This is a genomic window from Pseudomonas sp. GW456-L12, assembly GCF_059424045.1.
Map to the genome: position 1 here is coordinate 1 of NZ_JBWKZA010000008.1, position 56,493 is coordinate 56,493.

Consider the following 56,493-nt stretch of genomic DNA (forward strand, 5'->3'; position numbering starts at 1 on the left):
GGGCTGGGGCGGGTCACAGTGATCGCGGCGTGTGGATAACAAGCCGCGATCTTACCAGAGGCGAAGATTCAGCGGCCGGCCTGGAAGGCTTTCAGGCCTTTGCGGGCCTGGGCGCGCACGGCGTTTTTCAGCAGCGGGGTCCAGCCGAGGATCAGGCCCTTGGTCCCCAGGGCCTGGCGGGCCCAGCGCCACATATTGAAATGATCGTGGTGCTCGCAGATCTTGCCGTCACGAAACACAAAACGCGCCTGGATATCGTTGACCACGGTATTGCCAGTCTGGCTGAACAGGTAAGTCGCCACCCAGTGGGCTTCGCCGCTGCGCTGGTCAGCGCGGACCTTGTCGAAGACCAGGGAGAAATCCTTGGCCCGGGTGGTGAGCATGCGCCACATGTCAGCGGCATCGCGGCCGCGCAGTTCGCCGAACGCCGGATCACTGAACAGCACATCCTCGGTGTAGCAGGCGGCCATGGCCTCGGCATCCAGGCGCTGGAAGGCGCTATAGAACTCAGTGATCAAGGCGCGGTGGGCGTCACTCATGAAACAGGCTCCGACTCGGGGAAAGATGCCTGCACGATAGTCTGCAAACCCGGGAAACACTATCGGCATTCGCCGCGCAAATACCGACAGTGGGACGGATCAGATTTTTTCGCTTTCGACCTGCACATAGAGCGAGCGCCCGGCCCCCAGGCCGGCGACTATGGCCCCCAGGCCGATCACCGCGAAAATCCAGCCCAGGGCCGTCCAGCCACCGGTCCAGTCGTGCACCAGGCCGACCGCGAACGGCCCCATGGAGGCCAGGGTGTAGCCAAAGCCCTGGGCCATGCTCGACAGATTGGCGGCCACATGGGCGTCCTTCGAACGCAGGACGATCAGGGTCAGCGCCAGGCTGAAAGTACCGCCCTGCCCCACGCCCAGCAGGATCGCCCAGCCCCACAGGCCATCGAGCGGGGCATACAGGCAGCCGAACAGGCCGCCGAGGGTCAGCAGCATCACGACTACGATCGCCAGGCGCTGATCCTTGCCCCGCGTTGCCAGCCAGGGCGCGGCCAGCGAACTGGCGAGCTGGACGATCACCGAGCCGGACAGCACCAGCCCCGCCTGGGTCGGGCTCAGGCCGCGACCGATAAGGATCGACGGCAACCAGCCGAATACGATGTAGGCCAACGAGGATTGCAGGCCCATGTACAGCGTCACTTGCCAGGCCAGCGGGTCGCGCAGCAAACCGCGCACCCGATAGGCCACATGGTGCGCGCCCTGCCGCTTGCCGACCTGGGGCAGCCAGAACAGCGCCGCTACCAGCGCCGGCAGCACCCAGAAGCCGAGGCCCAGCGCCCAGCTGTTATCGAAGTGCTGGCTCAAGGGCACGGTCGCCCCCGCGGCCATCGCCGCGCCCAGGCACAGGGCCATGGTGTAGACGCCGGTCATGGTGCCCGCGTGTTTGGCGAAATCGCGCTTGACGATGCCCGGCAGCAACACCCCGATCACGCCGATGCTGGCACCACCGAGGATGCTGCCGGCGAACAGTCCGACGTCTCCCAGGGAACTGCGCAGGATGATCCCGCCCGCCAGCGTCAGCAGGATGCCAAGCACCACGCGCTCGGCGCCAAAGCGCCGCGCCAGCACCGGGGCCAGGGGGGCGAACAGGCCCAGGCACAGCACCGGCAAGGTGGTCAGCAGCCCGGCCTGGGCCGCCGACAGCCCGAGGCTGTGCGACACCTCGCTGAGCAGCGGTGCCATGCTCGACAGTGCCGGACGCAGGTTCAGCGCCACCAGGATCAGCCCCAGCAGCAACAGCCACGGGCGACTCGGCGCCGGGTGGCCCTGCTGGACCTCGGCATCGTCGGCTTCGGCGTCGATCAACAACTCTTCGAGCTCGGCCTCGCGTCGAGGGACAGCAATAGGTGGCGGGTTATTGGCCTGGTGGCTGGACATGGTGCTCTCGGTCTCAAGGTTCATTGATCAACTGCCGGGAAATGGCCTTGGCCCGCTCCGGGTCGCGCTGCTCGACGGCGTCCAGCAGGTCGATGTGCAGATCGAACACCGCCTGGCGCCGGGGATGGATGTTCAGGGTCTGGCGCAGTTGCGCGCCGACCACGCTGGAGAAATAGCGGTACAGCTCGCTGAGGGTGGGGTTATGCGCGGCGTCCACCAGGCGCCCGTGAAACACCAGGTCGCAGGCGATATAGCTCTCCAGATCGCCGTGATAGTGATCGCCACTGAGAGCCAGGGCTTCGCGCAACGCCAGCAGGTCCTGGTCGGTACGCCGCAGGGCCGCCAGGCCGATGGCCTCCGTCTCGATGATCTGCCGGGTTTCGCGCGCCTGCTCCAGGGAGCACTGGGACAAGGCCTTGAGGGTGTCCAGCGGATCGACCACCGCCCGCAGGTAACTACCGTCGCCCTGGCGAATCTCCACCAGGCCGGAAAACGCCAGGACCCGCATGGCCTCGCGCACGGTATTGCGGCTGATGCCCAGCTCCGCCGCCAGCTCCGGCTCGGTCGGCAGGCGCTGGCCGATGCCCCATACACCGTCATTGATGCGTTGGCGCAGCTGTTCCAGGGCCTGATCGACCAGGGAACGTTTAATCAAAGGAGAAGTGTCTGTCATATGCCGTCGCCTTTTCATCCAATCATCGGATGAATTTTTTTGGCATATTAGTCAGCTTCGCGTGGGTGAACAACAAAGCCGACATGTGCATGTAGCAAGCGGAAAGGAAATCCGATTGCCAAAAAAACCCTTTAAGGGTAATTTCATCTCGACTCCAGGTGTCTTATGGAAAAGCACACACCTCATTACGACCTGTCGGTGATCAAGGCGGATGTCGCCCGTCTGGGGGCAGCCGCCTTTACCCGAACCGCCCTGGTCAGCGGCCGGCACCTCGGCCTGACCTGCCGGGACATGCAGCAGGTGATTGCCGGGCTGCAGGGGAAAATGCTCTACAAGTCGATGACCAGCTATCTCGATCATCGAATCTGGCAGGACGTGTATTACACGCACATCGATTCCGTGGAGCTGTACATCAAAGTCACTTACCGCCCCGGCGGCGGTCCCCCAGTGATCTCCTTCAAGGAGAAACACCCATGAAACAAAGACAATGCGTCAGCTGCGGTGCCCCGGCCGGCATGCAGCCGTTCAACAATCGCAGCGAGCTGATCGATTACAAGCACCTGCTGCGGCAAATCGACGGCCTGGATGGCTGGGAGTGCCAGGCCTGTGGGGAAGTCGAATTCGACCCGGCCAGCGCCGAACGTTACGCCAGCGCCGGCGACCAATTGCTGGAAGATTGCCGGCAGTTCATGGCCAGCGAGATGAAACGCATCCGCCGCAAGCTGCACCTCTCGCAGAAGGATGCGGTAAAGCTGCTCTCCGGCGGCGGGCACAACGCCTTCTCCCGCTACGAACGCGGCGAGGTCGCCCCGCCCCAGCCGCTGTTCATGTTGATGCGCCTGCTCGATCGTCATCCGCAGCTGATGGCCGACGTGCAGGCACTCAGCGAACAACAAGCGCCCGCGGCCGACAACGATCCGCACCAGGCACGCGTCGCGACGTCGTGAAATCCCAGGCAAAAATAAACCCGGCGCCAGGCCGGGTTCATTTTCAAGACGGTACCTGGATCAGTGCAGGATCTGGCTCAGGAACAGCTTGGTCCGCTCGTTCTGCGGGTTGTCGAAGAAGTCGTTAGGCGCGGCCTGTTCGACGATTTCACCCTTGTCCATGAAGATCACCCGGTTGGCCACGGTGCGCGCAAAACCCATTTCGTGAGTCACGCAGAGCATGGTCATGCCGTCTTCGGCCAGGCCGATCATGGTGTCCAGAACCTCTTTCACCATTTCCGGGTCGAGGGCCGACGTCGGCTCGTCGAACAGCATGATCTTCGGCTTCATGCACAGCGCCCGGGCAATTGCCACGCGCTGCTGCTGACCGCCGGAGAGCTGGCCCGGGTACTTGTTCGCCTGCTCCGGAATGCGTACGCGCTCCAGGTAATGCATGGCGATTTCCTCGGCCTTGCGCTTGGGCATCTTACGTACCCACATCGGCGCCAGGGTGCAGTTCTGCAGGATGGTCAGGTGCGGGAACAGGTTGAAGTGCTGGAACACCATGCCGACTTCACGGCGGATCGCCTCGATCTGCTTGAGGTCGTTGGTCAGCTCCACACCATCGACCACAATGCGGCCCTGCTGGTGTTCTTCCAGGCGGTTCAGGCAGCGGATGGTGGTGGACTTGCCCGAGCCCGAAGGCCCGCACAGGACGATACGCTCGCCCTGCTTGACGTTGAGGTTGATGTCCTTGAGCACGTGGAACTGGCCGTACCACTTGTTCACGCCCTGCATCTGAATAATGCCTTCAGGGCTCACAGGCTTTTTGATCGCTTCACTCATGGAGATACTCCTAACGCTTGTGGCCTGTGTCCAACTTACGCTCCAGATGCATGGAGTAGCGGGACATACCAAAACAGAAAATCCAGAACACCAGGGCCGCGAAGACATAGCCTTCGGTGGCCATGCCCAGCCATTTCGGGTCGGCGGCGGCTTGTTTCACGCTGTTGAGCAGGTCGAACAGGCCGATGATGATCACCAGGCTAGTGTCCTTGAACAGGGCGATGAAGGTGTTGACGATGCCGGGGATCACCAGCTTCAGGGCTTGCGGCAGGATCACCAGGCCCATGCTGCGCCAGTAGCCCAGGCCCATGGCCGCGGCTGCTTCGTACTGCCCCTTGGGAATCGCCTGCAACCCGCCGCGCACCACTTCGGCGATGTAGGCCGACTGGAACAGGATCACCCCGATCAGCGCCCGCAGCAGCTTGTCGAAGTTCATGCCTTCGGGCAGGAACAGCGGCAGCATTACCGAGGACATGAACAGCACGGTGATCAACGGCACGCCACGCCAGAACTCGATGAAGGTCACGCAGACCACACGAATCGCCGGCATGTTCGAGCGTCGCCCCAAGGCCAGCACGATGCCCAGCGGCAAGGCGCCGGCGATGCCGACGGTGGCGATCACCAGGGTCAGCATCAGGCCGCCCCACTGGCTGGTGGCGACGTTGGCCATGCCAAACAGACCGCCATGCAGCAGGAAGTAGGCAATGATCGGGTACAGCACCAGGAAGCTCAGGCCATAAATGGCCTTGTGCGGAACCCGGGCGATGAACAAGGGCGCCACGCCAATCACCGCCAGCCACACCGTCAGGTCCACGCGCCAGCGCAGGTCCGCCGGGTAGTAGCCGTACATGAACTGGCCGAAGCGCTGCTGGATGAACACCCAGCAGGCGCCCTCCTTGGTGCAGTCGGCGCGGGTGGTGCCCACCCAGTTGGCGTCGAAAATCGCCCAGCTGAGGATCGGCGGCACCACCAGGTAGATCAGGTAGAAGGCAAACAGGGTCAGCAGGGTGTTGATCCAGCTGGAGAACATGTGTGCCCGCATCCACGCCACGATCCCGATGCTGCTGCTCGGCGGTGGCATGTCGGGTTTGAAAGTATGAGTGCTCATGCGCGTTTCCTCACCGCTCGATCAGCGCAATGCGCTTGTTGTACCAGTTCATCAGCAGGGAAATGCTGATGCTGATCGCCAGGTACACGCTCATGGTGATGGCAATGACTTCGATGGCCTGGCCGGTCTGGTTGAGCACGGTGCCGGCGAACAGCGAAACCATTTCCGGATAACCGATACCCGCCGCCAGGGACGAGTTCTTCGCCAGGTTCAGGTATTGGCTGGTCAGCGGCGGAATGATCACCCGCAGGGCTTGCGGGATGATCACCTTGCGCAGGGTCGGACCGTTGCGCAGGCCGAGGGAGCGGGCCGCCTCGGTCTGGCCGTGGCTCACCGACTTGATCCCCGAACGCACGATCTCGGCGATGAACGCCGCGGTGTAGACGGTCAGGGCCAGGGTCAGGGCCAGCAGTTCCGGGATCAGCACCCAGCCACCGACGAAGTTGAAGCCCTTGAGCTCGGGCATTTCCCAGTGCACCGGGGCGCCGAACACCAGCATGCACAGTGCCGGGATCACCAGGAACAGCGCCAGACCGGTCCAGAACTTGTGGAACGGCACGCCGGTGTCTTCGAAGCGCTTGTTGGCCCAGCGGCACATCAGCACGATGGCAACGATGGCTATCACCAGGCTGATCACGAACGGCCAGAAGCCGTCGGCCACCAGGGCCGCCGGCATGTTCAGGCCACGGCTGCTGACGAAGAAGGTGTCGCCGAAGTTGTGGCTGTTGCGCGGCCCCGGCATGGTCAGGAACACCGCGAAATACCAGAACAGGATTTGCAGCAGCGGCGGAATGTTGCGGAACACTTCCACATACACGGTCGCCAGTTTGCTGATGATCCAGTTCTGCGACAGGCGCGCCACACCGATGATGAAACCGAGGATGGTCGCCAGGATCACGCCGATGAACGTCACCAGCAGGGTGTTGAGCAGGCCGATCACGAACACCCGGGCATAGCTGTCCGCTTCGGTGTAGGAGATCAGGTGCTGAGCGATGCCGAAGCCGGCGCTGCGCTCGAGAAAGTCGAAGCCGGAGGTAATCCCCCGGTGCTGAAGGTTGGTTTGCGTGTTATCGAACAAGTACCAGCCAAGCGAGATCACGGCCACGACGGTGATGATCTGGAATAGCCACGCACGCACTCGTGGATCGCTGAGACTGAGCCTCTGCTTAGGTGCGCCGATTGAGTTTTGCATGAAGTGCCCCGGAAATAATGGAACAAGAACATCACCCGGCGGTTGGCCCGCCGGGCGATAGAACCATCAGCGCACTGGTGGTGCGTATTGAATGCCGCCGTTGTTCCATAGCGCGTTCAGGCCGCGATCGATCTCCAGCGGAGTGCTCTTGCCGAGGTTCTTCTCGAACACTTCGCCGTAGTTGCCGACTTGCTTGACGATCTGTACCACCCAGTCCTTGCGCAGCTTCAGGTCCTTGCCGTATTCGCCGTCGGCACCCAGCAGACGCGCAACGTCCGGGTTCTTGGTGGACTTGGCTTCGGCCTCGACGTTCTTCGACGTAATGCCGGCCTCTTCGGCGTTGAGCATGGCGTAGCCCGTCCAGCGGATGATGGCCAGCCACTCGTCGTCGCCGTTACGCACGACCGGGCCCAGCGGTTCCTTGGAAATGGTTTCCGGCAGAACCACATAGTCCTTCGGCGAAGCCAGCTTGCTGCGCTGGGCGAACAGCTGGGACTTGTCGGAGGTCAGCACGTCGCAACGCCCGGACTCCAGCGACTTGGCGCTTTCATCGGAGGTGTCGAAGGTGATCGGGGTGTATTTCAGGCCGTTGCCGCGGAAGTAGTCGGACACGTTCAGCTCGGTGGTGGTGCCGGCCTGGATGCAGATGGTCGCGCCGTCCAGTTCCTTGGCGCTCTTGACGCCCAGCTTGTTGTTCACCAGGAAACCGATGCCGTCGTAGTAGGTGATGAAGCCCGGGAATTTCAGGCCCATGCCCGCGTCGCGGGAACTGGTCATGGTGGTGTTGCGCGACAGGATGTCGATTTCGCCCGATTGCAGCGCGGTGAAACGCTCCTTGGCGTTCAACTGGCTGAATTTCACTTTGGTCGCGTCGCCGAATACCGCGGCGGCCACGGCGCGGCAGATGTCGGCGTCGATGCCGAGGATCTTGCCGGTGGCGTCCGGTACCGAGAAGCCCGGCAGACCGTCGCTCACACCGCACTGCACAAAGCCTTTCTTCTGCACCGCATCCAGGGTCGCACCCGCCTGCGCGAAGCCGCTCATACCCAGTACCGCGGCGGCCGTGACCACAGCCAGGGTGGATTTCAACATCTTCATTCAAACCTCCAGTTTTGCTCTTGTTGTGTCGGAGCTTGAGTCCTGCCGCACCCTTATGAGGCACTGCTGACCCGTGTTGGCTTTTTATAGGGTCAAGCGGCGTAGGACTTTAGCTATGAGTCTAGTAGGAGAAAATCCATTTAAGAGAAAACCCATACTCACCAAGCGACCGAACGGGCTGTAGCCCTTGCATGTTCGCGAAGCCCGTAGCGGCCACTGGCGAACGTCCATCATCGGATCTTTGCTATCCCACACCCGCCAGTAGCCTGATAGTGTTACCGGCAGGGTGAACGCAATCACTTCACGCAACGGCTATAGCAAAGCCCGTACCAGAGTGCTGGCTAAAGCGGTTCAGCCCGGGGTCAAGAGCAAAACTTGCAGCCTTGCGACATCTTCTTCACTGATCAACCGACCGCGCACCTCGATCACGCACCGCTTGGGCGCGTGCGCACATATTTGGAGCAACCATGACCGAGCCCTTGATTCTTCAGCCCAGCAAGCCCGTCGATGCCTGTGTGATCTGGCTCCATGGCCTGGGCGCCGACCGCTACGACTTCCTGCCGGTGGCCGAAGCGCTGCAGGAAAGCCTGTTGACCACCCGCTTCGTCCTGCCCCAGGCACCGACCCGCGCCGTGACCATCAATGGCGGTTATGCCATGCCCAGCTGGTACGACATTCTGGCCATGAGCCCGGCGCGCGCGATCAACCGCGAACAGCTGGACGAGTCGGCCAAACGCCTGAGCGACCTGATCGAAGAACAGCGCGCCAGCGGAATAGACCCTTCGCGGATTTTCCTCGCCGGCTTTTCTCAGGGTGGTGCGGTCGTCCTGCACACCGCCTTCCTTAAATGGCAGGGCCCGCTGGGTGGCGTGCTTGCCCTCTCCACCTATGCCCCGACTTTCAGCGATGAACTGGAACTGTCGGCCAGCCAGCAGCGGATTCCGACCCTGTGCCTGCACGGCCAGTACGACGAAGTGGTGCAGAACGCCATGGGCCGCACCGCCTACGAGTACCTGAAACACCATGGTGTCACCGTGACATGGCAGGAATACCCAATGGGCCACGAAGTGTTACCCGAAGAAATTCGCGATATCGGCGCCTGGCTCGGCGAGCGTTTGCGCTGAATCGATAAGTTAGGTAGCCCGTTGAGCAATCCACTACGCCGCGCCCGATTCTTGCATTACACTGCCCGGCGTACATTCCTTAACCAATTGATGAGATGACCGTGCTCAAAGCACTCAAGAAAATCTTCGGTAAAAGCGAGGCTGAGCAGCTCGCGCCAGGCTCCAGCCCCTCTTCCTCCAGCCCCAGCAGCCGTACCGACGGCCATCAGCCGGAACGGACCGCGCCCGCCTCCGTGGCCAGGCAAGAGCCGGTGGCCCCAGTGGCCCCAGTGGCCCAGACCGCGCCGCGCAGCGACAAGCCCAAGGCCGAGCAGCCGCGCCGCCCACGCGCGCCGAAACCACCGGTGAGCACCTGGGAACTGGAAGACTTCGTCGTCGAACCGCAGGAAGGCAAGACCCGCTTCCACGACTTCAAACTCGCGCCGGAACTGATGCACGCGATCCACGACCTGGGTTTCCCCTACTGCACGCCGATCCAGGCGCAGGTACTGGGGTTCACCCTGGCCGGCAAAGACGCCATCGGCCGCGCCCAGACCGGTACCGGCAAGACCGCCGCGTTCCTGATCTCGATCATCACCCAGCTGCTGCAGACCCCACCGCCGAAAGAGCGCTACATGGGCGAGCCGCGGGCGCTGATCATCGCGCCGACCCGCGAACTGGTGGTACAGATCGCCAAGGATGCGGCCAGCCTGACCAAATACACCGGTCTCAACGTGATGACCTTTGTTGGCGGCATGGACTTCGACAAACAGCTCAAGCACCTCGAAGCCCGGCATTGCGACATTCTGGTGGCCACCCCGGGCCGCCTGCTGGACTTCAACCAGCGCGGCGACGTGCACCTGGACATGGTCGAAGTGATGGTGCTGGACGAAGCCGACCGCATGCTCGACATGGGCTTCATCCCCCAGGTACGCCAGATCATTCGCCAGACCCCGCCGAAAAGCGAACGCCAGACCCTGCTGTTCTCCGCCACCTTCACCGACGACGTGATGAACCTGGCCAAGCAGTGGACCACCGACCCGGCCATCGTCGAAATCGAGGCCGAGAACGTGGCCAACGCCAACGTCGAACAGCACATCTACGCGGTGGCCGGCGCCGACAAGTACAAGCTGCTGTACAACCTGGTCAACGACAATGGCTGGGAACGGGTCATGGTCTTCGCCAACCGCAAGGATGAAGTGCGGCGCATCGAGGAACGCCTGGTACGCGACGGCGTGAACGCCGCCCAGCTGTCCGGCGACGTGCCGCAGCACAAGCGCATCAAGACCCTGGAAGGCTTCCGCGAAGGCAAGATCCGCGTACTGGTGGCCACCGATGTCGCCGGTCGTGGCATCCACATCGACGGCATCAGCCACGTGATCAACTTCACCCTGCCGGAAGTGCCGGACGACTACGTGCACCGTATCGGCCGCACTGGCCGGGCGGGCGCCGACGGCGTGTCCATCAGCTTCGCCGGCGAGGACGACTCCTATCAGTTGCCGTCGATCGAAGCGCTGCTGGGGCGCAAGATCAGTTGCGAAATGCCGCCGACCGAGCTGCTGCGCCCCGTGGAGCGCAAACGCCCGAAAGCCTGAGCAGCATCGTTGTAGGAGCGAAGCTTGCTCGCGATGAACGATAACGCGCGGTGTCAGCAATGACGCCTCGCGGGCAAGCCTCGCTCCTACAGATACAAGCCTGCCCGCAAAAAAACGCAGCCCGACCATAGGCTGCGTTTTTTTTCGCCTGGATATTGCCCGACAAAACTAAAAGTCCATAATAGACAAATTAGTTTATTTCTTGGGAGCACCCGCATGTCCAGCACGCCGTCCGTGATGACCCAGCCTCAGGCCCGCCAGTTGCTGGCGCAGGTCGACGTGCCGCAGGTTTTGCGCAAGCTGTTCCACGACCTGGCCGCCGGACTTGCCGTGCAGCCGGCGCAACAGCTGGTGGAGTTTCCCCAGGGCGCCGGGGACTTTATCAACTACCTGGGCGTGCTGGCCGAAGAGCGGGTCTACGGGGTCAAGACCTCGCCCTATATCGTCCGCGCCGAAGGTCCGCTGGTCACCGCCTGGACCCTGCTGATGTCCATGGACAGCGGCCAGCCGCTGCTGCTCTGTGACGCTGGCGAACTGACCACCGCGCGCACTGCGGCCACCACCGCCGTGGCCGTCGACGCCCTGGCGCCGGCCGACACCAGACACCTGGCGATCATTGGCAGCGGCCCGGTGGCCCAGGCCCACCTGCATTACGTGCAAGCCCTGCGCGAGTGGCAATCCATCCGCCTGTACTCCCCTGGCCTGGCCGGCAAATCCGCCGAGAACATCGCGCACCTGAAGGCCCTCGACCCGCGCCTGCAGGTCGCCAGCCAGCTCGATGATGCCCTGCAGGACGCCGACGTCATCATGCTCTGCACCTCCTCCGCCGGCCCGGTGATCGACCCGCGCACCTTGCGCAAGCCGGCGCTGATCACCTCCATCAGCACCAACGCGCCACGGGCCCACGAAGTGCCGCCCGCCGCACTGAAGGACATGCAGGTGTATTGCGACTATCGTCAGACCACCCCCGGCTCGGCCGGCGAGATGCTGATCGCCGGCGAACAGCATGGCTGGGACAAGGCGGCGATTCTCGGCGACCTGCCCGAACTGCTCAGCGACCTGGCGCAACGACCGGAGCCGGGGCGCCACGTGTTCTTCCGCTCCATCGGCCTGGGCCTGGAAGACATCGCCCTGGCCAATGCGCTCTATCACCTGCAACGCAACGCATGAACGAACCTGTAGGAGCGAGCTTGCTCGCGATAAAAAACTGAACACTACGCGGTGTCGTTGGCGACCTCATCGCGAGCAAGCTCGCTCCTACAGGGATTTGCATTGACTCTTTTTCCGGAGGCTCGAATGACCCAGGCAGACTTCATCATCATCGGCGGCGGCATTGCCGGTGCCTCCACCGGCTACTGGCTGTCGCGCCATGGCCGGGTGCTGGTGCTGGAACGCGAATCGCATCCGGCCTATCACTCCACCGGGCGCTCCGCGGCGCTCTATACCGCCGCCTATGGCACGCCCCAGGTACGCGCCCTGACCCTGGCCAGCCGGGACTTTTTCGATGCCCCGCCGCAAGGGTTCTGCGAGCACCCGCTGCTGACCCCGCGCGGCGAAATGACCGTGGACTTCACCGGCGACCCCAGCGAGCTGAACAACCAGTACCTGAGCGCCAAGGCCACGGTGCCGGAGATGCAGCTGCTGAGCGCCGACGAAGCCTGCGCGCGCCTGCCGATCCTGCGTCGCGAGAAGGTCCACGGCGCCCTCTACGACCCAAGCGCCAGCGACATCGACACCGACGCCCTGCACCAGGGTTACCTGCGCGGCATCCGGCGCAACCAGGGCGAGGTGCGTACCGACTGTGAAGTGCTGGGACTGAGCCGCGACGAACAAGGCCAATGGCAGGTACGGACCGCCGGCCAGACCTTCAGCGCGCCCATCCTGATCAACGCCGCCGGCGCCTGGGCCGACCAGGTCGGCGCCATGGCCGGCGCCCGCCCCCTGGGCCTGCAGCCGAAACGCCGCGCAGCCTTTATCTTCGCCGGCCCCGAAGGCGTCGATATCCACCACTGGCCGATGCTGGTGAGCCTCGACGAATCCTTCTACATGAAGCCCGACGCCGGCATGTTCCTCGGCTCGCCGGCCAACGCCGACCCGGTGGAGCCCCACGACGTGCAGCCGGAAGAGCTGGACATCGCCATGGGCATCTACCAGATCGAAGAGGCCACCACCCTGACCATTCGCCGTCCGACCCGGACCTGGGCCGGCCTGCGCAGCTTCGTCAGCGACGGCGACCTGCTGGCCGGCTTCGACACCCAGGTACCGGGCCTGTTCTGGGTCGCCGCGCAAGGCGGCTACGGCATCCAGACCTCGCCGGCCATGGGCCAGGCCAGCGCCGCCCTGGTGCGTGGCGAAGCCTTGCCGGAGCAACTGGCGCGCTTTGGCCTGGACGCCGCCATGCTCTCCCCCGCCCGCCTCGGCTGACCCCGCTCAGTGACGTGCCCCAACGATTGCGGCACACTCGCAGCGCCCTGCCTCGCAGGGCGCTGACACCGCCTGGAGAACCACCCATGACCTCACCCGCGCAGGACCCTGTCCTGGATAACTTCCGGGCGATCGCCGATGCCATCGCCACGCTGTTCTTCCCCCATGCCGAGGTGGTCATCCACGATCTGCGCACGCAGAAGATCGACTACATCGCCAACAACATCTCCAAGCGCGAAGTGGGCGACGACTCCGCCCTCGAAGACATGCTCGGCGAGGATGCCAATGAGCGGAATATCGGCCCCTACGAAAAGCTCAACTGGGACGGCCAGAAGATCCGCAGCCTCAGCAGCGTACTGCGCGACGGCAGCGGCCAGCCGCTGGCGGTGCTGTGCATCAACCTGAATATTTCGCTATTCGAGAATGCCAAGGCAGCGCTGGACCTGTTCCTCTCGCCGAGCAAACTGGTCCCGCAACCGGACTCGCTGTTTCGCGACGACTGGCAGGAACGCATCAACACCTTCCTGCACAACTGGCTGCGCGAACGGCAGCTGGGCCTGAACCTGCTGACCCGCGAACACAAGCGCGAACTGGTGCTGGCGCTGCACGCCGAAGGTGCGTTCAAGGGCAAAAGCGCCGCCAACTATGTGGCCAATGTGCTGAACATGGGGCGGGCGACGGTGTACAAGCACCTGAAGGAATTGAAGGGCTGACAGCCTCTAAAAGCATCGCGGGCAAGCCTCGCTCCTACAAAACCACAGGAGCGAGGCTTGCCCGCGATGGCGTCCTCACGAACGCCACATGACATCAGTCGCCGTAGATGTCGGACTTGAAGTACTTCTCGGAAATCTTCTGATATTCGCCACTGGCGCGAATGCCATCGATGGCGCTATTCAACTGGCCAACCAGCTCGGCATTGCCCTTGCGCACCGCGATCCCCGCGCCCTCACCCACGTATTTCGGGTCCTTCAGTTCCGGCCCGACAAACGCATAGCCCTTGCCGCGCGGCATCGACAGGAAGTCATTCAGCGGGATGGTGTCCGCGAAAATCGCATCGAGGCGCCCGGCCGCCAGGTCCATGTAGATCTCTTCGTTGTTGCTGTAGCGCTTGACGTTGATGCCCTTGGGCTCGAACACCTCGGTGGCGTAGCGGTCAGTGGTGGTCGCCCGTTGCACACCGACGTTCTTGCCCTTGAGGCTGGCGTATTGGTCATCGACCGTGGCGCCTTCCTTCATCACCAGCCGCGAGGAAGTGAAGTAGTACTTGTGGGTGAAGTCGACCGACTTCTTGCGGTCTTCGTTGATGGTCATCGACGACAGCGCCATGTCGATCTTCTTCACTTTCAAGGAGGGAATCAGGCCGTCGAATTCACCCTCGACCCATAGGCACTTGACCTGCATCTGCGCGCACAGGGCATTGCCGATGTCGTAGTCGAAACCGACGATCTCGCCCTTGTCGGTTTTCGAGGCGAACGGCGGATAAGCCGCCTCGATGCCGATGCGCAGGGTTTTCTCGGCGGCGAACAGGCTGCTGCACGCCAACAGGCTCAGGGCCAGGCCAGTGATGAGGGGGAGTTTCTTCATATTCGTTCTCTCGCGGGTTGTTGTTGGTTTGGCAAGACAGAAGAAAGGAGTGAAACGGTGGAACCTTGTTTGTACTTGTAAATCCATACTGGACTTTTACGTATATTTCGTCAACGCAGCGGATGCGGCTCAGCCGGCCTTTGGTCGAGAGACAGAAATGGCAAAAAACAGGGAAATGGAGGGTGCAGTTGAGGGCCTATCGCGGGCAAGCCTCGCTCCTACAGACAGCGTAGGAGCGAGGCTTGCCCGCGATAAGGACTTGCGGTCAATACCGATGAATCAGGCAATCATTCTTTCCAACGATCCGCCGCCGCATGATCGCTGTCGCGACCTTCCACCCAGCGTGGGCCATCGGCGGTGGTTTCCTTCTTCCAGAACGGCGCGCGGGTTTTCAGGTAGTCCATGACAAAGGCACAGGCGTCGAACGCCGCCTGGCGGTGGGCGCTGGCGGCGCCGACGAAGACGATCGGCTCGCCCGGCTCCAGCGCGCCGATGCGATGCAGCACTTCCAGCTTGAGCAACGGCCAGCGCTGTTCGGCCTCGGCGGCGATCTTGCCGAGGGCCTTTTCGGTCATGCCCGGGTAATGCTCGAGAAACATCCCGGCCACATCCAGGCCATCGTTGAAATCACGCACGTAGCCGACAAAGCTCACCACCGCGCCGACGCCGACATTCGCCGCATGCATCGCGTTGACTTCCGCCCCCGGATCGAAGGCGCCCGATTGCACACGAATCGCCATGTCAGCCCCCGGTCACGGTAGGAAAAAACGCCACTTCGTCGCCATCACTCACCGGCTCGTCGAGCTGGCACAGGTCTTCGTTGCGGGCGCACATCAGGTTCTGCTCGCTGAGCACCTCGGCGCCCTCGCGTTGGGCCAGCAGGGCGCGCACATCGTCGACCGTGGCGAAATCACCGGCGACCCGCAGCGAATCCACGCCCAACGCCTCGCGGTAGCGGGCGAAAAACTTCACGGTCAGGTTCATTGTTCATCCGCCTGGTAATGACCGCTCTTGCCGCCCAGCTTCTCCAGCAAGCGCACGCCTTCGATGGTCATGCCGCGGTCCACGGCCTTGCACATGTCATAGAGGGTCAGCGCGGCGACGCTGGCGGCGGTCAGGGCTTCCATTTCCACCCCGGTCTGCCCGGCCAGCTTGCAGCGGGCAACGATGCGCACGCTGTCCTCGCCTTCGGCGCTGAGCTCGACCTTGACGCTGGTAAGCATCAGCGGATGGCACAGGGGGATCAGATCGCTGGTCTTTTTCGCCGCCTGGATGCCGGCGATACGCGCCACGGCGAACACATCACCCTTGGGGTGACCGCCGCTGACGATCATTTGCAGGGTTTGCGGGAGCATGCGCACCCGGGCTTCGGCCGTGGCTTCGCGGGACGTCACGGCTTTGTCGGTGACGTCGACCATATTGGCGCGACCTTGGGAATCGAGATGAGTCAGCACAGCCTTACTCCTGATCAGGAAAGGCGATTGTAAACCCGAGGGTCAAATTTCCGCACGTTTGATTATCCACGCACTCCGCCCCTGTAGGAGCGAGGCTTGCCCGCGAAGGCATCACCGCGCCTGACCTGCGGCACCGCGTTGCCTGGATCGCGGGCAAGCCCCGCTCCCACGGAAGATAGGTTTGCTTCGGACACAAAAAACGGGCGGCCTCGCGGCCGCCCATCTGGCGAGGGTTACAGATGGGATTCGGCGTATTCGGCCAGAATCGAGCGTGGCACCCCTTGCAGGGTGATGTGCACACCGTTGGGGAAGTCCTTGAAGCGTTCAGTGAGGTAGGTCAGCCCGGAGCTGGTCGCGGACAGGTAAGGGGTATCGATCTGCGCCAGGTTGCCCAGGCACACCACTTTGGAACCGGCGCCGGCACGGGTGATGATGGTTTTCATCTGGTGCGGGGTGAGGTTCTGGCATTCGTCGATCAGGATCAGGCTCTGCTGGAAGCTGCGGCCACGAATGTAGTTGAGGGATTTGAACTGCAGCGGCACCTTGCTGAGGATGTAGTCGACGCTGCCATGGGTGCTTTCGTCATCCATGTGCAGGGCTTCGAGGTTGTCGGTGATGGCGCCGAGCCAGGGCTCCATCTTTTCCGCTTCGGTGCCCGGCAGGAAGCCGATCTCCTGGTCCAGCCCCTGCACGCTGCGGGTGGCGATGATGCGCCGATAACGCTTGCTGACCATGGTCTGCTCGATGGCCGCGGCCAGGGCCAGGATAGTCTTGCCTGAACCGGCAGCCCCGGACAGGTTGACCAGATGGATGTCCGGATCGAGCAGGGCGAACAGCGCCAGGCCTTGATAGATGTCGCGCGGTTTCAGGCCCCAGGCTTCCTGGTGCAACAGGGGTTCCTGATGCAGGTCGAGAATCAGCAGCACATCGGCGCGAATCTCCTTGATCCAGCCGACGAAACCCTGTTCGTCGATGATGAACTCGTTGATGTGCACCGCAGGCAGGTTGTCGGTGAGTTGCACCTGGTGCCAGGTGCGGCCGTGATCCTGGCGGGTTTCCACCTTGCTCACGCGGTCCCAGAAGGAACCGGTCATGTTGTGGAAGCCGTTGGGCAGCAAGGCCACGTCGTCGACCAGCTGGTCGGTGCTGTAGTCCTCGGCGGCGATCCCACAGGCGCGCGCCTTGAGGCGCATGTTGATGTCTTTGGTCACCAGCACCACGCGCAGCTCCTTGTCGCGCGCGTGCAGGTCGATCAACTGGTTGATGATGATGTTGTCGTTGAGGTTTTCCGGCAGCAGGCTGTTGGGCTCGGAGCGCTTGCTCATGAGGATCGACAGCAGGCCTTTGGGGCCGCTCTTGCCACGCTGGATAGGCACACCCAGCTCGACGTCTTCAGGCGAAGCCTCACCCAGGGTCTTGTCGATCAGGCGAATGGCCTGGCGGCATTCCGCTGCAACGCTGTGATGGCCGCTCTTGAGCTTGTCGAGTTCCTCCAGGACGATCATCGGGATCGCCACATGGTGTTCTTCGAAGTTCAGCAGGGCGTTTGGATCGTGAATCAATACATTGGTATCGAGTACATAAAGGATTGGCTGGTTGGAGGAAGGGCTACGTCCGTGGTCATCCATACTCGGTCACCTTATGTGGGGGCCAGTCGACGCAATACCATGGCGGTGCTGCGCCTCGAATTGACCGTCGAATTCACCCGCAGGGGTTCGAGTGAAGTGCACACAAAAGGAGTCTTGGGAGACGCCACCTGTGTTGCAGGTTTCGGCGGTCTGACTTCGTAATACTCCAAAACCTGTGACAGGAAAAAGCACTTTGACGCTTTTTTTAAGTTTATTTTGCAGAGTGACGAATAGCCCTTGGCGCGCTGCCCAAGCACCGTTAAAGTCGGAAGTCCGCCTGCCTCGAAATCCTGGCCAAAATCGGCAAAAACCTCCTCTCCCCCCGTAAATACGGACCTTTCGTCGTTTCTAGCGAAACGCGTCCTGGCAATCCTCCCAACCGATTCCGCTCTGCGCCGTCTGCGTCAGCAACCAGGGCAATGCCGTCTTCACCGCGTCCTGCCGGGCGTTGAAATTGATCACCCCGTGTCGCCACAACAGCATCAGGGTCAACACCCGCTGGCCGCTCTGTTCGCCCTTGAGCTTGCCGGCGCCGTCCTGCGGATCGATGTCCCACAGCGCCACCTGCAAGCCCTGTGCGTTAAAGAAGGCCTGCGCATCCGCCCGGCGCTGGCCGTAGGGCGGGCGAAATAGCGGCACGTAGTTTTCCGGCAGCTTGCCCTTGGCCAGTTCGACGCTGCGCTCGATCGAGTCCTGCCAGTCCTGCCAATGGCTGTGGGAACGATACTCCCAGCCCAGCACACCCACGCACTGCTGCGAATACAGGGCCTGCAGGCTAGCCACCGAACGCTGCTCCAGGCGGCTCTGCAACTCGCTGCCAAGCACGAAGAAGGTGCCGTTCATGTTCGACTTGCGCAGGTATTCGGTCAGCCACGGGGTGTTGTCCGGGGCGAGATTGGCGGCGCTGTCGAAGGTCAGCAAAAACAGCCGGTCATTGAGCTCGTCGCCATTGCGCTCGTAGTCGCCAAAACGCTCGATCTCGCTGGCACTCTGGGGAAACAGCGCGGCCTTGCGCAGCAGCTCGTCCAGATACTGTTCATGGAAGGCCCGGCTCGGTTCGGCCCAGCGGGCGTAATAGGAGTCGTCGCCCAACTGGAACTTGCCGGCCTGCTCGCGCAGGGTGTCCATGTCTTCCACCAGGAAACAGAAGGAAGCGTCCTGGTCGCAGCTCTGCTGGGCGAAGTTGTAGTTGCTCAGCAATTGCCGCCAGAGCCGCTGGCGGACGGTATCGATCGACGCCATGTTGATGATCCGCAGGCCCAGGCGCTGCTTCAACGAGGCTTCATCCCAGGCCTCGCTGTCCAGCAGGGCGCGGGCGAAGGTGAGGATCTCCGCCCGCGACGCCACGTCGAACAGGGTCGGGTTGCCAAGCTGTTCCGGCCAGGTGCTGCGATCCAGGGTCGCCACATCGTTCGGCGCCGCCAGGGCGCCGAAACTCAACAGCCAGATCGAAAGAAAAAACGCGCTGCGCAAAGGGATGTCTCCATAACAAAACCCGCGCGGCACTATAGCCGATGCCGGTCTCTCGGCCCTATTGCCTAGGCCGCTCCCCTTCCCTTTATAGAGAGCGGACACGCGCCTCCCTGCAGCAGGCCATCGCCGATCGACGGACGACCGGCGGCATGCCCTATTGCCTTCATAGGTGGAGTCAAAGCGCCCAAGACCCTAGAATCCCCCGACGCTTACAGGAGACGACTTCATGCTGATGGTGATTTCACCCGCCAAGACCCTCGATTTCGAGACCCCGCCCGTCACTCAACGCTTCACCCAGCCGCAGTACCTCGATCACTCCCAGGAACTGATCCTGCAATTGCGCGAACTGAGCCCGGCGCAAATCAGCGAACTGATGCACGTCTCCGACAAGATCGGCGGCCTCAACGCCGCGCGCTTCGGCAGCTGGACCCCGGCCTTCACTCCGGCCAACGCCAAGCAGGCGCTGCTGGCGTTCAAGGGCGACGTGTACACCGGCCTGAATGCGCAAACCCTGGGCGAAGCCGATTTCGATTACGCCCAGCAGCATCTGCGCATGCTCTCCGGCCTGTACGGCCTGCTACGCCCGCTGGACCTGATGCAGCCCTATCGCCTGGAAATGGGCACCAAGCTGGCCAACGCCCGCGGCAAGGACCTGTACGCCTTCTGGGGCACGCGCATCAGCGAATGGCTCAACGAGGCCCTGGCCGAACAGGGCGACGACCTGCTGCTCAACCTGGCTTCCAACGAATACTTCTCGGCGGTCAAGCGCACGGCCCTGAACGCCCGGATCATCAATACCGAGTTCAAGGACCTGAAGAACGGCCAGTACAAGATCATCAGTTTCTACGCCAAGAAGGCCCGGGGCATGATGAGCCGCTTCGTCATAGAAGAACGCATCAACGACCCGGCGGCCCTCAAGCAATTCGATGTCCAGGGTTACCGCTACAGCGCCGAACAGTCGAAACCCGACAATCTGGTTTTCCTGCGCGATCACGCACCGGAATAACGCACTCGGTCGATGCACTGGTTTCGCGCAAACGAGTGCGTCGACGAGCGGTCACTTTCCTCTTTGACTCCCGCCAAAACGCCAAACAATTGGCGCCAAAATATCTTCTTCTGAATTTATAACTTTTGTTTCACTCGACAGAGGTCATTTTTTTCAGTAGTGGCACACAAATTTTTTATCGGTAGTGGCATAAAAATATCCCCGCGCTTTAACTCCCCATAACTAAAGGCTGAAATGGTAAGTGCTATCAATATGAAAGCAGTGCCATCTTTTGCAATATTTCAAGAAATTTCAGAAAACAGGATCAGCGGTCTGGAACTATGTCCTGAACCACCGCTCATACCACCGGTAACGATTCTCAGCGAGTTTGTAGGAGATGACTTACATGGGATCCAACGACAGTAGCGAAGTTGTCATATTGTCCTGACCTACTGCTCAGGAACTCGAACTCAGGGTCAATACACAGGAGATAATGCACCATTACTATCCCCTACAAGGCCATGGCATAGCCCGCCTTAAAGCGCTTCCGGGAGCGTGTAACTACCTGATTATCATGGGTCTATTCCTATAAATCAGGATTATCGCCAACCTCGGAGCAGCCTTCCAACAGGAAGGACGGCAACATTTAAGGGCAGCCCCTACAACAAGGCCAAGTTGCGCACAACTTGAGTGCACTTATTTAGACACTCGGAACTTAGTCTGCCTGCACTGGATATCTCAACGCCTGTTCGTTGAACTTCCGAGTGCGTAATTACAGCTGGCAAACATTAACTCCGGCCATCTAATGGCGTGAATAACACAGAGGTAAATGCGATGCGCATCAGCATATTTGGTTTGGGTTACGTCGGCGCGGTATGTGCCGGTTGCCTGTCTGCACGGGGCCATGAGGTCGTTGGCGTCGATGTTGCCAAGGACAAGATCGACATGATCAACGCCGGTAAATCGCCGATCGTTGAACCGGGTCTGGGTGAACTTCTGGCGCAAGGTATTCAAACCGGTCGTCTGCGCGGAACCACCAACTTCGCCGAGGCGATTCGCGACACCGACTTGTCGATGATCTGTGTCGGCACGCCCAGCAAGAAGAACGGCGATCTGGAACTCAACTACATCGAAGCGGTATGCCGCGAGATCGGTTTTGTCCTGCGCGACAAGACCTCCCGCCACACCATCGTGGTGCGCAGTACCGTACTGCCGGGCACTGTCGCCAACGTGGTGATCCCGATCCTCGAAGACTGCTCCGGCAAGAAGGCCGGCGTCGACTTCGGCGTCGCGGTCAACCCTGAGTTCCTGCGTGAAAGCACCGCGATCAAGGACTACGACTTCCCACCGATGACCGTGATCGGCGAATTCGACAAGGCCTCGGGCGACGTCCTGCAATCGCTGTACGAAGAACTCGACGCACCGATCATCCGCAAGGACATCGCTGTCGCCGAGATGATCAAGTACACCTGCAACGTGTGGCACGCCACCAAGGTCACCTTCGCCAACGAGATCGGCAACATCGCCAAGGCCGTCGGCGTCGATGGTCGTGAAGTGATGGACGTGGTCTGCCAGGACAAGACCCTCAACCTGTCCCAGTACTACATGCGCCCAGGCTTCGCCTTCGGCGGTTCCTGCCTGCCCAAGGACGTGCGCGCCCTGACCTTCCGCGCCGGTTCCCTGGACGTCGAAGCGCCGCTGCTCAACTCGCTGATGCGCAGTAACGAGTCCCAGGTGCAGAACGCCTTCGACATCGTCTCCAGCCACGACAAGCGCAAAGTCGCCCTGCTCGGCCTGAGCTTCAAGGCCGGTACCGACGATCTGCGCGAAAGCCCGCTGGTGGAGCTGGCGGAAATGCTGATCGGCAAGGGCTTCGACCTGAGCATCTACGACAGCAACGTCGAGTACGCCCGCGTCCACGGTGCCAACAAGGACTACATCGAGTCCAAGATCCCCCACGTCTCGTCCCTGCTCAACGCGGACTTCGACTCGGTGATCGACAACTCCGACGTGATCATCCTCGGCAACCGCGACGAGAAGTTCCGCGCCCTGGCCGAAGAAGTGCCGCATGGCAAACAGGTCATCGACCTGGTCGGGTTCATGTCCAAGGCCACCAGCGCGAGCGGCCGGACCGAAGGTATCTGCTGGTAAGCCGGCAGATTCGGGAAGCACGGCAACCGCTTCGCGGTTGATCGCGAGCAAGCTCGCTCCTGCAAGGATTGCATCGCACCTGTAGGAGCCAGCTTGCTGGCGATGGCGTCCGCCAGGGCGCCAACGCCATCCCGGCTTTTTCGCCTGCCTTAACCCCATCGGGCCACCCCACAGGCTCGCCCGAGATCGAGACGGATGCAGATTATGCACAGGCTAAAGCACGGCCTACTTCAGGCCGCAGGTTGGCTGTTTTTCTTGAGTTTACTGATGGGTCTCGCCCTGGCGTTGCCCGCGTCCACATTCGACTCCGAATCGAAGGACTTCATCTTCCTGATTGGCGCCGTGGGTATCTGGCGCTACTCGATGGGTGCCACGCATTTCGTGCGCGGCATGCTGTTTCTCTACGTGGTCTACCCGCACCTGCGCCGCAAGGTCCGCAAGCTGGGCAAGGCCGCCGATCCGTCCCACGTGTACCTGATGGTCACCAGCTTCCGGATCGACGCCCTGACCACCGCCCAGGTCTATGGCTCGGTGATCCGTGAAGCCATCGACTGCGGCTTCCCTACCACCGTGGTCTGCTCGATCGTGGAGATGTCCGACGAGCTGCTGGTGAAAAGCCTCTGGGCCCGCATGAACCCGCCAGCCCACGTCAAGCTCGACTTCGTGCGCATCCCCGGCACCGGCAAGCGCGACGGCCTGGCCTTCGGTTTCCGCGCCATCTCCCGCCACCTCCCGGACGACCGCGCCGTGGTAGCGGTGATCGACGGCGACACCGTGCTCGGCGAAGGCGTGGTGCGCAAGACCGTGCCCTGGTTCCAGCTGTTTGGCAACGTCGGCGGCCTGACCACCAACGAGTTCTGCGAAGTGCGCGGCGGCTACATCATGAGCGAATGGCACAAGCTGCGCTTCGCCCAGCGCCACATCAACATGTGCTCCATGGCCCTGTCCAAGCGCGTGCTGACCATGACCGGACGCATGTCGGTGTTCCGCGCCAGCGTGGTCACCAACCCGGACTTCATCGCCGACGTGGAAAGCGACTCGCTGCAACACTGGCGCCTGGGCCGCTTCAAGTTCCTCACCGGCGACGACAAGTCCAGCTGGTTCAGCCTGATGCGCCTGGGCTACGACACCTTCTACGTGCCCGACGCAGCGATCAACACCGTGGAACACCCGCCGGAGAAGAGTTTCATCAAGGCCAGCCGCAAGCTGATGTTCCGCTGGTACGGCAACAACCTGCGGCAGAACTCCCGGGCCCTGGGCCTGGGTCTCAAGCGCCTGGGCCTGTTCACCAGCGTGGTGCTGTTCGACCAGCGCGTGTCGATGTGGACCTCCCTGCTCGGCCTGACCGTGGCCCTGATCGCCAGCTTCAAGTACGGCACCGCCTTCATCCTGGTGTACCTGCTGTGGATCGGTATCACCCGCCTGCTGCTGACCCTGCTGCTGTCCTGTTCGGGGCACCGGATCGGCCCGGCCTACCCTTTGATCCTCTATTACAACCAGATCGTCGGGGCCCTGGTGAAGATCTACGTGTTCTTCCGCCTCGACCAACAGTCCTGGACCCGCCAACCGACTGCTCTGTCCCGTGACCTCGCCAGCTTTCAACGTTGGTTCAACACCTGGTCGTCTCGGACCATGACCTTCTCCGCCGGCAGCATTTTCGTTGCCGCGCTGCTGCTGATGGTCTGACCCGCCTTGCCTGAATTAACTAGGAAATCGCCCTTATGAACACCGCCGTGAACGTCAATGTAGTGCATGAATCCGAAGCCCAACGCCAACACGCCCGGGTCAAGATCCCGGCCAAGCTGCGCTTCTTCGGCCCCGACCGGACCCCGGTCGAGGCGCGGGTCATCGACCTCTCCGCCGGCGGTCTGAGCTTCAACTGCGGACAGTTGCCGATCAAGGTCGGCGACGTGCACAAGGGCCGCCTGCAGTTCGTCATCGACAACCTCGGGCTGGCGATGGACGTGGAGTTGCAGGTGCGCTCCGTGGATCGCCAGAGCGGCCGGGTCGGCTGCCAGTTCCAGAACCTCGAGCCCCAGGACATCTCGACCCTGCGCCAGCTGATCACCTCGCACCTGGCCGGCGACATCGTGACCATGGGCGACGTGCTCGCCACCCTGCAGCGCGACAACTTCACCAAGGCGCGCAAGAACAAGGACGCCGGCCACGGCATGAGCGCCCTGGGCCGCCTGCGCGCGGTGACCTTCAGCGCCGGGATCTTCGTCGTTGGCCTGGCGGCCTTCGGCTTCATCCTCAAGTCGGTGTACGGCATGTACTTCGTCAGCCACGCCCAGGCCGGCCTGGTCAGCGCGCCGGGGATGAACGTCACCATGCCGCGCGACGGCACCGTGCAGAGCCTGATCCAGGCCGACGGCGTGGCCGCCAAGGGCGCCCCGCTGGCGACCTTCAGCACCAGCATGCTCGACGTGCTCAAGGGCCATCTGAACGAAGACCAGCTGCAACCGGCCAAGGTCGAGGAACTGTTCGGCAAGCAGATGACCGGCACCCTGACCTCGCCCTGCGACTGCACCGTGGCCCAGCAAATGGTTGCCGACGGCCAGTACGCCAGCAAGGGCGACGTGATCTTCCAGCTGGTCCCGCGTAACAGCCAGGCCAACGTCGAAGCGCGTTTCTCCTACCGCCAGTTCGCCGACGTGCGTCCGGGGACCAAGGTCAGCTTCCAGATCGCCGGCGAAGACGACGTACGCAGCGGCACCATCGTCAGCAGCACCAGCCTCAACAGCAGCGACCTGTCCTCGGACATTCGCGTGCAGATCAAGCCTGACGCCCCGCTGAGCAGCGCCTTCGCCGGCCGCCCGGTGGAAGTCAGCAGCGACCGTGGCCCATCCGTGAACTGGCTGATCGACAAAGCCATGGCTGCCGGTCTCTAACCATGAATATTCATACCCCACTCCCGATGACGAAAACGGCCCCTGTAGCCGCTGCCGCAGGCTGCGATCGAGTGCAACGCACTCGTGAAGGGGATGAATGCGGTCTGGCGAACACAGCGCGCCGTCCGGAACCCGTCCGCTACGCGGCCGATCGCAGCCTGCGGCAGCGGCTACAGGGTTCGGCATTGCTGTTGCCTCTGATGACCGCCATGGCCCTGGCCGGTTGCGCCGGCCTGCCCGACCAGCGCCTGGCCAACGAAGCCCTGAAGCGCGGCGACACCGTGCTCGCGGAGCAGAACTACCGGCAGCTGGCGGACCTGGGTTACAGCGACGCCCAGGTCGGCCTGGCCGATATCCAGATGGAAACCCGCGACCCGGCGAAGATCAAGCAAGCCGAGGCGACCTACCGCGCCGCGGCCGACACTTCGCCGCGGGCCCAGGCGCGCCTGGGTCGCCTGCTGGTGGCCAAGCCCGGCTCCACCGAAACCGAGCACCACGAAGCCGAAGGCCTGTTGAAAAAGGCCTTCGCCAATGGTGAAGGCAACACCCTGATCCCGCTGGCGATGCTCTACCTGCAATATCCGCAGAGCTTCCCCAAGGTCAACGCCCAGCAGCAGATCAGCCAATGGCGCAGCGCCGGCTACCCGGAAGCCGGCCTGGCCCAGGTGCTGCTGTACCGCACCCAGGGTACCTACGACCAGCACCTGGCCGAGGTGGAAACCATCTGCAAGGCGGCGCTGAACGTCACCGATATCTGCTACGTCGAACTGGCCACCGTGTACCAGAAACGCGGCCAGCCGGAGCAACAGGCCGAGCTGCTCAAACAGCTGCAGGCCGGCCACGCCCGCGGCGCCATCAGCGCGCAACGGGTCGACAGCGTGGCTCGGGTGCTGGGCGATGCGAGCCTGGGCAAGACCGACGAGAAAACCGCGCAGGCGCTGCTGGAGCCGATCGCTCCCGGCTACCCGGCCTCCTGGGTCACCCTGGCGCAACTGCTCTACGACTTCCCTGAACTCGGCGACGTCGACAAGATGATGCAGTACCTGGACAACGGTCGCGCCGCCGACCAGCCCCGCGCCGAACTGCTGCTGGGCAAGCTCTACTACGAAGGCAAGATGGTCCCGGCCGACGCCAAGGTCGCCGAAGAACACTTCAAGAAGGCCCAGGGCAAGGAAGTCGCCGCCGATTACTACCTCGGCCAGATCTACCGCCGTGGCTACCTGGGCCAGGTCTATCCGCAAAAAGCCCTGGACCACCTGCTGACCGCTGCGCGCAACGGCCAGAACAGCGCCGACTTCGCCATCGCCCAGCTGTTCTCCCAGGGCAAGGGCACCAAGCCCGACCCGCTCAACGCCTATGTCTTCAGCCAGCTGGCCAAGACCCAGGACACCCCGCAAGCCAACGAGCTTGCGCAACAACTCGAAGCCCAACTGCCGCCAGGCCAACGCGCCGAGGCCCAACGCCTGCTGCAACAAGAGCAGGCCGTGCGTGGCGCCTTGAGCCAGAACACGTTGGAACTGCACGCGCTGCAGGAAGAAGACGGTGAGGAATCCCTATGAAGTTGAATCCATTCGTGAAGGCCGGTATCGGCCTGAGCTTCGCCCTGATCTGGTCCTGCCCGACGCTCGCGGCCATCACCGAGAGCAAGAACTTCGGCCTGGAAGTGAAGATCACCGGCCAGTCCGAAGACGACCGTGACCTCGGCACCCTGGGCGGCGGCGACGTCAATGGCGTCGGCCTCGACCTGCGGCCCTGGGTCTACGGCGAAAGCGGCAACTGGAGCGCCTACGCCATGGGCCAGGCGGTGACCTCGACCGATATCATCGAGACCGACACCCTGCAGCAGTCCGACGGCGCCAGCACCGAAAGCAGCAACAACAGCGACCGCAAGAGCAAGAAGAACTACCTGGCGATGCGCGAGTTCTGGATCGGCTACAGCGGCCTCACCCCCTACCCGGGCGAGCAGTTGAAGTTCGGTCGCCAGCGCCTGCGCAACGACGACGGCCAATGGCGCGACACCAACATCGAAGCCCTGAACTGGACCTTCGACACCACCCTGCTGCGCGCCAACGTCGGCATCGCCGAGCGCTTCAGCGAGTACCGCACCGACCTCAAGGAGCTGGCGCCGGAAGACAAGGATCGCCTGCATGTCTATGGCGATGTGGCCTACCAGTGGACCCCGGGACATTGGGCTGGCGTGCGCGCACACCACAGCCACGACGACGGCAAGCTCGACTACCCGGTCCCGGGCGAAGCCACCGACTCCCTGGACAAGCGCCAGAACGGTGACCTGACCTGGCTCGGCCTGGAAGCCAACAGCGACGCCTACAACTGGCGCAACACCAACACCGTCAACTACTGGGCGAGCATCACCGGCATGAGCGGCGACCGCGACAAGGTCAACGCGCTGAACGCCGACGGCACCCGCCCGGCCCAGGCCAAGAGCGGCGAGAGCCTCGACGGCTGGGCCACCGACCTCGGCGTGCGCCTGCGCCTGGACCCGAAATGGCAGGTCGGCGCGGCCTACGCCCGCGCCAGCGGCGACTACGAACAGAACGGCCTGGAAAGCAACCGCTCGAACTACACCGGGACCCGCTCGCGGGTGCACCGTTTCGGCGAAGCCTTCCGCGGCGAAATGAACAACATGCAGACCGCCACCCTGTTCGGTTCCTGGATGCTCGCCGACGAATACGATGCCAGCCTGATCTACCACAAGTTCTGGCGCGTGGACGGTAACAAGCCGGTGGGCAGCAACGGTATCAACGCCGTGGAAAACAACTACGACGACGCCACCGGCGCCCTGCTCTCCAGCTCGTCCCTGCCGCTGCGCGATGGCGAGAAAGACCTTGGCCAGGAAGTGGACCTGGTGGTCACCAAGTACTTCAAGCAAGGCCTGCTGCCGGCCGCGCTCAGCCAGTCGATCGACGAGCCTTCGGCGCTGGTGCGCTTTCGTGGCGGCGTGTTCAAGCCGGGCGATGCCTATGGCAAGAACGTCGACTCGTACATGCACCGCGCCTTTGTCGACGTGATCTGGCGTTTCTGATGCGAGCCGCCAAGGGAGTGCCTGAGATGAACAGCCCGATGAACAGCCCAGCGATCAGAGGCTCGATCAGCCTGTTGGCCGGCGCCATGCTGCTGGCCAGCAGCGCCGCCTTCGCCAACGTCGAACCGGCTCCGGCCGCCACGTCCGGCAAGCAGCCGACCGTGGCCAAGGAGCTGCAGCAGGCCAAGACCTACACCGTCAGCAGCGCACCCACCGCGCCGCTGAACCTGGCCAAGCCGGCCCTGCCCGACCTCTCCGGCTACACCGCCGAAGCGGCGGCGGCGAAGATCGTGCGCAGCAAGCCCGGCAAGATCAGCGTGCGCCGCATGATGCAGGAAGACGCGCTGAAGGACTTTATCGGCGGTGACAACAAGATGGCCGAATGGGTGGTGCGCCAGCACGGCATCCCCCAGGCGATCTTCATCGACGACGGTTACGTCAACCTCAAGGAGCTGGCGAAGAAGCTGCCCAAGCAGTACATCAGCGAAACCTCGCCGGGCGTGTACCTGGCGCGGCTGCCGATCGTGGTCGGGCGCAAGGGCATCCTGGAAATCGACCAGCAGACCCAGGAGCTGCGCCTGTCCCAGGAAGGCGGTTCGTTCATGGTCAACGACGGCCAGCTGTTCGTGCGCGACACCAAGGTCACCGGCTGGCGCGAGAAGGACAACGGCCCGGCGACCTTCAACTCGCCCAAGGAATTCCGTCCGTTCCTGCTGGCCTGGGGCGGCACCGAGACCTACATCGTCAACAGCAAGATGGCCAGCTTCGGCTACGCCAACAGTAAGTCCTACGGCGTGAGTATTTCCCAGTACACGCCGAACATGGCCAAGGTGCTCAAGCGCCCCGAACCCACCGGCTGGATCATCGGCTCGGAGTTCTCGGACATGTGGTACGGCTTCTACTGCTACGAGACCCGCGACTTCGTGGTCAAGGGCAACACCTACAAGGACAACATCGTCTACGGCATCGACCCCCACGACCGTTCGCACCGGCTGATCATCGCCGACAACACCGTCTACGGGACCAAGAAGAAGCACGGGATCATCATTTCCCGGGAAGTGAACGACAGCTTCATCTTCAACAACCGCAGCTACGAGAACAAACTTTCGGGCCTGGTGATCGACCGTAACAGCGTGAACAACCTGATCGCCGACAACGAGATCTACCGCAACCACACCGACGGCATCACCCTCTACGAGAGTGCCGACAACCTGCTGTGGGGCAACAAGGTGATCAGCAACCGGCGCCACGGCATCCGCATTCGCAACAGCGTGAACATCCGCCTGTACGAGAACGTCGCCATGGCCAACGGCCTGACCGGCGTCTACGGCCACATCAAGGACCTCTCCGACACCGACCGCGACATCAAGCTCGACCCGTTCGACGCCCAGGTGTCGCTGATCGTGGTCGGCGGTGAGCTGGCCGCCAATGGCAGCGGCCCGATGTCCATCGACTCGCCGTTGAGCGTCGAGCTGTACCGCGTGTCCATGCTCGCCCCGACCAAGAGCAGCGGCATCAGCTTCTCGGGGATCCTCGGCGAGCGCCAGGACGAAATTCTTGACCTGCTGGTGCGCCAGCAGAAAGCCGTGCTGATCGACCCTGTCGAACGCCAGACCGAAATGCGCGATTGAGGATGACTGTCATGCGCCCACACCTGATCAAACTCTTGAGCCTCTCGGCATTGACCGCGGGCATTCTCGCCGCCAGTAACAGCGCTCGCGCCGATGAAACCCAGGCACCGAAGTTCACCGCCGAGCCCTGCTGCAACCTGTGCCCGGCGGCCCACGACGCGAAGAACTACACCACCCGTTACCAGCAGAACTTCACCACCCTGGTGCAAGCCCAGGGCGACTGGCTGTTCCGTACCCAGGAAGACCTGCGCACCGAATTCAACACCACGCCGGAAGGTTATCGCCGCCTGCAACAGCTGCACGACGCCTTCAAGAGCAAGGGTGTGGAGCTGGTGCTGGTGTACCAGCCGACCCGTGGCCTGGTGAACCGCAACAAGCTCAACCCGCAGGAGAAGGCCAGCTTCGACTACGACAAGGCACTGAAAAACTACCAGGGCATGCTCGGCCGTTTCGCCCAGATGGGCTACGTGGTGCCGGACCTGTCGCCGCTGACCAACGAGCAACTGCCGGAGACCCTGCCGGCCCACGACTTCTACTTCCGCGGCGACCAGCACTGGACCCCGTACGGCGCCCAGCGCACGGCGAAGATCGTGGCGCAGAAGGTCAAGCAGTTGCCGGCCTTCGCCGACATTCCCAAGCGTGAGTTCGAGACCCACAAGTCCGGGCGCATGGGCAAGACCGGCACCCTGCACAACATGGCCGGCCAGCTCTGCGGCACCAGCTACGCGATCCAGTACATGGACCAGTTCACCACCGAACCCAAGGGCGAAGCCGGCGACGGCGACCTGTTCGGCGATTCCGGCAACCCGGAGATCACCCTGGTGGGCACCAGCCACAGCGGCAAGAACTACAACTTCGCCGGCTTCCTGCAGGAAGAGATCGGCGCCGACATTCTCAACGTCGCCTTTCCCGGCGGTGGCTTCGAAGGCTCCATGCTGCAGTACCTGGGCAGCGAGGAATTCCAGACCAAGCCACCGAAGATCCTGATCTGGGAATTCTCGCCGCTGTACCGCCTGGACCAGGAAACCATCTACCGGCAGATGATGGCCCTGCTCGACAACGGCTGCGAAGGCAAGCCGGCGCAAATGAGCGCCAGCGCCACCCTCAAGCCCGGCAAGAACGAGCTGATGGTCAACAGCAAGAACATGGACCTGCGCAACAGCAGCCACCAGGTCGATATCCGCTTCGCCGACACCTCGGTGAAAACCCTGCAAGCCACCCTCTGGTACATGAACGGGCGCCACGAGGACATCAAGATCGACAAACCGGAAACATCCGACACCGACGGGCGTTTCGCCTTTGAACTGCGCACCGACGAAGACTGGGCCTCGCAAAACCTGCTGGCAGTCGAAGTCCAGGGTCCGGAAGCCGGCGCCGCGGCACAGAAAGTCGAAGCGAAAATTTGCAAACGCAACGTATTCCCGGATGCCGGTCAACGCACCGCGCAAATCGGGCAATGAGGTTCCTATGCAAAGCAAAACGCTGAAACAGTTACTGGCACCGAGCCTGTTGAGCCTGGCGATGTTCGCAGGCGCAACCCAGGCCGCGGCCCCACTGCGCCCGCCCCAGGGTTACTACGCGCCGGTGGATAAATTCAAGAGCGGCGACCACAGCGAAGGCTGCGACGCCATGCCCGCGCCTTACACCGGCTCGCTGCAATTTCGCAGCAAGTACGAAGGGTCGGACAAGGCTCGCGCGACCCTCAACGTGCAATCGGAAAAGGCCTTTCGCGACAGCACCGCCGACATCACCAAGATCGAGCGCGGTACCAGCAAGCGGGTGATGCAGTTCATGCGCGACGGCCGTCCGGAACAACTGGACTGCACCCTGAGCTGGCTGAGCGCCTGGGCCCAGGCCGATGCGTTGATGTCCAAGGACTTCAACCACACCGGCAAGTCCATGCGCAAATGGGCCCTGGGCAGCATGGCTTCGGCCTACCTGCGCCTGAAGTTTTCCGACTCCCATCCGCTGGACACTCACCAGCAGCAGGCGCAGCAGATCGAGGCCTGGTTCAGCAAGATGGCCGACCAGGTGGTCAGCGACTGGGACAACCTGCCGCTGGAGCAGACCAACAACCACTCGTACTGGGCCGCCTGGTCGGTGATGGCCACCGCCGTGGCGACCAACCGCCGCGACCTGTTCGACTGGGCGGTGAAGGAATACAAGGTCGGCGCCAATCAGGTCGACGCCAACGGCTTCCTGCCCAACGAACTCAAGCGCCAGCAACGCGCCCTGGCCTATCACAACTACGCCCTGCCGCCGCTGGCGATGATCGCCAGCTTCGCCCAGGTCAACGGCGTCGACCTGCGCCAGGAAAACAACGGCGCCCTGAAACGCCTGGGCGAGCGGGTGCTGGCCGGGGTGAAAGACCCGGACGAGTTCGAGGAAAAGAACGGTAAGGAACAGGACATGACCGACCTCAAGGTCGACTCGAAATTCGCCTGGCTCGAACCCTTCTGCAGCCTCTACACCTGCGCCCCGGATGTACTGGAACGCAAGCACAAGATGCAACCGTTCAAGACCTTCCGCCTGGGTGGCGACCTGACCAAGGTCTACGACCCCTCGCACGAGAAGGGCAACAAGGGTTCGTAACACGCGTCTCTGTAGGAGCGAGGCTTGCCCGCGATAAAGGCACCTCGGTCCAACTGCCAGTCCGCGTCATCGTTCATCGCGGGCAAGCCTCGCTCCTACGGGGCGTGGCGACAGCCGATACGGACGCCAGACGGCGTCAGTGAATGCAATACGCCGCCCCCGGTTTTTCACGGGGGGGTTTGGGGGGGCTCTGGCCCTTTACTGTTGGTCAAACATGGAGAGATCGGGATGGTTTTCTCATCCAATGTGTTCCTGTTCCTGTTCTTGCCGATCTTTCTCGGCTTGTACTACCTGAGCGGGCAACGCTATCGCAACCTGCTGCTGCTGATCGCCAGCTACGTGTTCTATGCCTGGTGGCGGGTGGACTTCCTGGCGCTGTTCGCCGGCGTCACCCTGTGGAACTACTGGATCGGCCTGAAAGTCGGTGCCGCCGGTGTACGCACCAAGCCGGCCCAGCGCTGGCTGCTGCTCGGCGTGGCGGTCGACCTGTGCATCCTCGGCTATTTCAAGTACGCCAACTTCGGCGTGGACAGCATCAACGCGATCATGACCTCGTTCGGTCTGGAGCCGTTCATCCTGACCCACGTGCTGTTGCCGATCGGTATCTCGTTCTACATCTTCGAGTCCATCAGCTACATCATCGACGTCTACCGCGGCGACACCCCGGCGACCCGCAACCTGATCGACTTCGCGGCGTTCGTGGCGATCTTCCCGCACCTGATCGCCGGCCCCGTGCTGCGTTTTCGCGACCTGGCCGACCAGTTCAACAACCGCACCCACACCCTGGACAAGTTCTCCGAAGGCTGCACGCGCTTCATGCAGGGCTTCATCAAGAAAGTGTTCATCGCCGATACCCTGGCGGTGGTCGCCGACCATTGCTTCGCCCTGCAGAACCCGACCACGGGCGACGCCTGGCTGGGCGCCCTGGCCTACACCGCGCAGCTGTACTTCGACTTCTCCGGCTACAGCGACATGGCCATCGGCCTGGGCTTGATGATGGGTTTTCGCTTCATGGAAAACTTCAAGCAGCCCTACATCAGCCAGTCGATCACCGAGTTCTGGCGGCGCTGGCACATCAGCCTGTCCACCTGGCTGCGCGACTACCTGTACATCACCCTGGGCGGCAACCGCAAAGGCACGCTGATGACCTATCGCAACCTGTTCCTGACCATGCTGCTCGGTGGCCTGTGGCACGGCGCGAACATCACCTACGTGGTCTGGGGCGCCTGGCACGGCATGTGGCTGGCGATCGAGAAGATGCTCGGCATCAACACTTCGCCGCGCAGCCTGAACCCGATCCGCTGGGCGCTGACCTTCCTGCTGGTGGTAATGGGCTGGGTGATCTTCCGCGCCGAGAACCTGCACGTCGCCGGTCGCATGTACGGCGCCATGTTCAGCTTCGGCGACTGGTCGCTGTCGGAACTCAACCGCGCCAGCCTCACCGGCCTGCAAGTGGCGACCCTGGTCGTGGCCTACGCCACCCTGGCGTTCTTCGGCCTGCGTGACCTGTATCGCAACCCGACGCCGGTCAAGAGCAAGCCTGAAATCAACACCGAGGCCGACGGTCCGGCCACCGCCCAGCCGGGCCTGATCAAGGCCGTACCGGGGGACAAGCCGGACAGCATCCACCAGCCGGGCTACACCGTGGGCGTCGAAGCCCAGGTCCAGCCGGCCTACTGGGTCGCCGACTGGCCGCGTTACGTGATGCGCACCCTGGTGCTGCTGCTGTTCATCGCTTCGATTCTCAAACTCTCGGCGCAAAGCTTCTCGCCGTTCCTTTACTTCCAGTTCTGAGGGATCTGACCATGACCCGCTCATTACGCGTCTTCTATATCGCCCTGTTCCTGGTGACCCTGATGGTCCTGGGTCTGTGGTCGGTGCGCAGCTTCTTCGGCTTCAGCACCAGCAACGACGCCACCGTGCTCAACGGTCGCTGGGCCAAGGCCGTGGAAACCCACTACGACGACGAGTTCCCGATCAAGCGCCTGGGCACCAACCTGTGGGCGGCCCTGGACTTCAAGCTGTTCAACGAAGGTCGTCCGGGCGTGGTGCTCGGCCGCGACCAGTGGCTGTACAGCGATGAAGAGTTCCACCCGATCGTCAACGAAGAACTCAACCTGCAAGGCAACTACGCGCTGGTCGAAGGCGTGCGCCAGGCCCTGAAAGAGAAAGGCGTGAAACTGGTGATGGCGATCGTGCCGGCCAAGGTGCGCCTGTACCCGGAACACCTGGGCGACGTCCAGCCGGCCAGCATCCACGCCAACCTCTACCAGGACTTCCACGCCCGGGTGGCGGCCGACAAGATCCTCGCCCCCGATCTGCTGGGCCCGCTGCAACAGGCCAAGCAGAACGGCCAGCAAGTGTTCCTGCGCACCGACACCCACTGGACCCCGGCCGGCGCCGAAGTCGCCGCCAACCAGTTGGCCAAGGCGATCGCCGACAAGGCACCGCTGATGGGCCAGCCGCAACGCTTCGTCACCGAAGCCGAGCAGACCGTGGTGCACAAGGGCGACCTGCGCCTGTTCCTGCCCCTGGACCCGCTGTTCGAGAACCTGATGCCGGCCAAGGAGCCGCTGCAAAAACGCGTGACCCGCGCCGCCGACGATCAGCCGGCCGCCGACGACGCGCTGTTCGCCGACAACGAAGTACCGGTGGCCCTGGTGGGCACCAGCTACAGCGCCAACCCGAACTGGAACTTCGTCGGCGCGCTCAAGCAGGCCCTGCACAGCGACGTGGTCAGCTACGCCGAAGACGGCCACGGCCCGGTGTTGCCGATGCTCAGCTACCTGAAAAGCGATGCCTTCAAGAACAGCCCGCCCCAGGTGCTGATCTGGGAGTTCCCCGAACGATATCTGCCGGTCAATAACGAAATCGGCGACGCCGACCCGCAGTGGGTCGCAGAGCTCAAACAAGCCGGCGCCCGCCAACAGAACGTAGCTGCACTCAACAAATCCGAGACGCCCGATCGGGCGCAAAACTGAAAGAGAGGTGACACCCATGACTTTCACTATCACTCCGCGTCGTCTCGCCAAGGCAATCACACTGGCTGCCGGCATGAGCGTCCTGTCCCTGCACGCCTTCGCCGGTGGCGACGCCGCGCTGTACGGCCCGACCGCGCCCAAAGGCTCGTCCTTCGTGCGTATCTACAACGCCAGCAACCAGGAAGTCAGCGCCACCGTCGGCAGCACCAGCCTCAGCGACGTCGCGCCGCTGGCCAGCAGTGACTTCAGCTTCATGCCCGGCGGCGACTACACCGCCAAGGTCGGCAGCCAGAGCGTGCCGGTGAAACTCGCCGCCGACCACTATTACACCCTGGTCAACAACGCCAGCGGCCAGCCGCAACTGATCGAAGAACCGCCGTTCAAGAACAAACAGAAGTCCCTGGTCCGGGTGCAGAACCTGAGCGACAAGGCCCTGACCCTGAAGACCGCCGACGGCAAGACCGACGTGGTCCAGTCGGTGGCCGCCAAGGGCCGTGGCGAACGTGAAATCAACCCGGTGAAAGTCAGCTTCGCGCTGTACGAGGGCGAGAAAAAAGTCAGCGACCTCAAGCCGGTCGCCCTGGAGCGCGGCGAAGCCGCGGTGCTCTACGTCACCGGCAACGGCAGCAGCCTGTCGCCAGTCTGGGTCAAGCGCCCGGTCTCGACGCGTTAAGAACCTGTAGCCGCTGACGAGGCACGAGGCTGCGAAGCGGTCCGCAGGACCGCCCTCAGGGGCCGCTTCGCAGCCCATCGCAGCCTCGTACCTCGGCAGCGGCTACACCGAGACAACAACAAGAGAGTGAAACGACAGAACGCAGTAGCTCTAACCCAAACGGTATTTGAAGGAGTAACAACATGATTCCGGTGATCTTGTCAGGTGGTAGTGGCTCACGTCTTTGGCCGCTTTCGCGTAAGCAATTCCCTAAACAGTTCCTCGCCCTGACCGGCGAACACACACTGTTCCAGCAAACCCTCGAGCGCCTGGTGTTCGAAGGCATGGACACGCCGATCGTGGTCTGCAACAAGGACCACCGCTTCATCGTCAACGAGCAGTTGGCGGCGCGCAAACTCGAAGCGCAGCGCATCCTGATGGAGCCGTTCGGCCGCAACACCGCGCCGGCCGTGGCCCTGACCGCGATGATGCTGGTCAACGAAGGTCGCGATGAACTGATGCTGGTGCTGCCGGCCGACCACGTGCTGGAAGACCAGAAAGCCCTGCAACGCGCCCTGGCCCTGGCCACCGTGGCCGCCGAGCGTGGCGAGATGGTGCTGTTCGGCGTGCCGGCGACCAAGCCGGAAACCGGTTATGGCTACATCAAGTCGACCAACGATGCGCTGTTGCCGGAAGGCGTGAGCCGCGTCTCGCACTTCGTCGAGAAACCCGACGTCAAGCGTGCCGCCGAGTTCGTCGAGGCCGGCGGCTACTTCTGGAACAGCGGCATGTTCCTGTTCCGCGCCAGCCGCTTCCTCGAAGAACTGAAAAAGCACGACCCGGACATCTACGACACCTGCCTGCTGACCCTGGAACGCAGTGCCCAGGACGCCGATACCGTGGACGTCGACCCGGCCACCTTCGCCTGCTGCCCGGACAACTCCATCGACTACGCGGTGATGGAAAAGACCCAGCGCGCCTGCGTGGTGCCGCTGAGCGCCGGCTGGAGCGACGTGGGTTGCTGGTCGTCGCTGTGGGACGTGCACGAAAAGGACGTCAACGGCAACGTCAGCAAGGGCGACGTGGTGATCCAGGACAGCCGCAACTGCATGATCCACGGCAACGGCAAGCTGGTGTCGGTGATCGGCCTGGAAAACATCGTGGTCGTGGAAACCAAGGACGCCATGATGATCGCCCACAAGGACAAGGTCCAAGGCGTCAAACAGATGGTCAACACCCTCAACGAACAGGGCCGCAGCGAAACCCAGAACCACTGCGAGGTCTACCGTCCGTGGGGCTCCTACGACTCGGTGGACATGGGCGGGCGCTTCCAGGTCAAGCACATCTCGGTCAAGCCGGGCGCGTGCCTGTCCCTGCAGATGCACCACCACCGCGCCGAACACTGGATCGTGGTCAGCGGCACCGCCGAAGTCACCTGCGACGAGAACGTGTTCCTGCTCACCGAAAACCAGTCCACCTACATCCCGATCGCCTCGGTGCACCGCCTGCGCAACCCGGGCAAGATCCCGCTGGAGATCATCGAAGTGCAATCGGGCAGCTACCTGGGCGAAGACGACATCGAACGCTTCGAAGACATCTACGGCCGCTCCACCCCGGTGGAACGCGGTATCTCGGTGAAAACCATCGCCCAGTAAGCCGCCAGAACAAGAAGCCCCCGTCCAGCCGACTGCGTCCCCTATCCGCAGCCGGCTGGGTGGGGGCTTTTTTCATGCCCGGGCCAGGCCCACCGAGCTAGTTCATGAACAGCGGTAAATACCCCAGCTCCACCAACTTGATATCGATCTCCGCAACTCGCTGGACATCAGCCCGTTTGCCCTCATCCATCACCTGTGGACAACTCACGATCAGCGTACCGCGTTTTGGAATGTCGATGAGCTGGTCGGCGCTCGGAAAATCCCCGGCCCGCAACACGTGTGGACAAAACCCGACCCAGCCGACGGTCTGCCGGTCCTTGAACACCTTGGTGCGCAAATAGTGGTCTTTTGGCGCCAGTACACACCAGTCAAGTTCAGGCCACAGTTCAACAGCCAACTGAATCACCCTGATCACTACCGGTTTCACATCGGGAATGGCTGCCACAAGCGCCCCGCCATCTTCGAAGCGCATGCTGGCGACTGAATCCAGGTCGTGTGCGTTGTAATGAAAGGCCAACCCGCCCTTCAGGGGATCATCCAGGCCATTCCACACGGAAAACTGCAATTTCGTGGGGAAGTCGTCGTTATGGTTGCTCCGGGCCTCTTCACGCAGAGACTCGAAGTCGTCATTGATCCGCTTGCGCAGCGACTCCTCCCTGGAACCGCCCTGCAGATACCAGTCCCGCAGCAGAGGATGAATCTCGCCAAGGCCTTTGAGAAAGCGCTCGGCCCTTTCCAACTGCGCCTCATGCGAGACCGCTGAGATCTTCTGTTTGTCGAAACGCAGAACGAATGAAAATTTTCTGAACAAGCGCTCATCCTCAGTCAGGCTTCAAAAACACGGTCGGGATTTTCACGGCGGTACTCATCCCACTCTTTCTGCTCTTTTGCACGTTGCTTGATGTACTCATCATGATCCTTGGTGCCCGGCATCGGGTTCCAGTAGGCGGTCAGGTTGGCGAGCCCCTTCTCCGCATACTGTTCGGCACAATACTCATAGACCACCCTTTGCAGGAAATGCCATTCAACCGAAACCGGCGGGCTGGGCCGGGCTTTCAGGGAATGTATCTCGGCAGGAGTAATCAGGGTTTTCTCCACATTGGCCCAAGGGCGCGGCAGCCCGATAAGCGGAATGAACATGAACGCGTAATTGGCCTTGGCTTCCAGCAAGGTGCAACGCGGTTTGTCGAAACCATCCCACCAGGTATTGTTCCACCACCACTCGTAAGGCATCGGGAAAGCAGTCACCCACGCCTGATAGAGCGCGGACTGGGCGGACATACTATGACCTTTGCCGTTATTGGGTATCGTCATGGTTCCCTGTTCAGGTGGGCATTTCACACAGTCCTTGTCCCGCTTGACCTTACAGTCGCGCTCGGCTTCCCGAGTCCGCTCAGCGGTCGTCGGAGGCGCATCTACCCTGGGTTTTGCCTGGGGTTGCGTCTGCGGCAAAGGGACGGGCTGCGGGATTGGCCTGGGCGCAGGCAGTGGCTGAGTGGGCCTGGGCGCCGGCATCGGCATTGGCCGAGGAGCGGGCATCGGCAGCCTGGGAGGCGGGGCTGGAATCTCGAACGGTAAACGTGGCCCCAAGCGAGGCGCCACGCGAATAACCATGGGCCCTGTACTTGGCAGAATCCCCAGTCCACTCATGGTCGAATCTCCCCGGCGGCTTGCATATCCCGCCAGTGCTGCATGTTCATCCTGAACGCCACGATATCCTCGTAATCCTCGAATCGCCGTTCGGGGCTATCCGCTACAGGCCTGTTCATGAACTCGATAAAGGCCGGCTGCTTGTCAAAGTCGGTAAAGGTCAATCCATGCCGCAAAAAATGCTCGACGGACTCGGGCTCCCTGATGCCAAAACTCCACGCACGCTCACGCAGGTCTTTCAACATCTGTAGAGCCGGCATCAGGCCCTTTCTGGACAACCACTCAGGGTTCTCCTGCTGTACTTCCAGTAACAACCGCTCAAACACTTCGTTCTGACGAATGTCATCCAGTTGTGAAAGCTGCTCGGCACTCAACTCAAACATGCTTGCTCCCCTACCTGCTCGACACCGTAGCTGAGATAGCAACCTTGCAGGGGTTGCCAGACCAGCCAGTCCTGGACATGACGCATGATCTGCTGGATCTGGGAGGGTGATATCACCTTGTCCAGCGCACGCCTGACCTCGGGACTGTAGTAACGAAACAGTGCTCGGCGCCCATCCGGCATTTGGCTGAACAACAAGCCCTGGTGATAATCGCGCAGGATGTCGAAAGGCTGATCACTCCAAAGCCAGGAGACCATCGGCGTCTGCTGGTCCCGCGTAATCAGCCAGTTGCCGAATGCCCCGTGCAAACCGCTCCTGGAGTCTGGAAACTCAACCAGTACCGGGCCGGCATGGCGAATTTCATCCAGTGCGCCAGCGCTCAGGAGCCAGTGAAAACGGATGCTGTCGCCCGCCTCTTCAAGGCGTTTGTTCAACGTCAGATAGCGGGCGCCATCGATAAGGGCAAACAGTCTGGACGACGGCCCGGAGGGTTCCGAGAGCTGCCAGAATAAAGAGCCGACACGCCTCATGCGCTGCTCCCCAGTACTTCCAGCGGGACAAAGGTCTGATTGCGCTGAGCGGCCAGCAGCAGGCACTTCAAACATAATCCGGGTACGGAGGGGAGTGCGGCTACTGCGGAGGACACCGCACCGCCGCCACTGTTGCCGATGATGATCGTCCCCGAACCACCCATAACCACATTGCCGTGACTGCCCAGGGAACCCAGGACAGCGACTGGCTTTCCGTTGATCAGTACGTTGGGAATGACATTGGCGTTCAATGCTGAACCGCAAGCGGTCGGGTCACCCTCCCGTGCGGCGGGCAGGTGGTCAAAGAGGACATCAGGCGAGCCACTGGTTATCGGATTGGTACCGTGACCAGGCAAAGGGCAGGCGGTTGGATCGCCAACGCGCGCGGCAGGTTTCCCAGACATTTCAACTTCCCTATCGAAACTGGCGAGAAAACCGACTCTGCCGAATGCTCGAAAAACAGACAATCCCCAATCCTTTTCAAAATCTTTCCGAAATGCCGCGCCACCGCGCCCTCTCCGTCCTGGGATCAGGGTTGGCCAATCCCACCTACGCTTAGGTAGGATGACTGCTCTATTTCCCCCGAGGTTCACCTCATGTTCATCGGCGTTCTGCTGGTTATCACCTGGCTGATCCTGCTGGTCCGTTACCCCGCCAAGGCCTTGCCGGTGTCCATGGCCGCCGCTGTCGGCCTGGGTCTGGTGGCGGTCTGGGTGGTCTGGCTGGACAACCGCGAAGCCCAGCAACTGGCGCGCCTGGAATTGCGCATCAGCTATGCCCCCGAGCATTGCCCGGCGGATCGCCCGCTGCTGCTGAAGATGAACAACGGCAACGATGTGCCGCTGACCGAACTGCGCTGGCGCGTCGCCGCCTACGCCCCGGGCGACACCGTGAACCTGGCCGACAACCAGTACACCGCCCCGCGTTATCGCGGCCCCGGCGAGTTGCAGGCGGGCGCCAATTGGGAAGACTGCCTGCCCCTGCCGCCGCTGCGCCCCGGCTACCGCCCGCAAACCCTGGAGTTTCGCGCCGAACGCTTGCAGGGTAGTTTCTCCGACTGATTCCCCCCTCCCTCTTTTTGCACAAGGACCGCGCCATGCCCGTTGCGCTGATCACCGGTTGTTCCAGCGGCATCGGCCGCGCCCTGGCGGATGTTTTCAAGGCCGCCGGTTTCACCGTCCTGCCCACCGCCCGCAGGGCCGAGGACGTGGCCATGCTGCAAGCGGCAGGTTTTGACGCGGTGCAACTGGACGTCAATGACGGCCCGGCGCTCACCGCCCTGGGCGAACGTATCAACCAGCAATATGGCGGCCTCGACCTGCTGATCAACAACGCCGGTTATGGCGCCATGGGCCCGCTGCTCGATGGCGGTGTCGAAGCCATGCAGCGGCAGTTCGAAACCAATGTGTTCGCCCTGGTCGGCGTGACCCGGGCCATGTTCCCGGTGCTGCGCCGCAGCCGCGGGCTGGTGGTGAATATCGGCAGTGTGTCGGGCGTCCTGGTGACGCCTTTTGCCGGTGCCTACTGCGCCTCCAAGGCGGCGGTGCATGCCTTGAGCGATGCGCTGCGCATGGAACTGGCGCCGTTCGGCATCCGCGTGATGGAGGTCCAGCCCGGGGCTATCGCTTCGAGCTTTGCCAAGAATGCCGGGCACGAAGCCGAACAGCTGTTGACCGAACGATCGCCCTGGTGGCCGTTGCGCGAAGGCATCCGCGCACGGGCCAGGGCCTCCCAGGACCACCCGACGCCCGCCAGCGAATTTGCCGCCAGGCTGCTCAAGGCCGTGCAGCAGGACAAACCACCGCGCCTGGTTCGGATCGGTAATGGCAGCCGGGCGTTGCCCTTGATGGCCAGTCTGTTGCCCAAGGGTTTGCTGGAGAAGGCGCTGATGAAGCGTTTTGGCCTGGGCGCAAAACTGTAACGGCCGATCACCGGCAGCGGAACGTCGCGCGGCCGTTCCCACGGGTTCCAGAAAACGTCTTTTAGTAGCCTAGGTTGTACCCTCTCCCAATCCCAGTAGAATGCGCGCACTCGAGGCTCCCAGGGCCTCGATCAGGCCGCATGGATCGCTGGCGAACCGCTGAAACTCCCCCCTCTTCCATGCTCGCCGTCACTCAATCGTCGATCAGGGAATATCCATTGAAACCTCAACACTTGCTGCCGCTGGTATTGGCCACCGCGCTCATCGGCTGCGCGCCATCGCCAGACGAGGAGCTGAACGCCACCCTGCCCCAGCTCAGCCTCAAGGAGCTGTTGCCGCCAGCCGTCGCCAACGAGTACTGCAACCCCAAGCTGGACAGCGATCTGCTGTATGGCATCGGCTACCAGTTGTACAACGACGATAAACCCGAGCAAGCCCGCAGTTGCCTGATCATGGCCGCGCCCACCCACGACCGGGCCCTGTGCTACCTGGCGAGCATCGCGGAACAGGACACTAGCAAGGACAGCGCCGAGCGCGACCGCGAAGCCTTCGGCTACATGGCCTATTCCGCGCGGAAGAACGACTCCTGCGCCGAGTTCGGCATGTTCCAGAACTTCACCTACGGCATGCGCGGGCAGACCCCGGACAGCGACCTGGGCCTGCGCTGGCTGGAGCGTTCCGCGCGCCATGGCGACGCGGACGCGCAACAGACCCTGGTGCGCCTGCACAGCAACAAGAACAATCTGCCGCTGGCCTACAGCTGGGCCAGGGTCCTGGATGACAGCGCACAGATCGACGCCTTGAAACAACGGATGAACCCGCAGCAAATCAGCGAAGGCGAACAGGGTTTCGAGCAACTGGGCAAGATCGTCACCAGCAAGGACGCAGTGCGCAAGGAAGCCCGCGAGGAGAACATCGCGGTGTACTCGGCGAACATCCATATGGAATACCCCGAGACCTTCAAGGGCCTCTCGGTGGCCGAGCGTCATGCCCTCATGGAGCAGGCCGTGGCCACGGTGAGCGGCCGCCCCGAGTTCAGCACCCGTGGCCAGCTGTACGCTTATGTGATCATCGCGCGGCAGGCGCAATTGAAGCAGGCCGGCGTCGATGTGCTGCAGAACCCGCAGATCGTGGAACTGCTCAGCGATAAAGAGCTGGAAGTGGCGGATGCCGTGAAGAAAGCCGACGTGATCCTCGGCCAGGCCGCCCTGTAACAGCGGGAACACCGCCGGCCGCGCCTACAGGGGCCTTATACATGGCCGCTGTCTTGTAGGTGCCGGCTCCTGCAAGGGGGCGGGGTCAGGTTGTTCACCCAGGCAATCCCAGTAGAATGCCCGCACTCCAATCGCAAGGAAGCGGCACCTCAAGCACGGAACGGCTGCACCCCGCCCCTGCTCATGCCCTCTTGGCGTCCTCCCTTTTACGATTGAACCTCAGGGACTCTCCATTGAAATCTCGTAGCCTGCTGCCCTTGGCTATCTTCACTCTGCTGCTGGGCTGCAATGCCTCGTCACCGGACGAAAAGCTCAATAACTCCCTGCCGGACCTGAGCCTCGAACAGATCCTGCCCAAGGTCGAGGCCAACCAGTACTGCACACCGGAGATGGACAGCGAATTGCTGCTCGGCCTCGGCATCCGCCTGATCAATGAGGACGAGGTACTGTATGGCGCAGGCCGTACCTTGCTGGCGAGCAAGGAAATAAAAATGGCCCGCAGCTGCCTGATCATGGCCGCCCCCCGCTACACCACGAGCTTGTGCATCCTGGGCAGCATTGTCGGCGCCAGGCAAAACGACTACGACAAAAGCGAAGCCTTCAACTATATCGCCTACGCCGCCAAGCACAATGAATCCTGCGCGGAAGCAGGCCTGTACGACATCTACAGCGTTGGCAAGCTGGACCATCCACCGAACAAGGAATTGGCCATGGGCTGGCTTGAGCGCGCCGCTCGGCACGGCGACCAGGAGTCGCAACAGGACATGGTGCGTTGGAGCAGCGAACAGGACAATTTCCCGGTGGCCTATGCCTGGGCCAGGGTCCTGAATGAGGCAAAAACAATCGAGGCAGTGAAGCGCAAAATGAGCCCTCGGCAAATGGCCGAGGGCGAGCAGCACTACACCCAGCTGCTCAGCCAACTCACCCCCGAAAAGGATATTGAGCAGGCGCTGCGCAAGGACCTCATCGCCCTGAGCTCAGGGGATCTGTACTACAGCCACCCGGAGGTATTCGAGGGCATGTCCCCTATGCAACGGCATGCTTTCGTGGCCCAGTTGGTGGACATGCTGGACCTCTACCCGAAGTTCCACACGCGCGGCCAAGTGGTGGCCTACGCCTTGATTTCCCGCCTTGTGCAAAGTACCGGGCCGGCCGTGGACCTGTGGCAGGACCCGGCGCTACATGCCTTGCTGATCGACGATGACCTGAGCGTGGAAGACACCGTGACCAAGGCCAAAACCATCCTGGCCAAGCGCAAGCAATAGCTTGAGAGGCTGGCGCTACTTCTTTTGAAGCACCGCCGAGGCGTCGCGTGCGCAAGGCTCAAGAGCCCTTTGCCGTGGCCAAACAGATGCTGCGGTTTCGGTTGTGCCCCCTCGCAATCCCAGTAGAATGCGCGCTCTTGAGCGTTTGCGCTCAACACAGCATGGAATCGCTGGCATCGACACTGAAAGCATGGAACTGCTCAAGCTCCCCCTCTCCCGTCCTGTCCCTGCTTCATTCCATGCGCCTCTTCATTCAATCGCAGATCAGGGAATATCCATTGAAACTGTTCAACGTGCTGCCACTGGCATTGACCGTGTTGCTGGCCGGCTGTACTACCGCATCCGATAAAACCGCCGATAAAGAATCGTCCCTCAACGACACACTGCCCAAGTTGACCCTGCAAAACGTATTGCCAACTGTTGCCAGCAACGAACAGTGCAATGCTCAAATGGACAGCGACATTCTGTTCGGCGTCGGCTTCCTGCTGTACGAAAACCAGGAGCTCGATGCTGCGAAAACCTGCATGGTGCTGGCCGCGCCGAAACACCCTCGCGCGTTCTGCTACCTGTCGATGATTGCCGGTCAGGATGAAAGCAAAACCGATGAACAGCGCAATACCGAAGCCTTCAACTACATGGCTTACTCGGCGCTGCAGAACGACTGGTGCGCCGAATATGGCCTGTACCAGGCCTACAACTACGGCAATACCAGCGCCAAACAGGACACGGCCCTGGCCCTGCGCTGGCTGGAGCGCTCGGCCCGGCACGGCTACCCCGAAGCGCAAAAGGACCTGATCGAAAAGTACGAGGAACAAGGCAACCTGAGCGCCGCCTATGCCTGGACCCGAATCATGGCCAAGGCCGATGACACCACCGCAGCCGATGCCTTGAAAGCCAGAATGAGCGCCGCACAGATCGCCGACGGTGACCAGCGCTACACCCAACTCACCGGCCAGGTCACCAGCAAACAAGCCCTGTACGCCGAAGCGCGGGAAGAAGACGTCGGCCGTTACTCTGCCGAGATCTATCAGGACTACCCGGACACCTTTAAGGGCCTGTCGTCCGCCGAGCGTTACAACTACGTCAAGCAAAGCATGTTCAAGGCCATCGACCTGCCGTTCGTCAAGGGTCGTGGCCATGTCCTGAGCTACATCGTGGTGAATCGCCAGGCTCAACTGAAAAAGCCCGGCGTGGACATCGCGCAGGACAAGAAAATCGTCGCGGTGATGAAAGACGACGAACTGTCCGTCGCCGAAACCATCGAGCAGGCACTGTCGATCGTCAACAAAACCTACCGCTAACCAGGCCTGTGGCGAGGAGCTTGCCTGCTCGCCACAACCCGGCCTTGGCCACAAATACCCCTGTGAAGCGGGCTACTCCCCACCCTCCTTCACCACCACCGTGCAGGTAATCCCCGCCGCCAGCAGCACGCCTTCCGGCACCTCGTCGATATGGATGCGCACCGGCACGCGCTGAGCCAAGCGCACCCAGTTGAAGGTCGGGTTGACGTCGGCGATCAGCTCGCGGCTTTCCGGGTTATCGCGGTCGTAGATGCCGCGGGAAATACTCTCCACATGGCCCTTGAGCACCTCGCCGCTCATCAGCTGCATCTCGGCCTTATCGCCGACGCGCACATGGGGCAGCTTGGTTTCCTCGAAGAAGCCGTAGACCCAGAACGAATGCCTGTCGACCACCGCCATCTTCGGTTCGCCGATGCGCGCGTAGTCGCCGCGGTGCACGTTGAGGTTGGTCACGTAGCCGTCGACCGCGGCGCGCACCTGGGTGCGCTTGAGGTTGAGCTCGGCGGCCTCCAGTTGCGCCTGGGCCTGCTGGTAGTCGGCCAGGGCCGAGTCGGCGATGTTGCTGGCGTCGTCGCGGTTCTCCTTGGAGATCACCAGGTTGTCCAGGTCGGCGCGGCGGTGGGCGTTGACCTTGCGCATCTCCCAGGTGGCCTTTCTCGAAGCCACCAGCGACTGCGCCTGCTTGACCGCGATCTGGTAGTGCTCGGGGTCGATCTGCATCAGCAGGTCGCCCTTTTTCACCAGTTGGTTGTCGCGCACCGGCACGTCCACCACTTCCCCGGTGACGTCGGCGGCGACGTTGATGATGTCGGCGCGCACCCGGCCGTCGCGGGTCCACGGCGTGTTCATGTAATGCACCCACAAGGTGCGGCCGATCCACAGGGCCAGGGCCAGCACCAGCAGGGTCGCGAGCAGGCTGAAAAACTTTTTCATCAAAGGACTCTCAACGGTAGACAGTCAGCGCCATGGCGCCGAACAGACAGCAGAACAGGCTCAGGCGCAGCAGCGCCGGGTGCCAGAAAAAACGGTACAGGTCATAACCTGAGATGAACCGGTCCAGGGCCCAGGCCAGGGCCGCGGCAATGAAGAACATCAGGGTCATGGTCGGCATGTACACGCCGTGGAAGGCGATTTCACGAGGCATGTTCAAGTCCTTGGGTCGGGGCCTGTACGGGCTGTGCGGCGTAGGCGGCCAGCGGCGATTGCGGGTCGAGCAATGAGCTGCGGATGAAGTGCAGGTAGCTCTTCACCCGGCGCAAGACCGAGGTATCGAAGTGCGGGGCGAAGGGTTCGTCGCTGGCCTGGACCCGACCGATCGCGTGATCGACCGCGACCAGCGAGCGCGCAAGATTGCTCTGGCTCGGTTGCAGGAACAGCCGCACCAGCGAACGGCCCATGACCCGGATCGCCTGGCGCCACGGCTGGGATTCGGCGTAGGCCGGGTGTACCGGGAGGATCGCCTGTTCCTTGCGCAGCTCGATGATGGCGTGGCCCACCTCCAGCACTACGAACATCCAGCGCAGCAGCTCGCGCTGCACCTGTGGCTGCCCCGCCGCCAGGCCATAGGCCTGGTGCAGCAGGTCGCGGGTGCGGCTTTCGAAGCTCGACGCCAGGCCCTTGAGCTTGCCGCTGATGGCGTATACCACCTGGCCACGCAGGTCCTGCTCCAGGCGGCGCCATAGCCAGCGGCTGTTGGGCGGCAGGATGATCGCCCCGGCGGCGGCGCAGACCAGCATGCCCATGACCATGGCGATGTAGTCGTTGATGAAGGCGTAGGGGTTGTAGACGGTCAGGTTGTCCGGCACCGAACCGGTGCTGAAGAAGATCAGCAGCCCCAGGCCGACCCCGGCGTACTGCGGGCGGGAAGCGAGGAACGAACCGAGCACGATCACCGGCGCCAGCATCACGCACAGCAGTGGAAAACCGTCGATCCAGGGGAACACGAAGAACATCTCGACGAAGCCGACCACGGCCCCGATCAAGGTGCCGCAGGCCATCTGGAAGGCCATGCGTTTCGGGTTCGGCGTGGCGGCCGAGAGGCCGACGGTGGCCGCCGCGATCAGGGTCATGGTGGCGCCGCTGGGCCAGGCGGTGGCGACCCAGTAGCTGCCGAGCACAATCAGGATAAAGGAGGCGCGGATGCCCGAGGCGGCTGAGGCCAGCCAGTTGGTCTGCGGGGTGAAGGGCTCGTCCCAGCGCTCGCGTTCATGGCTGTGTTCGGCCAGGGACGCGTGGGTCTGGGCGTAGCTGTGCAGCTCGTCGACAAAGCGATAGAGCAGTTCATAGGCGGTGTGGAAATCCAGCTGCTCGGCATCGCTCGGTTCGTGCTCCTGGAACAGCGCGCGCATGCTGCGCACCCGCGTTGGCAGCTCGGCCTTGTAGCTCGCCAGTTGCTCGGCCAGGCGCGCGGCATCGGGGCTGGTCAGGGCGCGGCCGGAGAAACCGTCCAGCAGTTCGGCGAGGTCCTGCAACCCCGGTTTGGTCGCCGCCAGCACATACTCAGCGGCACTGTTGCGCAAGCGTTCGAGCAACTGGTGCAGGGCGTTGAAACGGGTGGTGATGCCCATGAACTCGCTGTTCAAACGGCTCAGGCGGCCGTTGCGCCGACGCATGTGCGGGTCTTCGAAGACGGTGACGCTGCGCAGGCCTTCCAGGCCCACCGCTTCGGCGATGAAACGCACGTTGCCGCTCTCGAACACGTCGCGCTGGCTGCGGCCGCGCAAACCGTCGGTGACGAACAGGGCGAACACCCCGAAGCGCTGGTACAAGGCGTTGCGCATCGCCGCGCTGGCGGTCTGCGGCAGGATCGCGGCGCTGACCAGGGTCGAGCAGAGAATCCCCAGGGAGATTTCCAGCACCCGCCATACCGCCGCCATAAAGGCCCCGTCCGGATGGGCCAGGGCCGGCAAGCCGACCATCGCCGCGGTGTAGCCGGCCAGCACGAAGCCGTAGGCGCGGAAGTTGCGATAACGCGCGGCGCCGGCCGAGCAGATGCCGACCCAGATCGCCAGCGACCCAAGGAACAGTTCGGTGTTCTGGGCGAACAGGGCGATCAGCGCCACCATCACCGCCGACCCGGCCAGGGTGCCGAGAAACCGATAGAAGCTCTTGGCGAACACCTGGCCGCTCTGCGGCTGCATGACGATGAACACGGTGATCATTGCCGTGCGCGGTTGCGGCAACTCCAGGCGCATGGCCAGCCACAGGGTGAGGAACGCGGCGGCCAGGACCTTGAAGATATAGACCCAGGTCACGCCGTCGCTGCGTGCCCAGTCGAAGAAACCCCGGCGCCATTCAAGGGAGTACAGCCAGCGCAAGGGAGCAGGCAAGGGAGTCATCGGGTCTTACTCGGTAGTCGGTGCTTGTGTAGTCGGTGCCGAGTGCTCGGCTGTTAATGGTCAAGCAGGGTCAGCGCCGCCGGGGTCTTGCTCGGTTGGGTCCGGCTGTCCTCGGGCACATCGCGCCCCGCCTCCAGGCCGCCGCCCAGGGCCGTCACCAGCTCGGCATGGGCGCTCAGGCGCGCGGCCTGGACCTGCTGCTGGATCTGCTGCTGGTGGAACAGCATGCCCTGGGCATTGAGCACATTGAGGTAGTCGGTGAGGCCGCGCTGGAAGGCGACCATGGCGATGTCGTAGGTCTTCTGCGCCGACGCCACCGACTCGGCGGCGAACTCGGCCTGCTTGTCCATGGACTCGCGGCGGATCAACTGGTCGGAGATGTTCTTCAGGGCGTTGACCAGGGTCTGGTTGTAGTGGGCCACGGCGATGTCATAACCGGCCGCGGCCTCGCCCAGCTCGGCGCGCAGGCGGCCGCCGTCGAAGATCGGCAGGCTGATGGCCGGGCCGACGTTGTAGTTGAGCTTCTTGCCGGTGAGGAACTCCAGCGCCCCGCCGCCGGTGGCCATGTAGCCGAGGCTGCCCACCAGGTCGACGTTGGGGTAGAAGCCGGCGTGGGCGACATCGATGCCGCGGGCCTGGGCCGCCACCTGCCAGCGGCTGGCGACCACGTCCGGGCGCTGGCCGAGCAGTTCGGCGGGCAGCGCCGACGGCAGTTTCAGCGGCGCGGCCAGGGACAGGCTCGGCCGTTGCAACTGCGCGCCCGCCCCCGGTCCCTTGCCGGCCAGGGCAGCGATCTGGTTGCGACCCAGGGCGATTTCTTCGTCCAGGGCGTCCAGCTGGCGATGGGTTTCCGGCAGCGGAGTCTGCGCCTGGCTGACTTCGAAGTGGGTGCCGATGCCGCCGGCCAAGCGCTTTTGCGCCAGTTCGAGGATCTGTTCCTGCTGCTTCAGAGTGGCGAGGACGATGTCGCGCTGGGCGTATTGCAGCGACAGCTGGATATAGGCGCGCACGACATTGTTCTGCAGTTCCAGCTGGGCCAGGCGCGCCTCGGCGGCGCTCATGTGCGCCAGGTCCACGGCACGCTCGCTGGCATTGCTTTCCCGGCCCCAGAGGTCGAGGGCGTAGCTGAAGCCGAGCGCGGCGTTGTTGTCCCAGGTGGTGCTGTTGGCCAGTTCGCCCGGGCCGTAGAACTGATCGGTGGGCCAGTTGTGGCGCTTGAGGGTAGCGTCGCCCTTGATCTGCAGCGACTCGGCCGACTCGGCGATGCCGGCCATGGCACGCGCCTGGCGCACCCGGGCGGCGGCCATGGCCATGCTCGGGCTGCCCTGCACGGCCAGGGTCACCCAGTGGTTCAGCTGCGCATCGCCATAGGCCTGCCACCATTGGGCGGCGGGCCAGCGGGCGTCGCGCGCGGCGCTCTGGATCGCCTCGTCGGTGGCCAGTGTATTGGCCGGTAGTGCCTTGCCCTGTGGGGCAATGCCCCCGGTTCCGATGCAGCCGCTGATTGCTAACGATAAAGCCCAAACACTGAGAGTCTTCAGCTCTCTGCTGATGCGACGCGGCACTGCTGCGAATTCCTGAAATAGGGAGAAGGCGGATCCCTGTAGGAGCGAGCTTGCTCGCGAGACGGTGTCACTGAGCCACCGCATTGCACGGGCTCCGGCAGCCGGCCCCTACAGATCGGCGCAATTCTAGGCGGCGGGCTTTACGGCGATAAGCTGGGATTCCTGTGAATCTTTATTACCGTTCGCGCGATAATCCCTTGGTGCAATAGCCAACAATCTGTTACTTCGTGTCACAATTTGCCATCTCCCCAGAGAGCACCCCATGGACACTTTGCAAAACATGCGTGCCTTCAGCTGTGTCGCCGAAGCCGGCAGCTTCACCGCTGCCGCCGTCCAGCTCGACACCACCACGGCGAATGTCTCGCGCGCGGTCTCCAATCTGGAGGCCCATCTGCAAACCCGCTTGCTCAACCGCACCACTCGCCGCATCGCGCTCACGGAGGCCGGCAAGCGCTACCTGCTGCGCTGCGAGCAGATCCTGGCCTACGTCGAAGAAGCCGAGGCCGAGGCCAGCGATGCCCACGCGCGGCCGTCCGGGCAGTTGAAAGTGCACACCATGACCGGCATCGGCCAGCACTATGTGATCGACGCCATCGCCCGGTACCGCAAGTCGCACCCGGACGTGACCTTCGACCTGACCCTGGCCAACCGCGTGCCGGACCTGCTGGACGAGGGTTACGACGTGTCCATCGTGCTGGCCAGCGAGCTGCCGGACTCGGGTTTCGTCTCCCAGCGCCTGGGCATCACCTACAGCATCGTCTGCGCCTCGCCGGCCTACGTGAAAGCCAATGGCTGCCCGAGCAGCCCCAGCGACCTGTCGAACCACGCCTGCCTGCGCCTGGTGAGCCCGGTGATCGCCCTGGACAAATGGCTGTTCGACGGCCCCGAGGGCCAGGAAGGGGTCACCCTCAACGGCTCGCCGTTCCTGGTGAACTCCGCCGACGCGCTGAAAACCGCGATCACCAGCGGCATGGGCCTGGGCGTGCTGCCGGTGTACGCGGCCATCGAGGGCCTGCGCAACGGTACCCTGGTGCGGGTCATGCCCAAGTACCGCTCCCAGGAGCTGAACCTGTACGCCATCTACCCGTCGCGCCAGTACCTGGACGCCAAGATCAAGACCTGGGTCGAGTACCTGCGCAACACCCTGCCGGAGATTCTCGCCGCCCATCAGGCGGAGCTGACGGCCTATGAACTGAGCGGCGGACTCAGCGGCGTGCGCCTGGCCCCTTGATCGGGGCTTTCTCAGGTATCCCCCTGTAGCCGCTGCCGCAGGCTGCGAAAGGTCCGCAGGACCTCCTGCGGCTGCTGGAACGTCACGGCCGTGCCGGCCGATCGCAGCCTGCGGCAGCGGCTACATTCGCAGAATCTTCTGGCCCTGCGCAGCCGCTACAAAAAGCCCGTGGGGAATGTTAGCTTGCTTGGCATTCTCCTCTGCCTGACGAGCTTTCCCGCGATGAAAAAGACCGTACTTGCCTTCAGCCGCATCACCCCGGACATGATCGAGCGCCTGCGCCAGGACTTCGAGGTGATAGTGCCCAACCCCAAGCAGGGCGATATCGGCGCGCAATTCAACGAAGCCCTGCCCCACGCCCACGGCCTGATCGGCGTCGGTCGCAAGCTGGGTCGCGCGCAACTGGAAAACGCCAGCCGGCTGGAAGTGGTCTCCAGCGTCTCGGTGGGCTACGACAACTATGACCTGGCCTACTTCAACGAACGCGGGATCATGCTCACCAACACCCCGGACGTGCTCACCGAAAGCACCGCCGACCTGGCCTTCGCCCTGCTGATGAGCAGCGCCCGGCGCGTCGCCGAACTGGACGCCTGGACCAAGGCCGGGCAATGGCAGGCCAGCGTCGGCGCGCCGCTGTTCGGTTGCGATGTGCATGGCAAGACCCTGGGGATTGTCGGCATGGGCAATATCGGCGCGGCCATCGCCCGACGCGGGCGCCTGGGCTTCAACATGCCGGTGATCTACAGCGGCAACAGCCGCAAGCCCGCGCTGGAGCAGGAACTGGGCGCGCAGTTCCGCAGCCTCGAGCAGTTGCTGGCCGAAGCGGATTTCGTCTGCCTGGTGGTGCCGTTGAGCGAAAAGACCAAGCACCTGATCAGCCACCGCGAACTGGCGCTGATGAAGCCGGGCGCGATCCTGGTGAACATCTCCCGCGGCCCGGTGGTGGACGAGCCGGCGCTGATCGAAGCCCTGCAGAACGGCACGATTCGCGGCGCCGGCCTGGACGTCTACGAGAAGGAACCGCTGGCCGAGTCGCCGTTGTTCCAGCTGAAAAACGCCGTGACCCTGCCGCACATCGGCTCGGCCACCCATGAAACCCGCGACGCCATGGCCAACCGCGCCCTGGCCAACCTGCGCAGCGCCCTGCTCGGCGAGCGCCCGCAGGACCTGGTCAACCCGCAGGTGTGGAAAGGCTGAAACCCGCGCTGTCCTCTGTAGGAGCGGCCGGCCGACGCTCGATTGCCCGCTCCAGGAACCACGCGCTGTGCCTGAGGTGCCGCCATCGCAAGCAAGCTTCGCTTCTACAGAAGCCCTGCCGCCCACACACCCTGTAGCCGCTGCCGAGCTTGCGAGGCTGCGAAAAGGTCCGCAGGACCTTCAGCGATAGACCTGCAGAATCAGGTCGCCTGGTTTTGCGACGGCTGCGCCGCCGTTCGCAGCCTCGCAGGCTCGGCAGCGGCTACAGATTCAGATTCAAATCCGGATGCAGATGCAGGCACAAGTCTGGGCTTGCGGAACACCAGCACGTTGCCCAGCATCACCAGGACCAGCCCGGCCAGCGCCGGGGCGGTCCACTGGTAACCTTCGGCGAAGGCCGAGACATTCAGCGCCACCACCGGGAACAGCACGGTGCAGTAGGCCGCCCGCTCCGGGCCCATGCGGCCGACCAGGGTCAGGTAGGCGGTGAAGCCGATCACCGACCCCGGGATCACCAGATACAGCAAGGAGCCGATGTAGCGCGTGTTCCACTCCATATCGAAAGGGATGCCCTTGACCAGGCAGTAGCCCGCCAGCATCGCCGCGCCATAGGCCATGCCCCAGGCGTTGGTGGTCAGCGGCCTGAGGCCGGCTTTCTGCTGCAGGCTGGAAAGCATGTTGCCCGCCGAGAAACACAAGGTGCCCAACAGCGCCAGGCCCAGGCCGAGCAGGGTTTGCGGGCTGGCGCTATGGCCCGCCAGTTCCGGCCAGAACAGCAGGCCCAGCCCCAGCAGCCCCAACGCCCCGCCCAGCAGTACGTTGCGGGCGATCTTCTGGGCGAAGAACACCCGGGCATTCAGGGCGTTCCACAGGGTCGCCGTGGAAAACACCACCGCCACCAGGCCGCTGGGAATCCACTGGCTGGCGTGCAGGAAGCACATGAAGTTGATACAGAACAGGCACAGCCCCTGGGCCAGGCAGATCAGGTGCCCGCGGCGGTTCATCACCTGCAGCTTGCGGCTGAGCAGCAGCATGACGAACAGCACCAGGGCCGCCAGGGCGAAGCGATAGACGATGGACACCGGAATCGCCACCACTCCCAGCTGCCACTTGAGGGCAATCCAGGTGGTGCCCCAGATCAGGACGGTGAGCAAATAAAGCGAGAGGTTCATGGCGCGGGACTCCTGTGCAGGGCAACCCAGTCTCAGGCCATTGCGTGCCCGGGCGCTTGCATAAACTTGCGCTTTTGTCGGTTGCCAGGCTGGCAGCGCGCCGCCCACGGAGTAGGATGCAGAACATCATGTAGCTGCTGCCGACAGGCGGCGATCGGCTCCGCAGGAGACGTGCCCTTGAGTTCGCTGAAGGCCTTCGGCCTTATCGCAGCCTATCGGCAGCGGCTACAGAATGCCGTTCAATTTCAGACCTGACCGCCATGCCCGCACTGGAAACCCTGCAAGTCTTTCAAGCCCTGAACCGCTCGCCCAATGCTCGCCTGGAGCACAGCGCCGAGCTCGGTGACGGCCTGGCCGCAGCCTTGTGGAGCAACCATCACGACGCCCAGGACTACGAAGCGCCGAGCCATCACACCCTGTCGTGCTACATCGCCGGCGGCACCGGGACCTTTCGCCGCGGCCAGCCGGGGACCAAGGGCGGCCCGGACAAACTATGCATCCTGCCCGCCGAGCACCAGTCTGCCTGGGTGATCAATGGCGGGATCCGCCTGGCCCACCTGTATTTCAGCCCGGAACAATTCGCCCTGGGCTGCGTGACCCTGCTGGACCGCGAACCCCGCGAACTGCAATTGCAGGAAACCACCTTCCTCGACGACCCGCAGCAGGCCAGGCGCTTTCGGCAACTGATCCAGCTGAACTGGGACGAGCCCGGCGAGCGCCTGCTGACCAGCAGCCTGGCCCACGAGATGCTCAGCCATGCCCTGCTGACCCAGGTCGGCCAGCGCCAGGGCCTGCGCCTCAAGGGCGGGCTGGCGGCGCATCAGCGTCGGCAACTGGTGGAATACATCGACAGCCAACTGGCCGAGCCGATCAGCCTCGGGCAACTGGCCGCGCGCTGCGCCTTGTCGGAATACCACTTCGCGCGGATGTTCCGCGCAAGCTTCGGCCTGCCACCCCATCAATACCTGCTGGCGCGACGCCTGAAGCATGCCCGCGACCTGCTGCGCGGCACCCGCCTGCCCCTGGGTGAGATTGCCCTGGCCTGCGGCTTCGCCAGCGCCAGCCACTTCACCAACCGCTTTCGCCAGGCCCTGGGCGGCACGCCCGGGGAATATCGCCAGGCGTTTCTCGGCTGACGGCGAGTGATCGGCAGGCGTACCGCGTCGCACCTTTTCGCGGGCAAGCCTCGCTCCTACGAACGCGGCGTCTGTAGGGGCGAGGCTTGCCCGCGAAGACGGTGTATCGGTTACCCTCCGTCGTTCCAGGCTTTTACTGCAACAGCACCCGCGTCACCCGGTCTTCCAGGGCCTTGATCTGCGCGCCGTCGGCACGGTAGTTGTTCGATAGCATCACCAGCACCAACCGGCGACCATCGGCCGCTCGCAGATACCCGGACAGCGACGACACGCCCTGCATCGAGCCGGTCTTGGCGTGCAGGTTATCCACAGCCCCGGTGCCTTGCAGGCGATAACGCAGGGTGCCGCCGGTCATGCGCTGGGCATCGCCAGCCACCGGCAGCGCCGCGTACCAGGTGGCGAACCAGGGTTGCTTGCGCGCCACCAGCAACAGGTCGCTAAGGCTCTGGCTGGAAATCTGGTTGCGCCGCGACAGCCCGGAACCGTCCACCTGCACCAACCCTTGCGGGCTCAGGCCCTGGCGCCGCAGGAAGCCCTCGATGGCCGCCACCCCGGCAGCGGCGGTGCCGGCATTGGCGGTCTTGCGGCCCATGGCCTTGAGCAGCACCTCGGACATGTTGTTGTTCGACAGCTTGAGCAAGGGCGTGATCAGGCCCGCCAGCGGCATCGACGAGTGGCTGGCCAACACCCGGGCGGCAGGCGCCGTGGGCTGGCCGAGGCGCACCTGGCCCTGCACCGTCACGCCCTGCTCGGCCAGCGCTTGTTGGAACACGTCCGCCACCAGGCGGGTCGGTTCCCACACGCTGACCCAATTGCGCCGCGACTGCCCCGGCGGCAAGGCGCCACTGACCAGCAGCAGATTGCTGCCATGCTCACGACCGACCTGCAGGCTGTCCGCCGTCCCGACCCGGCCCTGATTGCGCAAGCTCATCAGCCGGTTTTCCGGGCTGACGCGAACCGCCAGCGGCGCT

The 56,493-nt window shown here is 63.0% G+C and carries 52 protein-coding genes (1 of these 52 only partly in view); 28 read left to right on the top strand and 24 right to left on the bottom strand.

What is annotated here, in order from left to right:
* Window positions 1-68: 68 nt before the first annotated feature.
* From AC07Y9_RS12320 to AC07Y9_RS12330, 3 genes are all read right to left on the bottom strand, one after another.
* Window positions 69-539: a nuclear transport factor 2 family protein gene (locus AC07Y9_RS12320; RefSeq protein WP_053259729.1), complete on the bottom strand. Its 471-nt coding sequence runs from the start codon at window positions 537-539 to the stop codon at window positions 69-71.
* 99 nt (window positions 540-638) lie between these two features.
* Window positions 639-1,958: a CynX/NimT family MFS transporter gene (locus AC07Y9_RS12325; RefSeq protein ID WP_102679305.1), complete on the bottom strand. Its 1,320-nt coding sequence runs from the start codon at window positions 1,956-1,958 to the stop codon at window positions 639-641.
* Window positions 1,948-2,607 (bottom strand): FadR/GntR family transcriptional regulator, encoded by a 660-nt coding sequence (locus AC07Y9_RS12330; RefSeq protein WP_062823601.1) that lies wholly within the window; start codon window positions 2,605-2,607, stop codon window positions 1,948-1,950. The genes AC07Y9_RS12325 and AC07Y9_RS12330 overlap by 11 nt, the downstream gene beginning before the upstream one ends.
* Before the next feature lie 165 nt (window positions 2,608-2,772).
* Between AC07Y9_RS12330 and AC07Y9_RS12335 the strand changes: the two genes are divergently transcribed.
* Entirely contained in the window at window positions 2,773-3,084 is a 312-nt protein-coding gene (locus AC07Y9_RS12335; RefSeq protein WP_009042289.1) for a type II toxin-antitoxin system MqsR family toxin, read from the top strand.
* Window positions 3,081-3,554: a type II toxin-antitoxin system MqsA family antitoxin gene (locus AC07Y9_RS12340; protein WP_102679306.1), complete on the top strand. Its 474-nt coding sequence runs from the start codon at window positions 3,081-3,083 to the stop codon at window positions 3,552-3,554. The genes AC07Y9_RS12335 and AC07Y9_RS12340 overlap by 4 nt, the downstream gene beginning before the upstream one ends.
* 60 nt (window positions 3,555-3,614) lie before the next feature.
* Here the strand turns inward: AC07Y9_RS12340 and AC07Y9_RS12345 are convergent, their stop codons facing one another.
* The 4 genes from AC07Y9_RS12345 to AC07Y9_RS12360 all read right to left on the bottom strand — a co-directional run bounded on the left by AC07Y9_RS12345 (window position 3,615) and on the right by AC07Y9_RS12360 (window position 7,777).
* Window positions 3,615-4,379, bottom strand: a complete 765-nt coding sequence (locus AC07Y9_RS12345) for an amino acid ABC transporter ATP-binding protein (protein WP_007932116.1) — start codon at window positions 4,377-4,379, stop codon at window positions 3,615-3,617.
* A gap of 10 nt (window positions 4,380-4,389) precedes the next feature.
* Window positions 4,390-5,487: an amino acid ABC transporter permease gene (locus tag AC07Y9_RS12350; RefSeq protein ID WP_007932114.1), complete on the bottom strand. Its 1,098-nt coding sequence runs from the start codon at window positions 5,485-5,487 to the stop codon at window positions 4,390-4,392.
* A gap of 10 nt (window positions 5,488-5,497) precedes the next feature.
* Window positions 5,498-6,679 (bottom strand): amino acid ABC transporter permease, encoded by a 1,182-nt coding sequence (locus AC07Y9_RS12355; protein WP_092417931.1) that lies wholly within the window; start codon window positions 6,677-6,679, stop codon window positions 5,498-5,500.
* Window positions 6,680-6,745: 66 nt separating this feature from the next.
* On the bottom strand, window positions 6,746-7,777 hold the full coding sequence (locus AC07Y9_RS12360) for an amino acid ABC transporter substrate-binding protein (RefSeq protein WP_007932108.1): 1,032 nt from the start codon (window positions 7,775-7,777) through the stop codon (window positions 6,746-6,748).
* A 467-nt stretch (window positions 7,778-8,244) separates the two neighbouring features.
* On the opposite strand from AC07Y9_RS12360, the gene AC07Y9_RS12365 reads away from it, so the two are divergent.
* The 5 genes from AC07Y9_RS12365 to AC07Y9_RS12385 all read left to right on the top strand — a co-directional run bounded on the left by AC07Y9_RS12365 (window position 8,245) and on the right by AC07Y9_RS12385 (window position 13,612).
* Window positions 8,245-8,901, top strand: a complete 657-nt coding sequence (locus AC07Y9_RS12365) for an alpha/beta hydrolase (protein WP_087091316.1) — start codon at window positions 8,245-8,247, stop codon at window positions 8,899-8,901.
* A gap of 95 nt (window positions 8,902-8,996) precedes the next feature.
* Window positions 8,997-10,475: an ATP-dependent RNA helicase RhlB gene (rhlB, locus tag AC07Y9_RS12370; RefSeq protein ID WP_102679307.1), complete on the top strand. Its 1,479-nt coding sequence runs from the start codon at window positions 8,997-8,999 to the stop codon at window positions 10,473-10,475.
* 216 nt (window positions 10,476-10,691) lie between these two features.
* Window positions 10,692-11,645: an ornithine cyclodeaminase family protein gene (locus AC07Y9_RS12375; RefSeq protein WP_102679308.1), complete on the top strand. Its 954-nt coding sequence runs from the start codon at window positions 10,692-10,694 to the stop codon at window positions 11,643-11,645.
* Between the two features lie 126 nt (window positions 11,646-11,771).
* A complete protein-coding gene (locus tag AC07Y9_RS12380) occupies window positions 11,772-12,899 on the top strand; it encodes an NAD(P)/FAD-dependent oxidoreductase (RefSeq protein ID WP_102679309.1) in 1,128 nt (375 codons plus the stop codon).
* A gap of 86 nt (window positions 12,900-12,985) precedes the next feature.
* The gene (locus tag AC07Y9_RS12385) at window positions 12,986-13,612 is read left to right on the top strand and encodes a helix-turn-helix transcriptional regulator (protein WP_102679310.1); all 627 of its coding nucleotides are present in this window, start codon (window positions 12,986-12,988) and stop codon (window positions 13,610-13,612) included.
* Window positions 13,613-13,706: 94 nt separating this feature from the next.
* On the opposite strand, the gene AC07Y9_RS12390 is transcribed toward AC07Y9_RS12385, so the two are convergent.
* The 6 genes from AC07Y9_RS12390 to AC07Y9_RS12415 form a co-directional block, all read right to left on the bottom strand.
* Window positions 13,707-14,483, bottom strand: coding sequence for an ABC transporter substrate-binding protein (locus AC07Y9_RS12390; protein WP_102679311.1), 777 nt, complete (start codon window positions 14,481-14,483; stop codon window positions 13,707-13,709).
* 287 nt (window positions 14,484-14,770) lie between these two features.
* Window positions 14,771-15,223 carry a molybdopterin synthase catalytic subunit MoaE gene (moaE, locus tag AC07Y9_RS12395; protein ID WP_007932098.1) on the bottom strand — a complete coding sequence of 151 codons (453 nt, stop codon included), beginning with the start codon at window positions 15,221-15,223 and terminating at the stop codon, window positions 14,771-14,773.
* 1 nt (window position 15,224) lies between these two features.
* Entirely contained in the window at window positions 15,225-15,467 is a 243-nt protein-coding gene (gene moaD, locus AC07Y9_RS12400; protein WP_007932097.1) for a molybdopterin converting factor subunit 1, read from the bottom strand.
* Entirely contained in the window at window positions 15,464-15,937 is a 474-nt protein-coding gene (gene moaC / locus AC07Y9_RS12405) for a cyclic pyranopterin monophosphate synthase MoaC (RefSeq protein WP_102679312.1), read from the bottom strand. Before moaC ends, moaD begins: the two co-directional genes overlap by 4 nt.
* 233 nt (window positions 15,938-16,170) lie before the next feature.
* A complete protein-coding gene (locus tag AC07Y9_RS12410; protein WP_007929389.1) occupies window positions 16,171-17,565 on the bottom strand; it encodes a PhoH family protein in 1,395 nt (464 codons plus the stop codon).
* A gap of 348 nt (window positions 17,566-17,913) precedes the next feature.
* Complete coding sequence (locus tag AC07Y9_RS12415; protein ID WP_102679313.1) at window positions 17,914-19,038, bottom strand: polysaccharide deacetylase family protein; 1,125 nt, start codon at window positions 19,036-19,038, stop codon at window positions 17,914-17,916.
* A 226-nt stretch (window positions 19,039-19,264) separates the two neighbouring features.
* Between AC07Y9_RS12415 and yaaA the strand changes: the two genes are divergently transcribed.
* The 13 genes from yaaA (at window position 19,265) to AC07Y9_RS12480 (ending at window position 37,619) form a co-directional block, all read left to right on the top strand.
* Window positions 19,265-20,044, top strand: coding sequence for a peroxide stress protein YaaA (gene yaaA, locus AC07Y9_RS12420; RefSeq protein ID WP_087091310.1), 780 nt, complete (start codon window positions 19,265-19,267; stop codon window positions 20,042-20,044).
* Between the two features lie 813 nt (window positions 20,045-20,857).
* Window positions 20,858-22,174, top strand: coding sequence for a nucleotide sugar dehydrogenase (locus tag AC07Y9_RS12425; protein ID WP_087091309.1), 1,317 nt, complete (start codon window positions 20,858-20,860; stop codon window positions 22,172-22,174).
* Between the two features lie 204 nt (window positions 22,175-22,378).
* Window positions 22,379-23,860, top strand: a complete 1,482-nt coding sequence (gene alg8 / locus AC07Y9_RS12430) for a mannuronan synthase (protein WP_009042274.1) — start codon at window positions 22,379-22,381, stop codon at window positions 23,858-23,860.
* 35 nt (window positions 23,861-23,895) lie between these two features.
* A complete protein-coding gene (locus AC07Y9_RS12435; RefSeq protein ID WP_053259716.1) occupies window positions 23,896-25,065 on the top strand; it encodes an alginate biosynthesis protein Alg44 in 1,170 nt (389 codons plus the stop codon).
* Between the two features lie 200 nt (window positions 25,066-25,265).
* Entirely contained in the window at window positions 25,266-26,624 is a 1,359-nt protein-coding gene (algK, locus tag AC07Y9_RS12440) for an alginate biosynthesis TPR repeat lipoprotein AlgK (protein WP_371858192.1), read from the top strand.
* Entirely contained in the window at window positions 26,621-28,108 is a 1,488-nt protein-coding gene (locus AC07Y9_RS12445; protein WP_007932832.1) for an alginate export family protein, read from the top strand. Before algK ends, AC07Y9_RS12445 begins: the two co-directional genes overlap by 4 nt.
* Window positions 28,109-28,134: 26 nt before the next feature.
* Window positions 28,135-29,739 carry a mannuronan 5-epimerase AlgG gene (gene algG / locus AC07Y9_RS12450; RefSeq protein ID WP_102679315.1) on the top strand — a complete coding sequence of 535 codons (1,605 nt, stop codon included), beginning with the start codon at window positions 28,135-28,137 and terminating at the stop codon, window positions 29,737-29,739.
* A gap of 11 nt (window positions 29,740-29,750) precedes the next feature.
* Window positions 29,751-31,199 carry an alginate O-acetyltransferase gene (locus AC07Y9_RS12455; protein ID WP_007932828.1) on the top strand — a complete coding sequence of 483 codons (1,449 nt, stop codon included), beginning with the start codon at window positions 29,751-29,753 and terminating at the stop codon, window positions 31,197-31,199.
* Between the two features lie 7 nt (window positions 31,200-31,206).
* Window positions 31,207-32,331, top strand: coding sequence for a mannuronate-specific alginate lyase (locus AC07Y9_RS12460; protein ID WP_007932826.1), 1,125 nt, complete (start codon window positions 31,207-31,209; stop codon window positions 32,329-32,331).
* A gap of 228 nt (window positions 32,332-32,559) precedes the next feature.
* Entirely contained in the window at window positions 32,560-34,125 is a 1,566-nt protein-coding gene (locus AC07Y9_RS12465) for an MBOAT family O-acyltransferase (RefSeq protein WP_007930046.1), read from the top strand.
* Window positions 34,126-34,136: 11 nt separating this feature from the next.
* The gene (locus AC07Y9_RS12470) at window positions 34,137-35,312 is read left to right on the top strand and encodes an alginate O-acetyltransferase (RefSeq protein ID WP_062823613.1); all 1,176 of its coding nucleotides are present in this window, start codon (window positions 34,137-34,139) and stop codon (window positions 35,310-35,312) included.
* 16 nt (window positions 35,313-35,328) lie between these two features.
* Window positions 35,329-35,985: an alginate O-acetyltransferase AlgF gene (locus tag AC07Y9_RS12475; RefSeq protein ID WP_102679316.1), complete on the top strand. Its 657-nt coding sequence runs from the start codon at window positions 35,329-35,331 to the stop codon at window positions 35,983-35,985.
* A gap of 182 nt (window positions 35,986-36,167) precedes the next feature.
* Entirely contained in the window at window positions 36,168-37,619 is a 1,452-nt protein-coding gene (locus AC07Y9_RS12480) for a mannose-1-phosphate guanylyltransferase/mannose-6-phosphate isomerase (RefSeq protein WP_007930049.1), read from the top strand.
* A 97-nt stretch (window positions 37,620-37,716) separates the two neighbouring features.
* On the opposite strand, the gene AC07Y9_RS12485 is transcribed toward AC07Y9_RS12480, so the two are convergent.
* From AC07Y9_RS12485 to AC07Y9_RS12505, 5 genes are all read right to left on the bottom strand, one after another.
* Entirely contained in the window at window positions 37,717-38,430 is a 714-nt protein-coding gene (locus AC07Y9_RS12485; RefSeq protein WP_007930050.1) for an Imm52 family immunity protein, read from the bottom strand.
* 14 nt (window positions 38,431-38,444) lie between these two features.
* A complete protein-coding gene (locus AC07Y9_RS12490) occupies window positions 38,445-38,900 on the bottom strand; it encodes a Tox-REase-5 domain-containing protein (RefSeq protein ID WP_053259706.1) in 456 nt (151 codons plus the stop codon).
* 365 nt (window positions 38,901-39,265) lie between these two features.
* Window positions 39,266-39,652, bottom strand: a complete 387-nt coding sequence (locus tag AC07Y9_RS12495) for a hypothetical protein (protein WP_007930053.1) — start codon at window positions 39,650-39,652, stop codon at window positions 39,266-39,268.
* Window positions 39,640-40,182, bottom strand: coding sequence for a DUF4123 domain-containing protein (locus AC07Y9_RS12500; RefSeq protein WP_102679317.1), 543 nt, complete (start codon window positions 40,180-40,182; stop codon window positions 39,640-39,642). Before AC07Y9_RS12500 ends, AC07Y9_RS12495 begins: the two co-directional genes overlap by 13 nt.
* Window positions 40,179-40,586: a PAAR domain-containing protein gene (locus AC07Y9_RS12505; RefSeq protein WP_081002213.1), complete on the bottom strand. Its 408-nt coding sequence runs from the start codon at window positions 40,584-40,586 to the stop codon at window positions 40,179-40,181. The genes AC07Y9_RS12500 and AC07Y9_RS12505 overlap by 4 nt, the downstream gene beginning before the upstream one ends.
* Before the next feature lie 192 nt (window positions 40,587-40,778).
* On the opposite strand from AC07Y9_RS12505, the gene AC07Y9_RS12510 reads away from it, so the two are divergent.
* The 5 genes from AC07Y9_RS12510 (at window position 40,779) to AC07Y9_RS12530 (ending at window position 45,883) form a co-directional block, all read left to right on the top strand.
* Entirely contained in the window at window positions 40,779-41,243 is a 465-nt protein-coding gene (locus tag AC07Y9_RS12510) for a hypothetical protein (RefSeq protein WP_053259703.1), read from the top strand.
* Between the two features lie 35 nt (window positions 41,244-41,278).
* Window positions 41,279-42,103 (top strand): SDR family oxidoreductase, encoded by an 825-nt coding sequence (locus AC07Y9_RS12515; protein ID WP_102679318.1) that lies wholly within the window; start codon window positions 41,279-41,281, stop codon window positions 42,101-42,103.
* 218 nt (window positions 42,104-42,321) lie between these two features.
* The gene (locus AC07Y9_RS12520) at window positions 42,322-43,317 is read left to right on the top strand and encodes an SEL1-like repeat protein (protein WP_256580905.1); all 996 of its coding nucleotides are present in this window, start codon (window positions 42,322-42,324) and stop codon (window positions 43,315-43,317) included.
* A gap of 233 nt (window positions 43,318-43,550) precedes the next feature.
* Window positions 43,551-44,582, top strand: coding sequence for an SEL1-like repeat protein (locus tag AC07Y9_RS12525; protein WP_102679320.1), 1,032 nt, complete (start codon window positions 43,551-43,553; stop codon window positions 44,580-44,582).
* Between the two features lie 278 nt (window positions 44,583-44,860).
* Window positions 44,861-45,883 carry an SEL1-like repeat protein gene (locus AC07Y9_RS12530; RefSeq protein WP_256580906.1) on the top strand — a complete coding sequence of 341 codons (1,023 nt, stop codon included), beginning with the start codon at window positions 44,861-44,863 and terminating at the stop codon, window positions 45,881-45,883.
* 72 nt (window positions 45,884-45,955) lie between these two features.
* On the opposite strand, the gene AC07Y9_RS12535 is transcribed toward AC07Y9_RS12530, so the two are convergent.
* From AC07Y9_RS12535 to AC07Y9_RS12550, 4 genes are read right to left on the bottom strand one after another with little or no spacing between them, the layout of a single operon-like run.
* Window positions 45,956-46,816: an efflux RND transporter periplasmic adaptor subunit gene (locus tag AC07Y9_RS12535; protein WP_092417947.1), complete on the bottom strand. Its 861-nt coding sequence runs from the start codon at window positions 46,814-46,816 to the stop codon at window positions 45,956-45,958.
* 10 nt (window positions 46,817-46,826) lie between these two features.
* Window positions 46,827-47,027, bottom strand: a complete 201-nt coding sequence (locus tag AC07Y9_RS12540) for a DUF1656 domain-containing protein (RefSeq protein ID WP_007930063.1) — start codon at window positions 47,025-47,027, stop codon at window positions 46,827-46,829.
* Window positions 47,017-49,221: an FUSC family protein gene (locus AC07Y9_RS12545; RefSeq protein WP_102679321.1), complete on the bottom strand. Its 2,205-nt coding sequence runs from the start codon at window positions 49,219-49,221 to the stop codon at window positions 47,017-47,019. Before AC07Y9_RS12545 ends, AC07Y9_RS12540 begins: the two co-directional genes overlap by 11 nt.
* A gap of 53 nt (window positions 49,222-49,274) precedes the next feature.
* Window positions 49,275-50,786: an efflux transporter outer membrane subunit gene (locus AC07Y9_RS12550; protein ID WP_087091299.1), complete on the bottom strand. Its 1,512-nt coding sequence runs from the start codon at window positions 50,784-50,786 to the stop codon at window positions 49,275-49,277.
* A 262-nt stretch (window positions 50,787-51,048) separates the two neighbouring features.
* Here AC07Y9_RS12550 and AC07Y9_RS12555 point away from each other — a divergent pair, with 262 nt between their 5' ends.
* Together AC07Y9_RS12555 and AC07Y9_RS12560 are read left to right on the top strand one after the other, a co-directional pair.
* A complete protein-coding gene (locus AC07Y9_RS12555) occupies window positions 51,049-52,017 on the top strand; it encodes a LysR family transcriptional regulator (protein ID WP_007930066.1) in 969 nt (322 codons plus the stop codon).
* Between the two features lie 222 nt (window positions 52,018-52,239).
* Complete coding sequence (locus AC07Y9_RS12560; RefSeq protein ID WP_102679324.1) at window positions 52,240-53,214, top strand: 2-hydroxyacid dehydrogenase; 975 nt, start codon at window positions 52,240-52,242, stop codon at window positions 53,212-53,214.
* 200 nt (window positions 53,215-53,414) lie between these two features.
* Here AC07Y9_RS12560 and AC07Y9_RS12565 read toward each other — a convergent pair whose 3' ends face one another.
* Window positions 53,415-54,386, bottom strand: coding sequence for a DMT family transporter (locus AC07Y9_RS12565; RefSeq protein ID WP_102690458.1), 972 nt, complete (start codon window positions 54,384-54,386; stop codon window positions 53,415-53,417).
* A 260-nt stretch (window positions 54,387-54,646) separates the two neighbouring features.
* On the opposite strand from AC07Y9_RS12565, the gene AC07Y9_RS12570 reads away from it, so the two are divergent.
* On the top strand, window positions 54,647-55,522 hold the full coding sequence (locus AC07Y9_RS12570; RefSeq protein ID WP_087091298.1) for a helix-turn-helix domain-containing protein: 876 nt from the start codon (window positions 54,647-54,649) through the stop codon (window positions 55,520-55,522).
* A 133-nt stretch (window positions 55,523-55,655) separates the two neighbouring features.
* Here the strand turns inward: AC07Y9_RS12570 and dacB are convergent, their stop codons facing one another.
* On the bottom strand, window positions 55,656-56,493 hold the 3' portion of the coding sequence (dacB, locus tag AC07Y9_RS12575) for a D-alanyl-D-alanine carboxypeptidase/D-alanyl-D-alanine endopeptidase (RefSeq protein ID WP_102678603.1). The gene runs 611 nt beyond the window's last position; the window shows 838 of its 1,449 coding nt (coding positions 612-1,449); the start codon falls outside the window, past its right edge; the stop codon is at window positions 55,656-55,658.

Bases quoted from the DNA above. Each gene is read 5' to 3' on its own strand.
- AC07Y9_RS12360 (WP_007932108.1), bottom strand. From the start codon at position 7,777: ATGAAGATGTTGAAATCCACCCTGGCTGTGGTCACGGCCGCCGCGGTA.
- AC07Y9_RS12515 (WP_102679318.1), top strand. From the start codon at position 41,279: ATGCCCGTTGCGCTGATCACCGGTTGTTCCAGCGGCATCGGCCGCGCC.
- AC07Y9_RS12500 (WP_102679317.1), bottom strand. From the start codon at position 40,182: ATGAGGCGTGTCGGCTCTTTATTCTGGCAGCTCTCGGAACCCTCCGGG.
- AC07Y9_RS12445 (WP_007932832.1), top strand. From the start codon at position 26,621: ATGAAGTTGAATCCATTCGTGAAGGCCGGTATCGGCCTGAGCTTCGCC.
- AC07Y9_RS12410 (WP_007929389.1), bottom strand. From the start codon at position 17,565: ATGGATGACCACGGACGTAGCCCTTCCTCCAACCAGCCAATCCTTTAT.
- AC07Y9_RS12570 (WP_087091298.1), top strand. From the start codon at position 54,647: ATGCCCGCACTGGAAACCCTGCAAGTCTTTCAAGCCCTGAACCGCTCG.
- AC07Y9_RS12495 (WP_007930053.1), bottom strand. From the start codon at position 39,652: ATGTTTGAGTTGAGTGCCGAGCAGCTTTCACAACTGGATGACATTCGT.
- AC07Y9_RS12470 (WP_062823613.1), top strand. From the start codon at position 34,137: ATGACCCGCTCATTACGCGTCTTCTATATCGCCCTGTTCCTGGTGACC.
- AC07Y9_RS12380 (WP_102679309.1), top strand. From the start codon at position 11,772: ATGACCCAGGCAGACTTCATCATCATCGGCGGCGGCATTGCCGGTGCC.
- AC07Y9_RS12555 (WP_007930066.1), top strand. From the start codon at position 51,049: ATGGACACTTTGCAAAACATGCGTGCCTTCAGCTGTGTCGCCGAAGCC.
- AC07Y9_RS12345 (WP_007932116.1), bottom strand. From the start codon at position 4,379: ATGAGTGAAGCGATCAAAAAGCCTGTGAGCCCTGAAGGCATTATTCAG.
- AC07Y9_RS12480 (WP_007930049.1), top strand. From the start codon at position 36,168: ATGATTCCGGTGATCTTGTCAGGTGGTAGTGGCTCACGTCTTTGGCCG.
- AC07Y9_RS12390 (WP_102679311.1), bottom strand. From the start codon at position 14,483: ATGAAGAAACTCCCCCTCATCACTGGCCTGGCCCTGAGCCTGTTGGCG.
- AC07Y9_RS12465 (WP_007930046.1), top strand. From the start codon at position 32,560: ATGGTTTTCTCATCCAATGTGTTCCTGTTCCTGTTCTTGCCGATCTTT.
- algG (WP_102679315.1), top strand. From the start codon at position 28,135: ATGAACAGCCCGATGAACAGCCCAGCGATCAGAGGCTCGATCAGCCTG.
- algK (WP_371858192.1), top strand. From the start codon at position 25,266: ATGACCGCCATGGCCCTGGCCGGTTGCGCCGGCCTGCCCGACCAGCGC.
- AC07Y9_RS12365 (WP_087091316.1), top strand. From the start codon at position 8,245: ATGACCGAGCCCTTGATTCTTCAGCCCAGCAAGCCCGTCGATGCCTGT.
- AC07Y9_RS12350 (WP_007932114.1), bottom strand. From the start codon at position 5,487: ATGAGCACTCATACTTTCAAACCCGACATGCCACCGCCGAGCAGCAGC.
- moaE (WP_007932098.1), bottom strand. From the start codon at position 15,223: ATGGCGATTCGTGTGCAATCGGGCGCCTTCGATCCGGGGGCGGAAGTC.
- AC07Y9_RS12340 (WP_102679306.1), top strand. From the start codon at position 3,081: ATGAAACAAAGACAATGCGTCAGCTGCGGTGCCCCGGCCGGCATGCAG.
- AC07Y9_RS12545 (WP_102679321.1), bottom strand. From the start codon at position 49,221: ATGACTCCCTTGCCTGCTCCCTTGCGCTGGCTGTACTCCCTTGAATGG.
- AC07Y9_RS12455 (WP_007932828.1), top strand. From the start codon at position 29,751: ATGCGCCCACACCTGATCAAACTCTTGAGCCTCTCGGCATTGACCGCG.
- AC07Y9_RS12510 (WP_053259703.1), top strand. From the start codon at position 40,779: ATGTTCATCGGCGTTCTGCTGGTTATCACCTGGCTGATCCTGCTGGTC.
- AC07Y9_RS12460 (WP_007932826.1), top strand. From the start codon at position 31,207: ATGCAAAGCAAAACGCTGAAACAGTTACTGGCACCGAGCCTGTTGAGC.
- alg8 (WP_009042274.1), top strand. From the start codon at position 22,379: ATGCACAGGCTAAAGCACGGCCTACTTCAGGCCGCAGGTTGGCTGTTT.
- AC07Y9_RS12560 (WP_102679324.1), top strand. From the start codon at position 52,240: ATGAAAAAGACCGTACTTGCCTTCAGCCGCATCACCCCGGACATGATC.
- AC07Y9_RS12425 (WP_087091309.1), top strand. From the start codon at position 20,858: ATGCGCATCAGCATATTTGGTTTGGGTTACGTCGGCGCGGTATGTGCC.
- AC07Y9_RS12505 (WP_081002213.1), bottom strand. From the start codon at position 40,586: ATGTCTGGGAAACCTGCCGCGCGCGTTGGCGATCCAACCGCCTGCCCT.
- AC07Y9_RS12375 (WP_102679308.1), top strand. From the start codon at position 10,692: ATGTCCAGCACGCCGTCCGTGATGACCCAGCCTCAGGCCCGCCAGTTG.
- rhlB (WP_102679307.1), top strand. From the start codon at position 8,997: ATGACCGTGCTCAAAGCACTCAAGAAAATCTTCGGTAAAAGCGAGGCT.
- AC07Y9_RS12490 (WP_053259706.1), bottom strand. From the start codon at position 38,900: ATGTCCGCCCAGTCCGCGCTCTATCAGGCGTGGGTGACTGCTTTCCCG.
- AC07Y9_RS12385 (WP_102679310.1), top strand. From the start codon at position 12,986: ATGACCTCACCCGCGCAGGACCCTGTCCTGGATAACTTCCGGGCGATC.
- AC07Y9_RS12540 (WP_007930063.1), bottom strand. From the start codon at position 47,027: ATGCCTCGTGAAATCGCCTTCCACGGCGTGTACATGCCGACCATGACC.
- moaD (WP_007932097.1), bottom strand. From the start codon at position 15,467: ATGAACCTGACCGTGAAGTTTTTCGCCCGCTACCGCGAGGCGTTGGGC.
- AC07Y9_RS12355 (WP_092417931.1), bottom strand. From the start codon at position 6,679: ATGCAAAACTCAATCGGCGCACCTAAGCAGAGGCTCAGTCTCAGCGAT.
- AC07Y9_RS12330 (WP_062823601.1), bottom strand. From the start codon at position 2,607: ATGACAGACACTTCTCCTTTGATTAAACGTTCCCTGGTCGATCAGGCC.
- AC07Y9_RS12565 (WP_102690458.1), bottom strand. From the start codon at position 54,386: ATGAACCTCTCGCTTTATTTGCTCACCGTCCTGATCTGGGGCACCACC.
- AC07Y9_RS12335 (WP_009042289.1), top strand. From the start codon at position 2,773: ATGGAAAAGCACACACCTCATTACGACCTGTCGGTGATCAAGGCGGAT.
- AC07Y9_RS12535 (WP_092417947.1), bottom strand. From the start codon at position 46,816: ATGAAAAAGTTTTTCAGCCTGCTCGCGACCCTGCTGGTGCTGGCCCTG.
- AC07Y9_RS12320 (WP_053259729.1), bottom strand. From the start codon at position 539: ATGAGTGACGCCCACCGCGCCTTGATCACTGAGTTCTATAGCGCCTTC.
- AC07Y9_RS12325 (WP_102679305.1), bottom strand. From the start codon at position 1,958: ATGAACCTTGAGACCGAGAGCACCATGTCCAGCCACCAGGCCAATAAC.
- AC07Y9_RS12475 (WP_102679316.1), top strand. From the start codon at position 35,329: ATGACTTTCACTATCACTCCGCGTCGTCTCGCCAAGGCAATCACACTG.
- yaaA (WP_087091310.1), top strand. From the start codon at position 19,265: ATGCTGATGGTGATTTCACCCGCCAAGACCCTCGATTTCGAGACCCCG.
- AC07Y9_RS12435 (WP_053259716.1), top strand. From the start codon at position 23,896: ATGAACACCGCCGTGAACGTCAATGTAGTGCATGAATCCGAAGCCCAA.